Source organism: Variovorax sp. LjRoot175 (genome assembly GCF_964253805.1).
Classification (GTDB): domain Bacteria; phylum Pseudomonadota; class Gammaproteobacteria; order Burkholderiales; family Burkholderiaceae_C; genus Variovorax.
This window is the reverse complement of sequence record NZ_CAXURY020000004.1, coordinates 108,606-161,185: the sequence shown is the minus strand read 5'-3', so window position 1 is coordinate 161,185 and position 52,580 is coordinate 108,606. Positions and strand designations below refer to the sequence as shown.

At 64.0% G+C, this 52,580-nt stretch carries 61 protein-coding genes and 26 tRNA genes (1 of these 87 only partly in view); 37 read left to right on the top strand and 50 right to left on the bottom strand.

Going from position 1 to position 52,580, the window contains the following annotated elements; translation table 11 throughout:
• The 4 genes from ACSQ89_RS41925 to ACSQ89_RS41910 all read right to left on the bottom strand — a co-directional run.
• Positions 1-1,204, bottom strand: partial view of an esterase/lipase family protein gene (locus ACSQ89_RS41925; RefSeq protein WP_436298036.1) — the 5' portion only. The gene continues 515 nt to the left of window position 1, outside the view; 1,204 of the gene's 1,719 nt are visible here — the first part of the coding sequence; its start codon is at positions 1,202-1,204; its stop codon lies beyond the left edge, outside the window.
• Between the two features lie 125 nt (positions 1,205-1,329).
• Positions 1,330-1,791, bottom strand: a complete 462-nt coding sequence (locus ACSQ89_RS41920) for an A1S_2505 family phage non-structural protein (RefSeq protein ID WP_436298034.1) — start codon at positions 1,789-1,791, stop codon at positions 1,330-1,332.
• A complete protein-coding gene (locus tag ACSQ89_RS41915) occupies positions 1,788-2,345 on the bottom strand; it encodes a YcbK family protein (RefSeq protein ID WP_436298033.1) in 558 nt (185 codons plus the stop codon). Before ACSQ89_RS41915 ends, ACSQ89_RS41920 begins: the two co-directional genes overlap by 4 nt.
• 163 nt (positions 2,346-2,508) lie before the next feature.
• The gene (locus ACSQ89_RS41910; RefSeq protein WP_436298032.1) at positions 2,509-2,883 is read right to left on the bottom strand and encodes a hypothetical protein; all 375 of its coding nucleotides are present in this window, start codon (positions 2,881-2,883) and stop codon (positions 2,509-2,511) included.
• A 226-nt stretch (positions 2,884-3,109) separates the two neighbouring features.
• Between ACSQ89_RS41910 and ACSQ89_RS41905 the strand changes: the two genes are divergently transcribed.
• From ACSQ89_RS41905 to ACSQ89_RS41835, 15 genes are all read left to right on the top strand, one after another.
• Positions 3,110-3,586, top strand: a complete 477-nt coding sequence (locus ACSQ89_RS41905) for a hypothetical protein (protein ID WP_436298031.1) — start codon at positions 3,110-3,112, stop codon at positions 3,584-3,586.
• 14 nt (positions 3,587-3,600) lie between these two features.
• Entirely contained in the window at positions 3,601-4,053 is a 453-nt protein-coding gene (locus ACSQ89_RS41900) for a bactofilin family protein (RefSeq protein WP_436298030.1), read from the top strand.
• A gap of 7 nt (positions 4,054-4,060) precedes the next feature.
• Positions 4,061-4,999, top strand: a complete 939-nt coding sequence (locus ACSQ89_RS41895) for a hypothetical protein (protein ID WP_436298029.1) — start codon at positions 4,061-4,063, stop codon at positions 4,997-4,999.
• Positions 5,000-5,231: 232 nt separating this feature from the next.
• Positions 5,232-5,543 carry a hypothetical protein gene (locus ACSQ89_RS41890; RefSeq protein WP_436298028.1) on the top strand — a complete coding sequence of 104 codons (312 nt, stop codon included), beginning with the start codon at positions 5,232-5,234 and terminating at the stop codon, positions 5,541-5,543.
• A gap of 220 nt (positions 5,544-5,763) precedes the next feature.
• Positions 5,764-6,948 (top strand): hypothetical protein, encoded by a 1,185-nt coding sequence (locus ACSQ89_RS41885; RefSeq protein WP_436298027.1) that lies wholly within the window; start codon positions 5,764-5,766, stop codon positions 6,946-6,948.
• A 205-nt stretch (positions 6,949-7,153) separates the two neighbouring features.
• On the top strand, positions 7,154-8,677 hold the full coding sequence (locus ACSQ89_RS41880; protein WP_436298026.1) for a DNA topoisomerase: 1,524 nt from the start codon (positions 7,154-7,156) through the stop codon (positions 8,675-8,677).
• Positions 8,674-9,180 carry a DNA topoisomerase gene (locus tag ACSQ89_RS41875; protein WP_436298025.1) on the top strand — a complete coding sequence of 169 codons (507 nt, stop codon included), beginning with the start codon at positions 8,674-8,676 and terminating at the stop codon, positions 9,178-9,180. Before ACSQ89_RS41880 ends, ACSQ89_RS41875 begins: the two co-directional genes overlap by 4 nt.
• 62 nt (positions 9,181-9,242) lie before the next feature.
• Complete coding sequence (locus ACSQ89_RS41870) at positions 9,243-9,563, top strand: hypothetical protein (protein WP_436298024.1); 321 nt, start codon at positions 9,243-9,245, stop codon at positions 9,561-9,563.
• A gap of 55 nt (positions 9,564-9,618) precedes the next feature.
• Positions 9,619-9,846 carry a hypothetical protein gene (locus ACSQ89_RS41865; RefSeq protein WP_436298023.1) on the top strand — a complete coding sequence of 76 codons (228 nt, stop codon included), beginning with the start codon at positions 9,619-9,621 and terminating at the stop codon, positions 9,844-9,846.
• Positions 9,847-9,859: 13 nt separating this feature from the next.
• Positions 9,860-10,372 (top strand): hypothetical protein, encoded by a 513-nt coding sequence (locus ACSQ89_RS41860; RefSeq protein ID WP_436298022.1) that lies wholly within the window; start codon positions 9,860-9,862, stop codon positions 10,370-10,372.
• Between the two features lie 12 nt (positions 10,373-10,384).
• On the top strand, positions 10,385-10,861 hold the full coding sequence (locus tag ACSQ89_RS41855; protein ID WP_436298021.1) for a hypothetical protein: 477 nt from the start codon (positions 10,385-10,387) through the stop codon (positions 10,859-10,861).
• Positions 10,858-12,153: a hypothetical protein gene (locus ACSQ89_RS41850; protein ID WP_436298020.1), complete on the top strand. Its 1,296-nt coding sequence runs from the start codon at positions 10,858-10,860 to the stop codon at positions 12,151-12,153. The genes ACSQ89_RS41855 and ACSQ89_RS41850 overlap by 4 nt, the downstream gene beginning before the upstream one ends.
• A complete protein-coding gene (locus ACSQ89_RS41845) occupies positions 12,056-12,667 on the top strand; it encodes a hypothetical protein (protein ID WP_436298019.1) in 612 nt (203 codons plus the stop codon). The genes ACSQ89_RS41850 and ACSQ89_RS41845 overlap by 98 nt, the downstream gene beginning before the upstream one ends.
• 16 nt (positions 12,668-12,683) lie before the next feature.
• On the top strand, positions 12,684-13,973 hold the full coding sequence (locus ACSQ89_RS41840; protein ID WP_436298018.1) for a hypothetical protein: 1,290 nt from the start codon (positions 12,684-12,686) through the stop codon (positions 13,971-13,973).
• 20 nt (positions 13,974-13,993) lie between these two features.
• Positions 13,994-14,338 (top strand): hypothetical protein, encoded by a 345-nt coding sequence (locus tag ACSQ89_RS41835; protein WP_436298017.1) that lies wholly within the window; start codon positions 13,994-13,996, stop codon positions 14,336-14,338.
• A gap of 36 nt (positions 14,339-14,374) precedes the next feature.
• Here the strand turns inward: ACSQ89_RS41835 and ACSQ89_RS41830 are convergent, their stop codons facing one another.
• Positions 14,375-14,980, bottom strand: coding sequence for a hypothetical protein (locus ACSQ89_RS41830; RefSeq protein ID WP_436298016.1), 606 nt, complete (start codon positions 14,978-14,980; stop codon positions 14,375-14,377).
• 242 nt (positions 14,981-15,222) lie between these two features.
• Between ACSQ89_RS41830 and ACSQ89_RS41825 the strand changes: the two genes are divergently transcribed.
• From ACSQ89_RS41825 to ACSQ89_RS41815, 3 genes are all read left to right on the top strand, one after another.
• Complete coding sequence (locus ACSQ89_RS41825) at positions 15,223-16,359, top strand: hypothetical protein (RefSeq protein ID WP_436298015.1); 1,137 nt, start codon at positions 15,223-15,225, stop codon at positions 16,357-16,359.
• Positions 16,360-16,423: 64 nt separating this feature from the next.
• Complete coding sequence (locus tag ACSQ89_RS41820) at positions 16,424-17,821, top strand: hypothetical protein (RefSeq protein WP_436298014.1); 1,398 nt, start codon at positions 16,424-16,426, stop codon at positions 17,819-17,821.
• Positions 17,822-17,833: 12 nt separating this feature from the next.
• Complete coding sequence (locus tag ACSQ89_RS41815) at positions 17,834-19,180, top strand: hypothetical protein (protein WP_436298013.1); 1,347 nt, start codon at positions 17,834-17,836, stop codon at positions 19,178-19,180.
• 24 nt (positions 19,181-19,204) lie between these two features.
• Here the strand turns inward: ACSQ89_RS41815 and ACSQ89_RS41810 are convergent, their stop codons facing one another.
• The 6 genes from ACSQ89_RS41810 to ACSQ89_RS41785 form a co-directional block, all read right to left on the bottom strand.
• Entirely contained in the window at positions 19,205-19,456 is a 252-nt protein-coding gene (locus ACSQ89_RS41810) for a hypothetical protein (RefSeq protein ID WP_436298012.1), read from the bottom strand.
• Between the two features lie 320 nt (positions 19,457-19,776).
• A complete protein-coding gene (locus ACSQ89_RS41805) occupies positions 19,777-21,714 on the bottom strand; it encodes a DNA primase (protein WP_436298011.1) in 1,938 nt (645 codons plus the stop codon).
• Between the two features lie 9 nt (positions 21,715-21,723).
• Positions 21,724-21,945, bottom strand: a complete 222-nt coding sequence (locus ACSQ89_RS41800) for a hypothetical protein (RefSeq protein ID WP_436298010.1) — start codon at positions 21,943-21,945, stop codon at positions 21,724-21,726.
• A gap of 1 nt (position 21,946) precedes the next feature.
• Positions 21,947-22,321: a hypothetical protein gene (locus ACSQ89_RS41795; RefSeq protein ID WP_436298009.1), complete on the bottom strand. Its 375-nt coding sequence runs from the start codon at positions 22,319-22,321 to the stop codon at positions 21,947-21,949.
• 86 nt (positions 22,322-22,407) lie between these two features.
• Complete coding sequence (locus tag ACSQ89_RS41790; RefSeq protein WP_436298008.1) at positions 22,408-23,211, bottom strand: hypothetical protein; 804 nt, start codon at positions 23,209-23,211, stop codon at positions 22,408-22,410.
• 7 nt (positions 23,212-23,218) lie between these two features.
• Positions 23,219-25,615 carry an AAA family ATPase gene (locus ACSQ89_RS41785; RefSeq protein ID WP_436298007.1) on the bottom strand — a complete coding sequence of 799 codons (2,397 nt, stop codon included), beginning with the start codon at positions 25,613-25,615 and terminating at the stop codon, positions 23,219-23,221.
• 573 nt (positions 25,616-26,188) lie between these two features.
• Between ACSQ89_RS41785 and ACSQ89_RS41780 the strand changes: the two genes are divergently transcribed.
• From ACSQ89_RS41780 to ACSQ89_RS41745, 8 genes are read left to right on the top strand one after another with little or no spacing between them, the layout of a single operon-like run.
• Positions 26,189-26,980: a hypothetical protein gene (locus tag ACSQ89_RS41780; RefSeq protein WP_436298006.1), complete on the top strand. Its 792-nt coding sequence runs from the start codon at positions 26,189-26,191 to the stop codon at positions 26,978-26,980.
• 9 nt (positions 26,981-26,989) lie between these two features.
• Entirely contained in the window at positions 26,990-28,084 is a 1,095-nt protein-coding gene (locus tag ACSQ89_RS41775) for a hypothetical protein (RefSeq protein ID WP_436298005.1), read from the top strand.
• Complete coding sequence (locus ACSQ89_RS41770; protein ID WP_436298004.1) at positions 28,077-28,505, top strand: hypothetical protein; 429 nt, start codon at positions 28,077-28,079, stop codon at positions 28,503-28,505. The genes ACSQ89_RS41775 and ACSQ89_RS41770 overlap by 8 nt, the downstream gene beginning before the upstream one ends.
• Positions 28,506-28,524: 19 nt before the next feature.
• Positions 28,525-29,091 (top strand): hypothetical protein, encoded by a 567-nt coding sequence (locus tag ACSQ89_RS41765; protein ID WP_436298003.1) that lies wholly within the window; start codon positions 28,525-28,527, stop codon positions 29,089-29,091.
• Positions 29,084-30,034 (top strand): hypothetical protein, encoded by a 951-nt coding sequence (locus ACSQ89_RS41760; RefSeq protein ID WP_436298002.1) that lies wholly within the window; start codon positions 29,084-29,086, stop codon positions 30,032-30,034. The genes ACSQ89_RS41765 and ACSQ89_RS41760 overlap by 8 nt, the downstream gene beginning before the upstream one ends.
• A 5-nt stretch (positions 30,035-30,039) precedes the next feature.
• A complete protein-coding gene (locus ACSQ89_RS41755) occupies positions 30,040-30,954 on the top strand; it encodes a hypothetical protein (protein ID WP_436298001.1) in 915 nt (304 codons plus the stop codon).
• 14 nt (positions 30,955-30,968) lie between these two features.
• Positions 30,969-31,754, top strand: a complete 786-nt coding sequence (locus ACSQ89_RS41750; protein WP_436298000.1) for a hypothetical protein — start codon at positions 30,969-30,971, stop codon at positions 31,752-31,754.
• 14 nt (positions 31,755-31,768) lie between these two features.
• Entirely contained in the window at positions 31,769-32,191 is a 423-nt protein-coding gene (locus tag ACSQ89_RS41745; RefSeq protein ID WP_436297999.1) for a hypothetical protein, read from the top strand.
• A gap of 152 nt (positions 32,192-32,343) precedes the next feature.
• Here the strand turns inward: ACSQ89_RS41745 and ACSQ89_RS41740 are convergent, their stop codons facing one another.
• Complete coding sequence (locus ACSQ89_RS41740; protein ID WP_436297998.1) at positions 32,344-33,111, bottom strand: hypothetical protein; 768 nt, start codon at positions 33,109-33,111, stop codon at positions 32,344-32,346.
• 371 nt (positions 33,112-33,482) lie between these two features.
• Between ACSQ89_RS41740 and ACSQ89_RS41735 the strand changes: the two genes are divergently transcribed.
• The 8 genes from ACSQ89_RS41735 to ACSQ89_RS41700 all read left to right on the top strand — a co-directional run bounded on the left by ACSQ89_RS41735 (position 33,483) and on the right by ACSQ89_RS41700 (position 39,246).
• Positions 33,483-33,890 (top strand): hypothetical protein, encoded by a 408-nt coding sequence (locus ACSQ89_RS41735; protein ID WP_436297997.1) that lies wholly within the window; start codon positions 33,483-33,485, stop codon positions 33,888-33,890.
• Positions 33,891-33,972: 82 nt separating this feature from the next.
• Complete coding sequence (locus ACSQ89_RS41730) at positions 33,973-34,947, top strand: hypothetical protein (RefSeq protein ID WP_436297996.1); 975 nt, start codon at positions 33,973-33,975, stop codon at positions 34,945-34,947.
• Positions 34,948-34,968: 21 nt separating this feature from the next.
• Complete coding sequence (locus ACSQ89_RS41725) at positions 34,969-35,385, top strand: hypothetical protein (protein ID WP_436297995.1); 417 nt, start codon at positions 34,969-34,971, stop codon at positions 35,383-35,385.
• Between the two features lie 62 nt (positions 35,386-35,447).
• The gene (locus ACSQ89_RS41720; protein WP_436297994.1) at positions 35,448-36,182 is read left to right on the top strand and encodes a hypothetical protein; all 735 of its coding nucleotides are present in this window, start codon (positions 35,448-35,450) and stop codon (positions 36,180-36,182) included.
• Between the two features lie 39 nt (positions 36,183-36,221).
• Positions 36,222-36,605: a hypothetical protein gene (locus ACSQ89_RS41715; protein ID WP_436297993.1), complete on the top strand. Its 384-nt coding sequence runs from the start codon at positions 36,222-36,224 to the stop codon at positions 36,603-36,605.
• Positions 36,602-37,015, top strand: coding sequence for a hypothetical protein (locus ACSQ89_RS41710; RefSeq protein ID WP_436297992.1), 414 nt, complete (start codon positions 36,602-36,604; stop codon positions 37,013-37,015). Before ACSQ89_RS41715 ends, ACSQ89_RS41710 begins: the two co-directional genes overlap by 4 nt.
• A gap of 186 nt (positions 37,016-37,201) precedes the next feature.
• Positions 37,202-38,245, top strand: a complete 1,044-nt coding sequence (locus tag ACSQ89_RS41705) for a hypothetical protein (RefSeq protein ID WP_436297991.1) — start codon at positions 37,202-37,204, stop codon at positions 38,243-38,245.
• Positions 38,246-38,364: 119 nt separating this feature from the next.
• Positions 38,365-39,246 (top strand): hypothetical protein, encoded by an 882-nt coding sequence (locus ACSQ89_RS41700; RefSeq protein WP_436297990.1) that lies wholly within the window; start codon positions 38,365-38,367, stop codon positions 39,244-39,246.
• 57 nt (positions 39,247-39,303) lie between these two features.
• Here the strand turns inward: ACSQ89_RS41700 and ACSQ89_RS41695 are convergent, their stop codons facing one another.
• Positions 39,304-39,867: an HNH endonuclease gene (locus tag ACSQ89_RS41695; protein WP_436297989.1), complete on the bottom strand. Its 564-nt coding sequence runs from the start codon at positions 39,865-39,867 to the stop codon at positions 39,304-39,306.
• Positions 39,868-39,996: 129 nt separating this feature from the next.
• Between ACSQ89_RS41695 and ACSQ89_RS41690 the strand changes: the two genes are divergently transcribed.
• Complete coding sequence (locus ACSQ89_RS41690; protein ID WP_436297988.1) at positions 39,997-40,803, top strand: hypothetical protein; 807 nt, start codon at positions 39,997-39,999, stop codon at positions 40,801-40,803.
• Positions 40,804-40,823: 20 nt separating this feature from the next.
• Here the strand turns inward: ACSQ89_RS41690 and ACSQ89_RS41685 are convergent.
• The 29 genes from ACSQ89_RS41685 to ACSQ89_RS41545 all read right to left on the bottom strand — a co-directional run bounded on the left by ACSQ89_RS41685 (position 40,824) and on the right by ACSQ89_RS41545 (position 44,776).
• Positions 40,824-40,904: transfer RNA gene (locus tag ACSQ89_RS41685), tRNA-Arg, on the bottom strand.
• Between the two features lie 104 nt (positions 40,905-41,008).
• Positions 41,009-41,084: transfer RNA gene (locus ACSQ89_RS41680), tRNA-Val, on the bottom strand.
• Between the two features lie 12 nt (positions 41,085-41,096).
• Positions 41,097-41,172, bottom strand: a tRNA-Lys gene (locus ACSQ89_RS41675).
• A 9-nt stretch (positions 41,173-41,181) separates the two neighbouring features.
• Positions 41,182-41,256, bottom strand: a tRNA-Met gene (locus ACSQ89_RS41670).
• 15 nt (positions 41,257-41,271) lie between these two features.
• A tRNA-Leu gene (locus tag ACSQ89_RS41665) sits at positions 41,272-41,358 on the bottom strand.
• 15 nt (positions 41,359-41,373) lie between these two features.
• Positions 41,374-41,448 (bottom strand) — tRNA-His (locus ACSQ89_RS41660).
• An 8-nt stretch (positions 41,449-41,456) separates the two neighbouring features.
• Positions 41,457-41,531: transfer RNA gene (locus tag ACSQ89_RS41655), tRNA-Ile, on the bottom strand.
• A gap of 8 nt (positions 41,532-41,539) precedes the next feature.
• Positions 41,540-41,616: transfer RNA gene (locus ACSQ89_RS41650), tRNA-Asn, on the bottom strand.
• Between the two features lie 49 nt (positions 41,617-41,665).
• Complete coding sequence (locus ACSQ89_RS41645) at positions 41,666-41,866, bottom strand: short-chain dehydrogenase (RefSeq protein ID WP_436297987.1); 201 nt, start codon at positions 41,864-41,866, stop codon at positions 41,666-41,668.
• A gap of 106 nt (positions 41,867-41,972) precedes the next feature.
• Positions 41,973-42,048 (bottom strand) — tRNA-Arg (locus tag ACSQ89_RS41640).
• Between the two features lie 12 nt (positions 42,049-42,060).
• Positions 42,061-42,147: transfer RNA gene (locus tag ACSQ89_RS41635), tRNA-Cys, on the bottom strand.
• An 89-nt stretch (positions 42,148-42,236) separates the two neighbouring features.
• Positions 42,237-42,311, bottom strand: a tRNA-Gly gene (locus ACSQ89_RS41630).
• 7 nt (positions 42,312-42,318) lie between these two features.
• Positions 42,319-42,403, bottom strand: a tRNA-Tyr gene (locus ACSQ89_RS41625).
• Between the two features lie 9 nt (positions 42,404-42,412).
• Positions 42,413-42,490 (bottom strand) — tRNA-Arg (locus ACSQ89_RS41620).
• A gap of 79 nt (positions 42,491-42,569) precedes the next feature.
• Positions 42,570-42,806, bottom strand: coding sequence for a hypothetical protein (locus ACSQ89_RS41615; protein WP_436297986.1), 237 nt, complete (start codon positions 42,804-42,806; stop codon positions 42,570-42,572).
• 128 nt (positions 42,807-42,934) lie between these two features.
• Positions 42,935-43,024, bottom strand: a tRNA-Ser gene (locus tag ACSQ89_RS41610).
• Positions 43,025-43,040: 16 nt separating this feature from the next.
• Positions 43,041-43,116: transfer RNA gene (locus tag ACSQ89_RS41605), tRNA-Phe, on the bottom strand.
• A 6-nt stretch (positions 43,117-43,122) separates the two neighbouring features.
• Positions 43,123-43,198 (bottom strand) — tRNA-Asp (locus tag ACSQ89_RS41600).
• Between the two features lie 8 nt (positions 43,199-43,206).
• Positions 43,207-43,282, bottom strand: a tRNA-Ala gene (locus ACSQ89_RS41595).
• Positions 43,283-43,289: 7 nt separating this feature from the next.
• Positions 43,290-43,377 (bottom strand) — tRNA-Ser (locus ACSQ89_RS41590).
• A gap of 107 nt (positions 43,378-43,484) precedes the next feature.
• Positions 43,485-43,560 (bottom strand) — tRNA-Pro (locus ACSQ89_RS41585).
• Between the two features lie 15 nt (positions 43,561-43,575).
• Positions 43,576-43,652 (bottom strand) — tRNA-Gln (locus tag ACSQ89_RS41580).
• A 5-nt stretch (positions 43,653-43,657) separates the two neighbouring features.
• Positions 43,658-43,737: transfer RNA gene (locus tag ACSQ89_RS41575), tRNA-Met, on the bottom strand.
• Between the two features lie 30 nt (positions 43,738-43,767).
• Positions 43,768-43,844: transfer RNA gene (locus tag ACSQ89_RS41570), tRNA-Glu, on the bottom strand.
• Between the two features lie 12 nt (positions 43,845-43,856).
• Positions 43,857-43,932 (bottom strand) — tRNA-Thr (locus ACSQ89_RS41565).
• A gap of 9 nt (positions 43,933-43,941) precedes the next feature.
• Positions 43,942-44,017, bottom strand: a tRNA-Trp gene (locus tag ACSQ89_RS41560).
• Positions 44,018-44,026: 9 nt separating this feature from the next.
• A tRNA-Leu gene (locus tag ACSQ89_RS41555) sits at positions 44,027-44,111 on the bottom strand.
• A gap of 152 nt (positions 44,112-44,263) precedes the next feature.
• Positions 44,264-44,341, bottom strand: a tRNA-Gly gene (locus ACSQ89_RS41550).
• A gap of 240 nt (positions 44,342-44,581) precedes the next feature.
• Entirely contained in the window at positions 44,582-44,776 is a 195-nt protein-coding gene (locus ACSQ89_RS41545; RefSeq protein ID WP_436297985.1) for a hypothetical protein, read from the bottom strand.
• A 166-nt stretch (positions 44,777-44,942) separates the two neighbouring features.
• Here ACSQ89_RS41545 and ACSQ89_RS41540 point away from each other — a divergent pair, with 166 nt between their 5' ends.
• The gene (locus ACSQ89_RS41540) at positions 44,943-45,347 is read left to right on the top strand and encodes a hypothetical protein (protein ID WP_436297984.1); all 405 of its coding nucleotides are present in this window, start codon (positions 44,943-44,945) and stop codon (positions 45,345-45,347) included.
• A 358-nt stretch (positions 45,348-45,705) separates the two neighbouring features.
• Entirely contained in the window at positions 45,706-45,945 is a 240-nt protein-coding gene (locus tag ACSQ89_RS41535) for a hypothetical protein (protein WP_436297983.1), read from the top strand.
• 456 nt (positions 45,946-46,401) lie between these two features.
• On the opposite strand, the gene ACSQ89_RS41530 is transcribed toward ACSQ89_RS41535, so the two are convergent.
• From ACSQ89_RS41530 to ACSQ89_RS41495, 8 genes are all read right to left on the bottom strand, one after another.
• A complete protein-coding gene (locus ACSQ89_RS41530; RefSeq protein ID WP_436297982.1) occupies positions 46,402-46,920 on the bottom strand; it encodes a hypothetical protein in 519 nt (172 codons plus the stop codon).
• Between the two features lie 57 nt (positions 46,921-46,977).
• A complete protein-coding gene (locus ACSQ89_RS41525) occupies positions 46,978-47,874 on the bottom strand; it encodes a hypothetical protein (RefSeq protein ID WP_436297981.1) in 897 nt (298 codons plus the stop codon).
• 11 nt (positions 47,875-47,885) lie between these two features.
• The gene (locus ACSQ89_RS41520) at positions 47,886-48,764 is read right to left on the bottom strand and encodes a hypothetical protein (protein ID WP_436297980.1); all 879 of its coding nucleotides are present in this window, start codon (positions 48,762-48,764) and stop codon (positions 47,886-47,888) included.
• 12 nt (positions 48,765-48,776) lie between these two features.
• The gene (locus ACSQ89_RS41515) at positions 48,777-49,523 is read right to left on the bottom strand and encodes a hypothetical protein (RefSeq protein ID WP_436297979.1); all 747 of its coding nucleotides are present in this window, start codon (positions 49,521-49,523) and stop codon (positions 48,777-48,779) included.
• Complete coding sequence (locus tag ACSQ89_RS41510) at positions 49,520-50,044, bottom strand: hypothetical protein (protein WP_436297978.1); 525 nt, start codon at positions 50,042-50,044, stop codon at positions 49,520-49,522. Before ACSQ89_RS41510 ends, ACSQ89_RS41515 begins: the two co-directional genes overlap by 4 nt.
• An 8-nt stretch (positions 50,045-50,052) precedes the next feature.
• Complete coding sequence (locus ACSQ89_RS41505; protein WP_436297977.1) at positions 50,053-50,379, bottom strand: DUF4116 domain-containing protein; 327 nt, start codon at positions 50,377-50,379, stop codon at positions 50,053-50,055.
• A 113-nt stretch (positions 50,380-50,492) separates the two neighbouring features.
• Positions 50,493-50,723: a hypothetical protein gene (locus ACSQ89_RS41500; protein ID WP_436297976.1), complete on the bottom strand. Its 231-nt coding sequence runs from the start codon at positions 50,721-50,723 to the stop codon at positions 50,493-50,495.
• Positions 50,724-50,729: 6 nt separating this feature from the next.
• Positions 50,730-52,217 carry a methyltransferase gene (locus ACSQ89_RS41495; protein ID WP_436297975.1) on the bottom strand — a complete coding sequence of 496 codons (1,488 nt, stop codon included), beginning with the start codon at positions 52,215-52,217 and terminating at the stop codon, positions 50,730-50,732.
• Positions 52,218-52,580 lie beyond the last annotated feature (363 nt).

The window sequence follows — 52,580 nt, the reverse complement described above, 5'->3', positions numbered from 1 at the left end:
CTTCCGATTTGCGTCGGCTGAGCGCCCAGGTCTTGCCGCGCGTGGCGACGACGAGCTCTGTCTGATAGACGGCGTCAATCTTGCGGCCCTTCTTCTCTTCGGCGAGTACGTCCGCCGGCAAGGTGACGTCCGCGATGTCAAGCCAAAGGTCGATTCGGAAATTCCCGAACAAGAAACGAGTGAGGTTCTGATACGCCTCTTCGGAGTTGACTATCCCAAAGGCGCCCGAATGAGCTCGGTAAGTGTATGCGCAGGCCACCGGCTTCTCGATGACCGCTCCGGCGTCGGTGCGCTCCCTGTACCAAAGGCTCGCGTTCTCGATCCGAACGAGCCCGTCGCTTCCACGTCCGACAAAGGTGCGCGAAAGGCCCGCCGCGGTCTCGTAGTCGAGGCGATTGGTCCCTATCATGCAGAACCAGTTTTCAGGCGTAGGTGAGATTGATTGAGGAAGGAAGTTCACCTCGTGATCCGCTTCGAGCGCCAGGTACTTCCGCATCACGTCCCGGTTGAAGTTGCTTGCATCGCCGAGGAATCCGGGGACGTTGATTCCTCCAACTTCGATCCCATTGTGCGGAGTCGCATAGGTAAACACCTTCGCAACGCACCCGCGAACGGAAGCTACGGGCTTGTCATCGATCATCGGCCTCTCGAGCGCGGCATTCTGAAGGAACGCGCGTACAACCAACCCTCCCATGGAATGCGCGACGAGATAGCACTTGAAGTCCTCGTCTGTGTAGCTCGGGTCTGCCTTCTTGGCCTGTACCTGCACGAGGTCACGCACCTGCGCGATGAGCTGCGCGAGCTCCGCCGCATAGTGCTCGATGGACTCAGGTTTGCCGTCCCCCTTCAGCCTTGATCCGGCGTCGTAGAAGCGATGAATCACGATCGACGCAAGTGGGATGCCTTCGGTCAACCTTAGCTCGCCATCGGGCCCCATCCGATAGGCCGGATCAAGGATCTCCAGGCCGTCCCTGTACAAGACCCGGTATCCGTAGTCGGATGCGAGCCGAACCAAAGGCGACTCGAAGAAGTACGACTTCGGCCGCTCCCGGTCGGCGGTAGCGCGATAGACGGTTGATCCGATGTTGAAACCGCAATAGGGGTCCGCAGTTGTTTGGTCCCGCTCATCTGCCGTGAAGGCGAAGCCCCGCACGTAGATGATGGGGTACAGCTTGGCCTGCGGCGCCTTCTTCTTGGTTGCCATCGTTCGACTCCTCGTCAAGGACACCCGCCCAGGACGAAATATGTCGGTGCCCGGCGCCCAGCGCCATTTGTCGAACGGTATATCTCGCTAGGTCGACAGCAGCCGTCGGTGCAACCTGCCGCCGCTTAGCTACGCTGTATCGCTCGAGGGAACTTGATCGCTGGTCTCGGCGACGACTCAACCCTCAGAACCTCGAGGAACCTGGAGGGTAGCGCGCAGTTGCTCGGCGCGCCGGCAAACATCGGCCCGATCTCCGCGGGCTTGTAGCCTGACAGGCCGCAGCCGATTGGCGTCACTTCGAACTGGAGGTCCGGCCGGCTGGCGGCGAAGGCCAGGAAGCGCTGGACGTGCTTCCGGATCTCGGGAAGGGACAGTGGCACCAGCGTTCGATCCGGCAGCTGGTCCTTCGTTGGGATCGCATACGAGTTGCCCTGGAGGCCCTCGCCTTGGCCATAGATCGCGCCGCGCCGCTGGCGCGCGAAGAGGGCGGCGCCCTTGCCGTGGCGCCCAGCGGTGTTCGAGCCGAAGACGAACACTGGACCGCTGCCGCCGCCGCCGCCGACCCGGCCGCCATCGAGGGACTTCAAGAGCGCCAGCTCCGCACGCGACCGGAATCCGTGTGGGTGAAGGACTTGCCTACGTAAACTCCGACACCGCCGGCGCCGAGCCATTGCGCGAAGCGGCCGAACTGCTCGATCGGCACACCGGGAATACGTGCATCGATCGCTCCACCGCGCATGTGCCAGCTGTCGCGTGCCGACCCCTCGACGATCGAATTCGTGATTGGATGCCTGAAGGCACTCGTCCAATCGATGGGCCTTGCCATGTTGAACCAACCCAGCCAGCTCGTGATGGCGTAGTGCACATCGAAGATGATCGGGTTCATCATCGTCCACTGCGACACCTGCTGAGGCGTGAAGCGCCCTGAGTCCAAAGCGCGGCGGATGTGCGGGCTGTTCTCGCGCATGAGCCGTTCCAGCGTCGTGTCCCGCGCGAACCAGCAGAGGAGCTCGTATTCGCTCTGGATCAGCTGGCCTTGTCTCCAATAGGTGCTCTTGATGACCTCGCCCGTGGAAGTGCGTCGGACCCAGATAGTGCGATCACGGGTCCAGAACTCGTCGCGCTGGGCGGCCGGGGGCAATGCTCCCGCGGAAGCGGCACTCGATTGGGCGAACGCGACGCCGGGCTCCTGCAGGAGCAGGATCGAGCCGAGGCCGAGACCGCCCAGCCCACGAAGCACCGCGCGTCGGCTGACAGAGTCCGCAAGAGCCGGCGCGGCCGGGGCCTCGAGGTGGACGTAAGGGTCAGGGGATCGCATTTGTCGCAGGTTCGCGTGGAGCGTGCGGCCTGCTCGGGTTCGCGCGGAGCGCACCGTCGACGACCTTCGCCAGCTTGGAGTCAACCGGGCAGGCGACCGTCTGTTCTCGTGAGAGCGTCATGACGGCGAGAACCTCGATGGCCAAGCACGCGTTGGGACCGAACCCTCCGCTTACCTTGGCGCCATTTCTGTCGTCCGGATCATCGCCCCAGTAGCGCACGGCGGCCGACACGTCGTCGAGAGTGAACGTGACCGCCGTGGGCGCGGCCAGATCGGGATGTGGCCGCTCGAGGAGGGCGGCGAGCTCGGTCTGGTCGTTTAAGAGTCGGCTCGCTCGCGCTCGTTTCTTCCTTGAACTCATGTGTGAAGTAACAACGCCTCGCGGGTTGCTGGATTGGAGTGGTGAGTGATATTATTACCCGCATAAGTAGTACAGCACAAACGCAAAAAACGGAGTAGGCGCGTCGCTCCGAGTTGTGCGCAGATCTTGGGGAAATGCATTGAAGACGGAATCTCCTGAGGGGCGGTCCTCCGCATCTGCCGTCGCGCGTAGCAACGGTGCGCGCTCTCCATCGCGCGGCCAGGCCGTGACCTCTGCGGACTGGACGCGCGCACTGCTCCGTTCGGATGTAATCGAACTGCCCGGCTTCGCGGGGCCTGTGATTACGGCAAAGGGCGTACCCTGGATAACCTTCGGGCCCGACTCCCCGGATGCCGCCGCCCTGAACGCGAACTCGGTGGCATCGCGCATTCGCATGCGAACGGTGGTGGTGCTCGCAGCCGCCAGCACGGTCGCCGCATTCGCACTCGGTTCGCTTTTTCAGATTTACCTCACCTCTTCAGCCACCGAGCAACGCAGGACATCCACGCTGCCTGCCTGGAAGGTGATCCGAGTCGACGCCGAGGGCGTGACCGTCGCACTGGAGGGCGCCGCCGCGCGCCCGTTACGCGTCCAGCTCGGCAGGCCCTTGCCCAACGGTGAGCCGCTCCTTCAAACAGATCCCGTGCGCCGGATCTACCGGACACCGACGGCAAGCGTGCTCGTGCGCGAAGACGCCAACTGACCCACTCCACCGCCATGAACAGTTCTTCCCTTAGCGCACATGCTTCTGCTCACCCCGATGCGGAAGCGGCGGTCTCCACCCTACGCGTCTCCATCGAGGAGCACGGAATTGGGATGGTGATTCCCCCGAAGGCCGTGTTTCAGGGCACGCTCGAGCTCAACTGCGGAGTGGTCATCTACGGGACCTTCCGCGGCACGCTCGACTGCAAGAAGGGGACAGCCATCATCGCGCCAGGCGCAGAGTTCTCAGGGCGTTTGACGGCTGAGCGAATCAAGGTGGCGGGGAAGGTGGGCGATCCCGCCAAGGCGGCCAAGGACAGTGCGTTGCTCATTGCGAGCGAAGATTTGCAGATCGGCGAGGGCGCGGACATCCACGCGGTGGTACGTGCGCCGCTCTTCAACATTCCGCTCGGGGCCAAGATGAATTCGAGCGTCATCAAGTCGATGTTGGGCACGGGAGCAGGCTGAAATGGCGATGAGCGTCATCAACCGAGTGCGGTTCACTGCCTGGGCCTGGCTCGCCTCCGCATTCCTTCTGGGGACGGCGACGGGCGTGTTTGCTGCCGGAGTCCCGCTCTGGAGCCAACTTCAGGCCGCCAGGAACGATGCGGCGCGATTGGAGCAGGTCGAGAACTTGATAAGGCACGTGGAGCCCGGCGCGGACGCCGAGACACTGGTATCCCTGGAGGAGCAGCCGCGCGCAAGCGCCCTACTACCGACCTCCGCGCTACCCGCCCCTGCGCCCCAGCAAAGGATGCCGGACCCAGCTCCAGTTTTCGCGCAGCAGGTGACCTCGGCACAGGTGGCGGCGAAGGTCACTGCGCCGGCGCCCGAAGCAGCGCTCGCCGCGCCGCAGACTGCGCCCATTGCGACGCCAGCGGTGCCAGCGGCGGCAGCGCAGCCACCAGGTGCTCCTCCCCGTGGTCCAAGTGACGCAGAGCGGAAGACCGCAGACGCTCGGAAGGCAGCACAGGCTGCAGAAGACGCTGAGCGCAGGGCCAAAGCCGAGCGCCAGGCCAAGCTCGATCGCGAGCAGAAGCTTGCCAAGGCGGCCCAGGAGGCGCAGCTGAAGAAGGATCGCGAACGTGAGCAGGCTGAGGCGCGCGCTGCCGCTGCGCGTGCAAAGCCCGTGATCGAAGCTCCGGTGCGCCGAGAGCCTCTGGTGCAGCTTGCCGCTCCGGTGCCTGCCGCAGGGACGAACGCTCCTACTGAGCGCGTCACCAAGGACGAGGCCGGCCTGGCGGAAGTGCAGGCAGGAAGCGTGACGTTCAAGAGCGGCCGCCGTGTCGCGGTAGGCGACAGCTTTCCGAGCGGTGAAAAGCTCATCAGCGTCGATCCTGGCATTGGCGAGATCATCACGAGCAAGCGGCGCATTGTCATCAAGGCCACCCCGCAAGTCGCCCCGCCACAGTAACGAGCGCCCCTTTTGGACGAGACGCCCATGAACACCCCACGCACCATTCGCACTATCGCTCTTGTGGCTCTTCCTGCCTCTGTCGGCGCCCACGCTGGCACGGTGATGGTCAACGGGGCCGCGATCACGGCGACGCCTCCTGAGGGTTTCTGCGAGCTGAACGACTCGAACCCGAGGGATGCGGCCAGAAAGTATTCACCTCACGCCAGGCATTTGTCGCAGCGGCGAACACTTGGGCGACGATGCGAAGTTGCGTGCTGCGACAGACGCCTCGACCTCGCTTAACCAGAACCTGGGGGTGCTCGGCACTGACGATGCCGCCATCTATATCGGCCTGCTCGCGAATACCCCGGCGGAAGACGGCTCTAAACGTGCTCTAAACGGCTCTAAACGTGTCTTGCTGGGTGTGACTGGAATAACGGTCATCAAACAACTGCCCGTTTCCATGAACTTGTACGAGGTCAAGCATCCGAGCAGCACGGTGAGCCGCATGTTGGCCAACCAGCAGAAGAACCTGGCCGCGCTGGTTGCGGCCAACCCTTGAAGAGACCTCGCGCTCTCGCATACACCGGCAAGCACCTGCATCCAATAGTTGCGCGGCTCTTTGGGTTCTGGGGACCACAGCAGCAATCCAGGTGTAGCTGGCCCTCGGCGGCAGTTCCCAAGGTAGGTGCTCCGAGGCGCGTTAGAACTACGCTATTCGGCCTAGTGTCCTGAGCGATCCTTCCGACGAGAATCGGGCGGTCTAGTTTGGAGGACCGCACATGCTGGACCCCAAGAAAGCCCTTGCATTCGCCAAACATCTGGCTAAACGATTTCCGGAGCGAAGGCGCCTAGTTTTGGCCACAGGGGCGCGACTAGCGGGATGGCTCGCTTCCTTCGCTGTCCTCTCGGCCGCGGTTTCTTTCGCCGTGAATGGCAACGAGTTCTTCACAAAGAAGGTCCCGCAGGCAGTCGCTTACCTGTCAAAGACATTCCTTCTTGGGGGGACGCTGCGGCCACTTCTGATTAGGCGGATCGTTGAGCAGGACCTCGCATACTCAGGAATGTGCAGCGTTCGGAGCAGCACTCACGACCTCGATGGCGATGGTGACGCTTCGGATCTCATCTTGGAGCTGCTACCAAAGGAGCCGAATGACACATGTTCCGAAGAGCAATCGTCGGATACGGTCTATGTGATCTTGAAACTCGGCGATTGGAAAGGCGTTTGGCCAACATACACCATGTTAAGAACGCTAGCGCGCGAGAGTACAGAAGGGTGGGATCAAGGAACGGGCTATCCAATGACATTCGAGAGCCGTGGCTCCTTCTTACTGGGCCGAATCTATGGCACCGATTTCCCCGGCTATTCTGTGTTCGGATATGCAAACGGCGTGCTTCACTCCTTTGGCGACTTCCGGCCGATCGGTAGCAGCCGCGAGAATGAAACGGCAGATTCAGAGCCGGTGATGCAGATCGGGAATCGAATGTTTCTGCATGCTGAGGAAGGGGTTATCAGTTTCAAGATCACCTCCGACGGTCAGTTTGTCAGTGAACCATTGACCTCCCTGGACATCGTCAAGCGGAATAACAAGGCTCTTGTGGTCGAACTCTTCGAGGAGATGCCGGCCACGGCGGCCGCCACGAAGTTGGACGTGGTACGGGACTCGCAATCCTACATCTCCATGAACACGGACGGGCGATGCGGCCGCTATCTGTTTGCGAATGGTGGGCCAATCAAACTCGAGCAGTCGAGTGGCTCGCCCGAGAAATGCACTGGCTCGATTCAGGTCACGCGAAGCACGGTCATCGTTGCCCGCACGCCTTGCGACTTCGAGGGATTTCGTCGCGCCGAACAGTTCCCTTGGGGCTACGTCTATGACCCAGCAAAGACAACGCATGTGATGCGGTGCCCCTATGACGCGGAGCACAACAGCTTCGAGTTCGAGATCAATGTGAGCCTCATGTAGCTCATTGCGCACGGGTGGGGGTCCAAGGGTGGGTCGCCAGCACACCGGGCGCCTTCAGCGCCTCCGTTCATGGCTGAGGGGCGCCGTCCCCGCTAGGCTGTCGACGTGAAACCAACACTGATCACGATCAAACCATCCATGAATATTCGTCCGTGCGGTACTATTAGGACAAACGTAACAAGTCGAATAGACGCAGCAGCGAACAATGGGTCTGGAACAGGTCGTATGGATAGCAGAGAAGCCCTCGGCAGCCTGGGATCTGGTCGCGGGCATGAAGCTCGCCTACGGCGTCAAATGCACGAACGAGAGTGCAGCTGGGCGCGACGGCTATTTCGTGATGGACAACGGGCACATCGTGTTGCCGCTTGCGGGGCACTTGCTGTCGACGGCTCGCGTCTCTGAGTACCTGTCGCCCGAGATGGCGAAACTCGAGGAAGAGCGCGTTTTCGGGCGGTACAAGGACTTTCTGCCGGTCCTGCCGCCGAAGCTCATCACCCATCCGCGCACCGATGAGAGGAAGGGCGGGAAGGGGAAGAGCGCCGGCGCCGGCAAGCCTTTCGGCCCGTATCTGGTTGCGAAGAAGTTCCTGCGCCGCGGCGTGAAGGTCATGAACGCGGGGGACACCGACCGCGAAGGCCAGCTGATCGTGGACGAGCTGCTCGAGCATTTCGGGATCGACCCGGCCGGCCCAAACGTCCTTCGGGTGGAACTGGTCTCCAACCGTGCAGAGGACATCGCTGAGACGCTCAAGAAGCCTTTCGACCGCAACGGAGCGCCGAAGTGGGCTTTGCGCGGCGAGGCGGCGCGCGTTCGCCAGTACCTGGACTGGGTGTGGGGCTTGAACCCCTCGATGGCCTATCAGGCGATCCTGCAGAAGTCGAACGTTGGCGTGGGCCGCGTGCAGACGCCGGTCCTCGCCATGGTTGAAAACCGCCGCCTGGCGATCGCCAACTTCAAGCCCACCGACTACTTCATCCCCGTGATCACCCTGCGCGACGGCACCGTCATGCGCTGGCACAGGCGCGAGGAAGCCGCCGGGACGCCGGGCTTCGACCACGAAGGCCGGATCATCGACGAACAGGTGGCCAAGCAGATCGTCCGCGCAATTACCGGCGGGCTTAAAGGCACTTGCGTCCAGGCCACCGCCAAGGAGCACAGCGAGAAGCCGCCCCTGCCGTTCTCCCTCGGGGCGCTGCAGGCCGAGGCCGCTCGCCAGCACGGCATGACTTTGGACGAAGTGACAGAGGCGGCGCAGAACCTCTACAAGAGCAAGGCAATCTCGTATGTCGGAACCGACTGCCGGTTCCTGCCCGAGTCGATGCATGCGGACGCTCGCAAGGTGATGGGGCAGCTCGCCAAGCTGTTTCCTGGCCAGGCGCAGGGAGCGCACATGGAAATCAAGGGCGCGGCGTTCAACGACGCGAAGCTCGACGAGCATTTCGCGATCGTCCCGATGGGCCTGCCGAGCAACAGCGTCGGTATGAATGAGAAGGCCGTTTTCCGCACGATCGCGAAGCGGTTCATGGCGCAGTTCTACCCGGACTATGTCTACAAGCAGCACTCGCTCGTCGGTCGGTTCGGCCAGGACGAGTTCCGCGCCAGCCAGAAGCAGGAGATCCGCAAGGGCTGGAAGGAAGTCGAGGCGGACGGCGAAACAAGCGGCGAGTCCGAAGAGGGGTCGGCTGGCAATGGCGAAGTTCGCGGTGAAGTGCAAAGGATGCGCGGATGAGCGATCCCACCGACAAGTTCGCCGGCTACCAGACCGGTGCAGTGATGTACGCGGTGAGCGCCAAGGTCGAAGCGAAGCGCACGACCCCGCCCAGCCCGTATACGGAAGACGAGCTGATGGACGACATGATGGCGGCCCATAAGTTCGGACGCAACGACCGGGAGCGCGAGATGCTCAAGCGCGTCCAAGGCATCGGGACCTCGCGCACGCGCGACAAGATCGTCGCAAATCACCTTGAGCGGGACCTGCTTCGCCGCGTCAAGAAGGGCAAGAAGCACCAGCTGCACATCACCGAATTCGGCTCGTACCTTCTGAGCCAGTTGCCGGAGTCACTCAAGAGCGTCTCGATGACGGCTCTCTGGGAGCTCGCGCTCGCGGACATTGCCGAGGGCCGAGCGAATCCAGAACTTCTAAAACAAAAGATCTCCGAAATGGTGAAAAGGTTGCTCTCCGAAGCGTTTTCCTCGCGTGGCGTTTTGCCGACAGTTCCCTCAGGGAAATGACCACGACGAAAATTCATTTGTCCGTGAAAGAATCACGACACAATGTAAATGGAGAACAACTTATGAACCTGAATCTCTCACATCAAGCAAGGGCACATCAAATGACAGCACTTTTGGGAGGCGTGGCGATGACGATGAACGGCATCGCGCCGTCGCCGGAGCGGGCCACCCAGCTCAACACCCTCCTCGATCGCATTTCGGATGGCGTTGGCGTCACCGTCGAGCGCGTGAAGAGCGTCCTGTCCGCGTACGCGGCGGGCGGCGCACCAGCGCGCACCGATCTCCTCGCCGCCGGCGCTGAATGGCGTGCCAATGTGCCCGCGTTGCGGCAAGTGCCCGAGGCGCCGCACGACACCGACAGCGGCAACGCTCCGCGAGGCTGAGGCGATGAATGCGGCCGTTGTGAGCCAAGGGTCGGCGAGTCGTCTCGCTCGCGTGATGGCACGCATCGAGTCGTTGCCGGACGACCTGCGGACGATGTTTCACCTGAGCATCGTCCGGGGCGCGCCGAAGGCGGCCGTTTGCCGCGAAAGTCAGATCGATGGCGCGGTGTTCGATCAGACCTACTCGCGCCTGATGCGCGAACTGAAGCGCGATCCCCATGCTCGCCTCGTCCTGCCGCAGGTTCCACGCCTGCGCTTCCCATTTCCCCCTACGAAGCCATAGGCCGGAGCTCTCCATGACCAAGCCGTCTGAAGGTTGGGACAAACCAGTCGTGCTCGACGATGTCGAGCTTTACCACTTTGCGACTGAAGGTGAGCGCAAGCTCGCTGCCAGTCTGATCCGCTCGAGCATCGAGGACATGGTCCTGCTGAAGAAGGTGGGCACTGCCGAGCGCAATCTGAGCAGGAACGTCACCGTCGAGGAGCTTCGGGTGAGCCGCGAGTGGGTTGCGAGCAACGGAGGCGTGCTGTCCTTCGAGGAATGCTGCAACATCTGCGCCCCCGACATGGACTGGCGTTCCGTCCAGCAGGCGATCCTCGTGGATCCCGAAGGCGCGCTCGAGCGCATCCGCAATCAGAACTCCGTCATCGTCGACAACGACGTGGCGCTGCCGCAGACCGAGGCGGAGATTGCCCGCGGCGATGAGCCGATCACCACCGGTCGGCTGGCCATGAGCCTCCTGCACATGATCCAGGGCGACCTCGACTTCGAGCCCGAGGAAGAGTCGGTCCGCCCGATGGCCTTCTGATACCGCCGTTCCATGATCTCCGTCGAGCGACTCCTCACAAATCTGGCCGTCCAGAACGGCGTTTCGTTCACTGCGGCCGGAATTCCGTATGGGGTGACCGAAGTGTTCGGATCCCTGGACTTCTCGTTCATGCCGGCGGTCGTCGCGGAAGCGATTCGCATCGCGCGCGCACTGAGCGTAGGCATCGAGAGCGACTTCGACATGGAGCTGGTCGGCGCGCAGTTGTTTCCGGCCGAGGAGGGATTCGAGTTCAACGTGACGGTGCGCCCGCTCGGCGACGCCGTCGGGGTTCTGCGGGGCCTCCTTTTTCAGCAAGCGGCCGATCGGGTCTTCGGCTGGAACGAGGAGAAGCTCGTCGATCTGATGGCCGTTTTCAAGCGCTTCAAGGAAGACGGGTACGAGCAAGAGCGCCAGTCCCTTGAGTCCTACACCGCGGCGCTCGCCGCGCGCGTCGAGGCACATCAACCCCAGACCGCAATGGCCGAATGACCACTTCCACAGGAAACGGCGCCGACGGCGCTTCCACGACTGCGAACGCGCCTCTCGGCTTCGGCGCCAACAGGTTCCTCAAGCACCAGCTCAAGACGGGCCGACTGCACACGAAGGGTTCGGGCACGGCATCGAGCGAGCCGGAGGCGCAAGTCGATGGCACCCGCGTTCCGTCGAGCGCGGCGCAGCTTCCCGCCGGCGACACCGAACAGGCGGCTACCCCCGCCCCAGCCGCTGCCCCTGCTCCTGTCTCGGTACCACGGCCGGTTGGCTTCGCTCGTCCGGCACAATCGCAAGCTGGAGGCGCGTCGGACTCGAAGCCGGCGTTTGTCCCAGCGGCGGCTCCTGCTCCCATTGCTGCACCCGCCGCGGCAGCTGCACCAGCACGCGCGGCTGGCTTTAGCCGAGCTCCTGCACAACCGCCCGCTCCGGCACCCACGCCAGCGTCTCCGGCCAGCAAATCGCCGCCGGCGGGCGGCTTCTCCGGCGCGGTCGCGTCGCAGCGTGTTGCCGATGCCACCAAGGTTCACATCTCAACGGTCAAACTCCTGACGCGCTTGCTTGGCGCTGTCGCTGCGCGGCCCGGGATCATGGCCGAGGAGCACGTGCGCAGCGAAACGCTGCGCGACCTGCACCGCCAGGCGCTCGAACTGGGCACCGCGCTCGCACAGCGCTGTGTGCTGAACGGACCGATTCCCGACTGGCTTCGCGCGCAGGCGACCGACGCCGCAGCAAACACGCTCTGCATGGCCTGGGAAGGCGGGATGAGTGCAGACAAGATCAAGGGCTTCAACGAGTCGCTGGCGCTGCAACTCGGCTCGATCGCCCAGGAAGCCGAAGCGATCTCGGGTCGGGTTGGTTTTGACGGGTACGCGGTTGCGGATACGGTCGAGACCGCCCAGGCGCGTCTGTACGTTTCCATCACCGCCGCCATCGGCCGCCTGAGCGTCCTCGGTGTGCCCCCGGTTCGCGCCGCCCAATGTGTCGCGGAGGTCGTCGACCACCTGCAAGGGGCCGAAAACCACGCCGGCCTGAAGCTCGATCTGCGCACCGCCTGGTTGCAAGGCAGCCTGGGCCGGTGCACCGACCTGATCGTCGCAGTCCTCCAATCGCAGGCTCTCGCACCCAGCGGCGAGGACCGCCTTACCTTCGCGCAGCGCCAGGCGCTGAGCCTTTTCCAAGAAGTCGAAAACTATGCGCAGCAATTCGTCAATCGCAAGCCCTCGGAACGGATCGAAGGCGTTTCCGAAAGCCAGGAACCTGATCCTGGTTCTATGCCTCGCGCTCGGTAACCTCAGCATCGCCCAGGCCGCGCCCGACTACTGCGGGCAGGCGACCTCCGCAAGTCAGGCCGCACTCGACCGCGCGATCCAGCGCCAGAACCGGGCCAACACCAATCTTTCGAACGCGATCAACCAGGCGGCAAACTGCCAGGGAACGCTCACCAGCACCATCGCCCGGATCATTCCCTCGATGGCGAACAGCAGTTCGAGCTCCATCCTGGATCAAGTGGTCAACCAAATGGCCAACCAGCTCTCGAGCGCCGCTTGCTCAGCGCTGAATCAGGCTACCAACCAGGTCACCAACCAGGTCAACTCCGGGATCTATCAGGGCATCACCGGCGCGAATGGCGGAGTGAACAACGCGCTCGGTGGCGGTGCCCTCGGCAACATCGGTTCGAGTGTTGTCAGCGGTGCGACCACCACGGTGGCGAACAACATCACTTCTGGCGTGAACCAGGGCGCAAGCACGGGTACCAGTTCAATGTGGGACCGGGTCTCCTGCTCGATCAGCGGCAAGTGCTGAATTTCGGAATCGCAACATGAAGATGCTCAATCAACTCTGCCTGCGTTTGGCCTTCGTGCTGGCGCTGTTTTCCTTTGCAGGCGCCGCCCACGCACAGATCCCGGTCACAGACTTCGCTCTTGCGATGCAGGTTCAGCAGGCAACGCAGACGATCACCCAGACGATTAGGGATTCGACCTCGGACCAGACGGAGACGTTGACGAGGAACCTGGATGACCTGAAGAAGGGTCTGGCCAACGCGATCTCGGGAGCAGCAGAGACTACCTCGAAGGCCTCAAGCGGCGCCGCGAAGACCATCGGGGAATCGGCTCAGCGCACCGCGTCGGAACAGGCCGCGATCCGCAACGAAGAGCGCTTCAGCGGCATCGACCCTTGCAATGTGCTCGTGAGCACTATTGGCACGTCGTCGGCCAGTCGTGGCGGGGTAACCGCAACGGGAGGAGGCGGCGGCGGAGCGCCAAAGCCCGCGCCCGGCGGCTCGGGAGGCATGGAGGCGGTGTTGAACGTCGCGGAGAAGCGGGCGCCAGCTGGGCTGCCCGAAGTCGAGGCAGCAAAATCGGCGAAAGCAGCGTGCTCTACCTTCGCGAGCGGGAACCTTCGTGGACAGGCTTGCGCCGATTCCGGCTTCTCGGCCTCAAACAGCTCGGGCTACCCGAACGCCGACATTCGGGCGTCGACCCTGTTCGACGGTCCACAGACGAACCCCGACGGCAACGTCGTAAAGCGCCGCCTGACGGTCGACCTGGCGGGAAGCGACGGCACCGCGGTGCGCGCTCTGATGCGCAATCTCGATCAGCCAGTGCAGCTGCAGGACCTATCCAAGGCCCAACGGAATTCCGACGCCGGCCGCCAGTTCATGGCGTTGGAGGATGTCTTCGCAGCGCGGATGAGCGTCGCCAAGTACCCGCAGGAAGCGCAAGCGAACCTGATCGCCGCCAAGGCCGAGCTGATTCCGATGCTGCAGCAGATGCTCAAGTCGGAAGATGCTCCGTTCGTCCAGAGCTATCTTCAGACCAATGCGCCGGATTGGTCTAGCAAGGGCATTTCGATGGCCGAGCTGATCGCCCTCGAAACGCAGCGCCGCTATATGAACCCTGACTGGCAGCTCCGTCTGCTCGCTATGTCCGACACGGACCTGGCGCGCGAGAACGTGCGGATGCAGGCCATGAACGCGTGGCTCCAGAGCATCGCACTGGACCGCCAGATCGTCGCCTCTGTCATCGACTCGAACACGGCCCAGGCCGCCATCCGCTCTGAAATGATGCCGCAGCTCGTCGCCGCCAACAAGCGCGCTGTCAACCGCTGATCCCAGGAAGCACAGAAGAAATGAACAGCCCGCAAGCCTCGTGGTTTCCCGATCCGTCGCACAAGCCGCGCGCGAAGGACAACCTTGTCATTACGGACTTCGCAACGATGGAGCGCGGCGACGCCGCCTGCTTGATCATCAAGTCCGAGCCGGGAATGCAGCCTCCGGTCGGCGCTCGCTGGCTGGCTTCGGCCCTCGAGCTGACCTTCCAGCATCCGCCGGCGCGAACCATGCTATTCGTTGCACCGAAGTTCCGCACCAAGTGGGTCAACTCGGTGGTCGTGGCACTGTTTGACGGGCCCGGCGACATCGTAAAAGGCAGGATCACCATCAACGACATGGTGCCCGTGCCGATCACGCGCTGATCGGTTTGACCGGCGCTAGCTCGCATTTTGGCGAGTTCAGTCGGGTGCGAACGTGATCTTGATTCGACCGCTGGTCTCGGAGTCCTTCAAGCGCTCAGCCAACCGCGCCTTCACTTCCGGGTCGTCCGACTCGAGTTCCTCGAGGACCCCCTTCAGCTTTGCGGCGCGAGCGGCTCTCTCCTGCGGTGTCAGCGCGCGCGCTCGCGCGGTGCGGTCTTCAATCGCGCGCCTCGTCGCCCCCTGGGCTTCGCGACGCGCGGTGTCGGGATCTTCGACCGCGAGGCTGATATCGCCAGATGGGGGAACTTTGTTTTCCAATCCAAGCAGCTTGGACGTCGCGAGCCGCAGCTGGTCAATCGACGTCTGCGAGGTCAATTCGCCGCGTTGCTGCGCCTCCTCCGCTCGGTGCAAGTACCTCCTTGCTCGAACGACGTGGTCGGAATCGTTCGCATCCATCTCGCGAACTTGTTCCTCGAGGTAGAGCACCGCGATGTCAGGGGCGCTGAAGAGGTCGGCGTAGCTGTCAACAAAACGAGCAACACCTGTGGGTGAGGCATCAAGGCTGTACTGCCTCACCAGGATGCGGAGGACCTCATTGCCCTTCATTCCCTTGCGAACACCAAGAACGAGTGATCTCAACATGGCGACTGCCTCACTAGTGATTGATTCTGTAGCTCGATCGTATACGGCGGCGGCGAGCGACCACTCTCGGTGGCGCAACACTATATGTGTCGGAGGCCCCACTTCCTATACGTTCGCGCGAAAACATTTGCGCAGAAATAAAGATCTGCCTCGATCATTGAAGCATGCGTGTGTTGTCGTCAAAGAGTCTGAGCGCCAGGGAGCGGAGTGCCCTCCAGGGCATGCTCGATGCACCTGAGTGCGTGGAGATCCACGGCTCCGATCGTGCCTGGCGGGCGGGCGTTCTCGCGGCCGTGATGGCTACCGTGTGCATGAGCTTCGGCTCTGCGCGTGCCGACACGGCGCCTTCATACCTCTCGCACATCGACGCGCCGCCCGCATCCTTCTTCACGAAGAAGGCAGTGGTGCCAAACACCGAGGCAGGTGTCACCGCGCTCATGCGCCGCGCCGCCGCGCAAGAGGTAGCGTCCACCGCGGTGAGCGTGAAGCCCACGGTGTATCCGCTGCCGTTTCGCGCCGGAATGAACGAGGACGAGATCCATGAGAAGGTCGTCCAGTTCGTATTCGGCAAGTCTGTCTTGGAGCCGGCGCTGGGCGGGTCCATCCGCCTGCAGAACAACCTCGAGGCCGACCTGCCGAAGACGCAGTCGCCCATGTCATGGAGCTATGTCGCAAAGGAAAGCGGGCGAACAGGCTGCGCCTTCCTAATCAGTGACCAGCACGCCCCGTCGATCGGATCGCTCGCTCGCGCAACGGGCATGAGCACCGAGGCCGCTCTCGATTTCACTGTGATCCACGAGAGCGCCCACTGTGCGCAGCAGGCCGAAGTTCTGGCCGCCGCTTACGACGTGATGAAGCACGGACGCGTTCAACCCCAGCGGATCGCCTCCGGCATGCTCGGCGCCCAGCTGGAGGCGACGATCGCGAGCGGGAAGGAAGCGGAGTTGTTCGTCAACAACCTGCTCGCCGGTCGGTCGAACATGCTGAGCGCGGAGCGGTTCGCGGATGGATTCGCCCTACTGGCGCTGATGGCGCAGAAGCGGATCACCGGACAACAGATCGAGGGGCTGATCGCGTGGCGTCTCGGTGACGCGCCGACCCACAACACGGCCAGCTTTCTCGTCCACATCCGTGACCAGGTGCGCGGGGATCCTGCAGCGTTTGCTGCAATGCAATCCGCCGGCGAGTCGGGCTTCGATGCGCAGGCTATCGCAGCCTTCCTTCGCCCGCGCTGGAACGACTTCGAGCGGGGCGAACTGGAGGCGCATCGCGAGAGCAGTGCGGGCCTCAAGGACGTCCTGGTCGCGGGCATGAAGGCACGCGCGCCGGATTCGAACTCTCTGCCCGCGGCGGCCCAAACAACCTCCGATTTCAACTAGAAGGCCCTCAAGAATGGCAAACCAGAATCGTTTCTCCGCAGAGGAGCGCGCGAACCTCGCCGCAATGCTCGACGCCCCCGAGGTGATCGAAGTGCACGGCAACGACACGGCGTGGAAGCACAGCCTGGTCGGAGTCCTGATGGCCACCGCCGCGATGTCCTTCGCGCCGGCGGCCCACGCCGACTCGCCCAACCTCTTCGAGCGCACGCTGAGCAGCGTCGCCAGCAACGCGATGGCGAGTGCGGTCCGCCAGACCGTACAGGGCGGCTTCGATGCGGTCGGAAAGACCGTGAAGCAGGCTGTCAATGGCGATTCGTCCAACCACCAGGATCCACGCAACGTCGCCGCCCGCCCCGGGACGGTCGCGCCGAGCAGCACCAGGCCGTCACTCGCCTCCGCGCTGGGCTTCGGGCGCTCGGATGTGCCGCAAACGACAAACGACCTGGCCGCAGTGATGGAGCGCAACGACGTCGCATCGGTCGCATCGACGTCTGCACTGCGCCCGGTCTTGTTCCCGGTCGTTGTGGTTCAAGGCCAGAGCGAGTTCAGCCAGTTCAACGATGCGGCGGGCCGTGCTGTCGCGGCCGTGCCGGCGGGCCCGGGCGGCCAGGCTTTCGTGCGTGACGGGCTCATGCAGTCCCAGCAGGGTGGTCAAGGCCCCACGGCCGTGATTTACATGGGCGCCGCGCCGAACACGGCCGGATGCATGATCGTGATGCACGCTGGCAAGGCCGACTACGCGCAGCGGATGACGCAGATGACCGGTCTGTCGATGAAAGAGGCGATGGACTTCGCCGTCCTTCACGAAGCCGCGCATTGTGCCCAGCAAGGGGAGACCCTGGCCGCGCAGCTCGAAGCTGGCACCGGCCGCGGCGAGCAGGCGCGTCAGCGGATCGCCTATTCCGGCCTGGTCGACGTTCGCACCGAGCGCGCCATTCAAGGCGGCGCCTTGCGCGCGCTGGCCGAGCCGGGCATCGCTGACAAGACGTCGCGTTCGGCCGAGCGCTATGCCGATGCGTTTGCCGCGCTCGCAATGAACGCCCAGCAGCCGCTGAGCGGCCAACAGTGGAACGGTATCGGCTCCTGGCGCATGTCCGCCGGCGGTGGCCACGACACGTCCAACTTCGTTCGCTGGGTGCAGGACCAGGTCCAGCGTGATCCGATCGCTCGGGAAGCCATGAAATCGGACAGCGGTGCGGGCTTCAACGCCCAAGCCGTCTCGGCGTTCCTGAAGCCGATCTGGAAGGCCTTCGAGGCGCGCGAGATGGAGCTGGACCAGAACCGTCAGCGGGCCAATCAGGGTTATCGGCCGGCGGAGCGCATCAGCCAGACGTCGAGCTTCGGAGCCCGACAGTCCGACGCGGGTGGCCAGGCCTACCGCGGCGTGCAACGCGACGACCCGCGCGGCTATACCGACGAGGACATGCAGACGCTTCTGGGCGGAGCGCCTCGGCCGCGATAGGACTCGCCACGTATGAACCCCAAGGAACGTGGCGAACTCGAGGCGCTTCTCGCTGCCCCGGAACGCGTCGAGGTCCATGGCTCCGATCGCGTGTGGCGGGCGCACCTGGTGGGCGCCGTGATGGCGGCGGCCGCGCTGAGCTTTGGCGATGCGCACGCCGGACCCGAGCCCGCCGACCTACCAGTGGCTGCTGCGGCGGTTGAGTCAGAAGCCCCATTCGAAGCGTCAGTTGCGGCGGCTATGCGGCGCGCGGGTGCGCAACAGATCGCCACGGCCACTAGAAGCACGAAGGTCTCGGCGTTTCCATTCGCCTACAGCGCGACGCTGTCCGGTCCCGAGCTGGGCCGGCAGGTAGAGCGCTTCGTGAGCAGGTCGCCAGGCTTGCTGCCGCCGGTGAACGGCGGAACCGATCGAACCGGGGCTTACATCGCAGCGATCGCCCCGCAAATCGCCGCTCCACATGCATGGGCCTACGCCAGCAAGTCGCCGGATCGCACAGGCTGCGTGATCCTGGTGTCGGACCACGATGTCCCAGAGTTCCGATCCCTGATGAAGACCGCAGGCATCGATGCCGAAACTGCGGCCGCCTTCGTGCTGGCGCACGAGGCAGCCCATTGCGCGCAATACAGCGAGGGGATCGCCGCCTTGCGGGATGTGGCACTCACCGGCAAGGTCCGGCCAGAACGGGTGCAGTCCAACCTGCTGGACGTTCGCTTCGAGCGGCTCTTGATGATTCGCGCGCCGAGCGAGAAGTTGATGGAGATGAGCGTCGAGCGCAAGCGGTCGTCGGAGCGCTACGCCGATGGGTTCTCGGTGCTGTCGATGCTGGCCAGGGGCGCCTTGACGATGAAGCAGCTCGAAGGGATTGCGAGCTGGCGCGCGGAAACGATCTCGAAGGATGGCCACGGGACATCGGAGTTCCTGCTGCATCTTCGCGACGCGGTTGTCGCTGACCCGAAAGTTCTTGCCACCATGCGGTCGCCCGCTGAGCCAGGTTTCGACGCGCAGGCGGTGGCGGCGTTCCTCAAGCCGCAGTGGAAAGCGTTCGAAATGCGCGAACTTGAAGCTGAGGTTTGGCAGTTGGACCGGAAATCACGCCCGGTGCCTGATCGCTCCAGTAAAGTAGCCCCCATGACGACCTCCGCCCAACGCTTCACCGACCAGGAACGTACCGCGCTCGAGCTGATGCTCCAGGCGCCCGAGGCTGTGAAGATTCACGGCACGGATCTGACTTGGCAGAAGGCCTTGGGCCAGGTGACGTCGCCGGCGCAGCCGAAGCCGTCGTTAAGGGATGCGATCCGGTTCGCCAGCGCGCCGCCGGCGGACGAGCCCCCGGCTGACGCGCCGCGCGGCGGATAGTAAGGCTTCGCGGCCTCGTCAATCTCAGGTGTCCCCCGAGGTCCTCAGCTCGATCGTCGCGACGATCTGGCCGATCCGCACCGGCAAAGGCATCAGGATTTCGTACAGCGGGGGTCGTGGTACGCCTCCCGATCCTTGAAAGACATCGCGCGAAGGCACTCCCGACCAGTACTGGTGGTAGCGCCACTGCATGCTGTTGTCGTCGAGGCCGTGGATGTCGAGCCACATCATGTCCAGCGCGTGAAACGCGGTTGTAAACACTTCGTAGACGGGCACTGCGGCGGTTAGACCTCCCGGGCCCGTACGACGACGTGCGTAGCGCTCCGCGTCTCCGGTGGTAGCGGCCCCGAATAGGCAGCTCATTCGACACGGTAGATGTCCGAAGGCTGCCTGGCGGGTCCACTCAAGATCACGCTCGCGTCGGTGAGGAAGCGAGAGGAGCTCGCGCGGCTTGGTTTCGATATCTGGTGTGTATTGCGCACCAAACCGGGAAAGCCCACGCCCGTTCGGTGTCACCACCTGGCCGGGGGTCAACTGGCCAGCGCAATCAGCGTGAAAGAATCTGTGCTCGATCCCAGGCGGAACTTGTTGCATGGTCAACCGAGTTCCCTCAGCTCGCGAATGTAATCGGCCGTCGAGATCTCCCCGCTCGCGCGCTGCGCCTGGAGCTCGGCGCGCACCTGCTCCCTGCGATGTCCTTCGAAGAGATCCGCATGGGAGAGGAGGGCGTCGCGGGCGAAGAGCCATTCAGGTGAGCCCTCGGCGGCCCGCTGAGCCGGCATGGCCTGGTCCAGGGCGTCCAGGTCCTTCTGCAGGCGCAGCTCGGCGGGGTCGTCTTGGTCGAGTAGCTCGATGATGGACTCACGGACCTGCAGCGCGATCTCGGGCGCCAGACGCACGGCATCGCGGAGCTTGGCCACGATGGAGCTCTCGGCGGCAGTGATCACCGGCGCGCGGGCAGGTGCGGTGAAGGCCGGCCGCCGAAAACCGTTGGCTGCTCCGCCTGGGGCACCTTGCTGGCCTGGCTGGGCCGTGCCGCCGCCCAGCGCCTGCTGGAACATCTTCCAGTACTCCTTTGCCAGCGTCTGGTCGGCGCTCATGAGCTTGAGGATCTGCTGGAAGCGCTGCTGAAAGCGGGCGCGCTGCTCGGGCGTCTTGGCTCCACCACATTCCTCCAACAGCTGGTCGCGCAGGAAGAACGAGAGCGACATGGCGGAGGACTCGACCAGGGCGTCGAAAGCCTCGCGGCCCTGGATCCGGACGAACTCGTCCGGATCCAGGCCGTCGGGAAGCGTCAGGATGCGAATGTCGTGGTTGGCCCGAACCAGCGGCAGGACCGTCTCGGCTGCCTTGCGTGCCGCTTTCTGGCCGGCGGCGTCCCCGTCGAACACGAAGATCACGCATTCCGTGAAGCGCAGGAGCGTCTGCAACTGGCTCTCGGTCATTGCCGTGCCCATCGAGGCCACGGCGTTCTCGACGCCGTACTGGGCGAGCATGACCACGTCCATGTAGCCCTCGACCACGTGCGCGCGCTTCGTGCGCCGGATCGCCTCACGTGCCTCGAACAGACCGTACAGGACGTGGCTCTTGTGGAAGATCGGCGTCTCGGCGCTGTTCAGGTACTTGGCGGCACTGCTCTCCTCGGAAAGCCTGCGCCCGCCGAAGGCAACGATCTTGCCCGCGGTATCCCGGACCGGAAAGATCAGCCGGGCGCGGAACGTGTCGTAGTAGGTGGTGGGTGCCGTGGGCGTGGGCTTGACGGATGGTGCGGCCGCCGCCGCGCCGCGCGGGAAGCCGAAGGAGAGAGGTTTGCTGGCCGGCGCCGCCGGAGGCTCAGATTCGCGAGTTTCCCTGGGCCGGATCAGATCGACTGCTGCGAGCGTCGCCGCTGCGTCCTGGCTGCCTGCGGTGAAGGTTTCGCTTGGCCAGGCCACGTCCTTGAGGGTGTCCCAGCCTTCGGGAGCGAGGCCGATGCGGAACCGCTCGATGGTGGTCTGGTGAATGCCGCGCTTCACGTGCACGTAGCGTGCGCTGTCCGCCTGGAAGCCGCCGGCGTCTGGCCGAGCTCGGATCAGCTCGAGCCCGCCGGCGAGCTCGCGAGAATAGCGGTCCGCTGCGATGTCCATGGCGAGGTGCATGGCCTTGCGGACGTCCGGAGCTGGGCGGCGGGCCACCGGTGCACTCGGGTCCGGGGCGGGGATCACAACGCCCGCCGACTGCGCCATGTCCTCGATGGTTTCGCGGAAGGACATGCCCTCCATCTCCATGAGGAACTGGACGGCGTCGCCGTGCGCGCCACAGCCGAAGCAGTGGTAGCTCTGGCGAGTAGGCGTGACGGTGAACGAAGGCGACCGCTCGGTATGGAAGGGGCACAGACCCTTGAAGAGCGCACCACCCGCGCGCTTCAGCTCAACGTGGCGGCCGACGACTTCGATGATGTCGACGCGCTGTTTTATCTGATCGATGACCGAGCCTGGAATGTCCCCGCCGCCTCTACCGGACTGAGGGCGCTCGGGCGCCTCGTTGCTCAGCATCCCTCCACCTCAGCAAGCCACCTGCGCGTAGACCGCCTGGTGATGAACGATGTCCGAAGGCGCCAGCACACGACCGGCAAAGAGCTTGCCGTCGAACGACCATCGCGCGCCGTCACCGCCCTCAATGAAGTCGTGGATGGGGCGATCGCACAGCGTGCCGATGCGCGGGCCGGCGCGGCGCGTCCGAAGCGTCGCGAAGACAGCGGCAGCGGAGTGCAGCCGGTCGTTCATGTCAGCCAAGACGTTCTCCCGCAGCCTGGTCGTCGGCCGGGGCTTCGTCGGCCAGGCCGAGGTCGGGCGCGTGAATCGTGATCCCCGCGGCGCGCGCCGCGGCGATCATCGGCTCGATGCCGGCGAGAGCGATTTCATGCAGCGCCTGACCCTTCTCGAATGCAGTCTCGCCGGGGGGCCGGATCGATGCCTCGACGGGATCGAACTCGCCCTCGTACGCAAAGTCGAGCTCCGCCACCCCTTGCGTGACAGCAGCTTGAAGGTCGGAGAGTAGCGAATGCTGGCGCCTGAGAACGGCCGCGCCGTCCGAATCGCCATCGGGGGCCACGGATGTGGCGACGATCGCTTCCATGCGCGTAGCGATCAGCTGGCTCAAAGATGTGTGAGGTTCAAGAGTCGATTGCATGGTGCGGTTTTCTATTCCTGCGCCAGTCTACTGACACGAACCGCGATTCCGATAGGTCAACCTCCGGAATGAAACCTTTCCGACTCATGGTCGGCATCCATTTCCGCGTCGAATGTGGAATCCTCCAGCCAGCCGAGTAGATCGAGGTCGGCGCCGAGTTCGGATACGAGACCCAGGCGCGCGGCAGCGAGCGAGCCAGGGTCGTAGTCGGGCAGGCGTGCCTTGGCGTGCGCCAGGCCGCGTGCGAGGAATTCCTGAATAGGTTCGCGAAAGCCGACGTAGTCGATCCACTCCCCGCTTGCCGGCACCGCGAACGCTGCGCTCTCGCACGCCGGAACGCCGAGGGAGCGCGCCACTCCCAGCGATGCGCCGTTCGTGGAGCGCGCCTGAATGTTCACGAAGGTCGGAATGGGCAGCCCGGCGAGTGCCTGGTGGGCGAGGCATTCCGCGACGGCGCAGTAGGCAAGCAATCGGGCAAGCCCAGCGCCGCGGTGGGCTGCTCCGACGCCGTAGCTGACGTTGATGCCCAGGGTTCCGTTCTTGGCTCGAACGGGGCCTGCCCAGCCGCTCGCAACGATGCGGGAATGGGAGCCCGCCGGGCCCGCGAGCGGGAGGAGGGCGTCAACGCGCGTCATCGAGCCGCCGTACCGCCAGCCCACCCGTGCCATGACCGCTCCGATGTTGGGACCGATCAGGTCATCGTAGGCAGACCGGCCCGCACCGACCTCGCCTCGAGCGAAGGGCAGGTCGAATGTGGCGAAAGGCGCGAGCACGACGCTTGCACCCGTTGCGCGATCTGCCAGAGGTGGCGCAGATGTCGTGCCTCGAATGGAAGGCCTGCGCACGAGCGGCTCGTCCATGTCGCCGTCAGCCCTTCGGGCGATCCTCGTCCGCGCCGGCGGTTTCGAGGTTTCGCACCGTCTCGGCCACCTTCTCGGCCACTCGCTCCACGAGCGTCGTGTTGCGGGCGGGGAGCTTGGTTGCGGCGATCTTGCGCAGCTCGGCGTCGTCGCCATAGATCCAGAGGCCTTCGCGCGCGCGGCTGGCTCCCGTCAGGAACATGTTCGCGTTCATGAAGGAGGCCTGGCCTGGCGTCATGACCAGCATCACATCCTTGTATTCGCTGCCCTGGCTCATGTGGACCGTTGCGGCATAGCTGTGCTGCAGATCCTTGGTGGCGTCGCCAGGGAACTGGATGAAGCGCCCGTCGTCGAGCTTGATCACCAGGTACTGGGCGCCGCGGTGCTTCGGATCGCTGTGCGGCTGGAACCGCGTGATCGTCCCGGTATCGCCGTTCACGACGCGCACGTCGAGGCCGTCCTCGTCCTGACCGAGCGTCATGTTGTCGCGGATCACGACCCGGTCGTTGACGTGCAGCGAGGCGGTGCCGGGGATCTTCACGGCGTTCGGATTGATCAGGTCGCGCAGACGAGCGTTCGCATAGTCGGTGCACCAGGTCGGCTCGTCGGCGGCTCCGTTGCGGCGAGACATCAGGAGCACGACGTTCTCGATCCCGTTTGCCTGGACTCGCTCGACGTATTTCGCCGCCAAAGTCTCGAAGTAGCTCTCCGCCGAGGGCAGGCCATGCGAAAAGGTGACGCCCTCGCCATCCGTGCATGCGAGCGAGTACTGGCGGATCTGGTTGACCGTCTCGAGGATCGCGCCGGAATTGCGCTTCGTCGCGGTCAGGTGGTGGTGGTCCACGCCCGGCAGCCGAAGGATGTCGCTCAGCACGCGGCCGGCGCCGATCGAAGGCAACTGGCCCGCCAGGCCGTCGACGCCAGGGTCGCCGAGGATGATCAGGTGTGCATCTTCGCGTAGCGCCGCCGTGGCTGCCTCGAACAGCGTCAAGGTCGGCATCGTTCCTTCGTCGACGACGAGGATCTGGCAGGACAGCTGATCGTTGCGGTTGATCATGAAGCCGCCCTCCGGGCTACCCTTCAGCAGGGAGTGCATCGTCGACGCGGAGTAGCCATTGCGCTCCACACGGGCGGACAGCACCTTGGACGCCTTGCCGGTCGGTGCAGCGAACGCCCAGTCCTTGTGCGACATCATGGCGCTGAAGACTTCCATGATCGCCGTCTTGCCGCAGCCCGGGCCGGCGGTGACCACGTGCAGGCGGGACTCGCTGGTCGCAATGCCGTAGAGAGCCTTCATCTGGTCTTCGTCGAGCTTGTAGCCGAGCAGGCGCTGGCTTACCTCGAGCGCCTTGTTGCGGAACTGCTCATAGGTGCGCTTCACCAGAAGGGGCTTGCCCGACACGAGCATGCCATGCAGGTCCTCAGACAGGCGCACCTCGGCGTCGTAGAGCTTGGCCGGGTAGATGCGACGGTTGCCGCGATCGTCTTCCTCGATCCGGAGGTCGCCGCTGTCGGTGGCGTACTCGATCAGCGTCTCGAGCGAGATCATCGGCTCGGTCTTGGCGAGTCGGTTGCGCAGCTGCGGCTCGCTCACGTACACGTGGCCGGCTGAGTCGCACTCCTCCGTGACCAGGTAGGAGGCGAGGGCGGTGAGCCGCACAGCCGCATCGCGAGGGATGTTCAGGGCCTTGCCGATCGCATCAGCGCTCTGGAATCCGTAGCCCGGAATCGTCCGCATGGGGCTGTAAGGGTCCTTCGCCAGCAGTGCCGCTGCAATTTCGGTGATTGGACGATCCTTGTCGTTCAGTTCCTTCGCCTGGCCGAAGAGGGTCATCGCGAGCAGCTTCAGAGATGCGGCCTTGAGCTCGCGCAGCGCGCCGAATTTGGTGGCCAGCATCCGCTCGATATAGGGGATCTCGGGCGAGTCGCCGAGCGGCCGCGGGCTGTCGGACCCCTCGGGAGGGGCGTTCTTGTCGCCGAAGGTGGTTTTCCGATTGGAGACCGATTCGAAGGTCACCGTCCACGGCTCGTTCACCAGCTTCAGGCGCAGGGCTTCGAGGCCCTCGTCGCCGCCTTCATCCTTGACCTGGTTCAGGTACTTCTCGGCGAGCTTTTTGCCGATGTTGGTGAAGTTCGCGGCGATGAAACGTGCCATGGAGGGCACATCCGGCTTGATGTGAGGTTCGAAGCTCACTACGTCGAGCTGCAGGCCGTGGGCCGGGTGAACCTTCATGCGGCCCGTGAGGGCGTATTCGAGCCCCTCCTTGAGGTGAGCCACGGCGGAGCCGGTGATCTTCAGGGATTCGCGCTCCTGGGTGTCCATCGAGCCAACGGCCCAGTCGCCATAGATCGCCACGCTCTTGACGATGCCGACATGGGTCTCGTCCGGAGAGGGCTTGCTCACGCCGCCGAAACCCAGCGGGAGCGGAGATTCGGCTCCGGCGGTTGCTCCCTTGAAGCCGAAGCCGAACCCAGCTTGAACCGGGGCGAGGGCCGGGGCCGGAGCTGGAGCGGGAGCCGGCGTTGTCGCGACCTCGGGAGCCGCGGCGCCGGCGGTTGCAACAGGTTCGGACGCTGCTGGCGCGGCCGCGCGCCGGCCGAACGACAGCGGCTGAAACGAGGCTGGTGCGGAGGGCGTCGCCGCGGGTGCGGGTGTTGGTGCTGCGGCAGGGGCAGCGGATGCGCCCCCGAACCGGAAGGCGGATGCGCGCGGCAGCGCTGAGGCGGATGCAGGAGCCGATGCAGGACCGAATCCTTCCCGGCGCGGCGCGAATCGCAGTACGGCGGCCGCGGCCGCGGGAGGTGGCGCGGGAGGGCGTGCCTGCGCAACTTGTTCCGCGTCGAGGGGCACGCTTGCTGACGTCATCGCCATGGTGAAAAGCTCCGAAAGAAAAAATCAATTAGTTCGTAGCATAGTAATAATGCGAAAAACAGAACCAAATGTTTTGCCTGACAGAAGACTGAACAAGACGAACCTATGGCCTATACAGCCTTCGCCATCTCCGAGGAGGACGTCGAACACGTCCTGAGCAAGTTCGCGGTTCGTGTCGCGAACAGCGAGGGCCGATCGTTCGCCGAGATGGCCGATGCGCTGTGGCAGGAACTCGACCACGCTGCGATCGAGAGGGCGGCGCTCCACGGGATGGAGCTGGATGCCCAGACCCGATACGCCCACGACGAAATCGCGGCGCAGCTCGTCCGATTCGGCACGCTGGAAGAGCCGCCGCGAGAGGGGGCCCCGCGCCTCGTGGCCTTCAGGGTGCTGGGCAACGAAGAGGGCTTTGGACCGAGCTGGGTTCAGTTCGAGATCAATGACCAGTACCTGGCCCGCCTGGATGAGGTGGTCCGCGTGTTGCGCCAGGCCGGTGAGAAGAAGGCCGTGGCCGGTCTCGATATGGTCGAGGTCAATCTGAACTTCAACGCCCACTGGCGCGGTCGCCAGGGTGGCTTCTTCGATGAGGCGGACCAGACCAACATCTGGTCGGCAGTCCTCAATGTGGCTGCAAACCCGAGCACGGAATGGCCGTTGATCATGCTTGCGGCGCGCGGCAGCCTGAAGCACGGCGATACACGCGTCGAGACAGCGCCTCTCGAGCTGGAGGAGCTCAAGGCCCTGCACGCGATGCGCCCGCGCGGAGAAATCCTTGTCTTTGAGAACCGGTGCCTTGTGAACGATACGCCAGAGGGTGCCGACTTCCTCCGCGAGATCCGAGAGGCCGACGAAGCCGAACATCAATCCTTTCAACCCTCCGAATCAATGGTCGGCTGAGCAGACATCATGACCAACCCATCCACGGAACCCAAAGACCCGCGCGTTGAGCGCATCCTCAACGCCGCGGAGCAGCACGGACAGAACAGCGAGCCCGATCACGAGGTCGGCGACCTGCAGGACGTTCTGCGCGCGGCCTGGTCGCTCATGTCCACCGAGCAGCGCGACCAGCTCATGGCGGCTGCGGAGACGGTGAACGTGCTGCGCGCCGGTGACGACTTCGTCGAGGTCGCGCAGTTGCGTGCATACCTCATGGACGAAAGCGGTATCCACCGTGTCCGGATCGAGGTGACACGCGACGGGACCGGGGGCGATCCCGAGGTCTCAGCACTGAAGGTGTTCGACGCCTCGGGCGACGAGATCGACGTGCGCGCAAGCGACATTGATACGGACGAGCTAAAGAGCCTTGCGAGCCGACTCGACGGGGAGTTGCTGGAGGCTATGCCTCCGCAGTCCGTGGAGCCGGCCTGGGTTTCGACCATCGATTGGGATCTCTGGAACGACGCCTTGACGCAATCAGTGCGCATTGAAGGCATCGATCGCAACATTCAGCCCTCGCGCTGGAGGAATGCCTCCGAGGCACTGGATCACCACCTTCTGCCGGAGTGCGGCGACGGATGGGGGGAGGAGCGCATCGTGGTGATGGAGCTGGCGCCGGCGCTCGGCGCGGCCATGCCCCGATGGGCCGAGCTGACTCTGAATACGGCGGCGTTGGACCAGCTGCGCGAGGGGATGGGTGTCAGGCTGGGCGGCCCTTCGCTGCCTGTGCGCGCAGGTGGCGCCGCCAGGGGCAAGGATGCTTCGACCTATTTCGGCCAGCCGGATCTCCATGTGCGGGACTTCGGAGAAAGCCTGCAACTGTCCGGCTACAACGAGGAGAACTGGCCCGTTACCGGCGGCAAGGTGCCGTTGCGGCTCTTCCTGCAGTGGGTTGATGCACGGCCGCCAGGCGAGACCGTCTTCGTTTCGGAGGACGGCCACCTGCTCAATGATGCCGACGGCTTCGCTCGCCACCACCTGTGGGTCGACGAGTACCACCGCACGATCTCGCCGGGGCTCATCGAGCCGGAGACCGAATTCGACGGGGAGCGTCCCCGTGGCTAAGTCCTGGCAAGAAATCGAACGCGGGCTGAAGGGGCAGCGCGCCGGCCAGCGAATCCTGCTGCAGCGCGCGGGCATTGCTATGGTGAAGTTCCGCTACAAGGGCGAACACATCAGCGCCGAACTCCTCGATGCCACCGGCATTCCAATGGGCGGGGTGACCGCGTCGCAGGCCGACAACCTCCGTCACATTGCCGCATCGCAACTCGATGCGAATCCGGGCGGTGCCGCGCTGTGGCAGCGCTCGGCCGGCGTCCTGGAGTGGATCCTGGACGGCGACGTGACGATCTCGCGCCGCAACTACCCCGGCAGCGACCACGACCTGGTGATGGGTCAGGACCTGCGCGAGCTTGCGGGTCCCTGCACGAGTCCTGCGGAAGATCAACCCGAAGCCGAGGCCGAGCGGCCGCGGATGTACGCCTGAAGAGAAAGCGAACCGCAGCATGAATCCCAACTACAACGCTGCGCGCGACAGTGTGCTCGCAGCGACCGTCGCCGCTCTCGGCGCGTCGGCACCGCAGCCCGGCACGCCCCGCTATGGCCATCTGCAGCTCCAGATCGCCGTGCTGCTGGAGGACGGCAAGGACGACAACCCACGGTTCCTGTCCGGGCAGGTCCGCGACGCCCTCATCGGGGCAATCGCCGAGGACCGCCGCCAGGCCGATGACTTCGTGGACATCGTCATGAACGGTCACCACGGACTTGCCTATGCCAGTGACGAGCATGTGATCGAGGCAGCCTTGGAACTGACCTACGAGCACATTCTCGCGGCGGGGCTCGAATCGCGCGGGAACGCCCCGCTGAGCCTCAACCTGCTGGAGGAGCTGTCCGGCCCGCAGGCAGTCGACATGGTCCTTCGAGGCGGTTTCGATCCGCAAAACCCGGACCTCGGTCTACTGGGCAGCCTCAACGCGGAGCTGACTCGGAGGGGTATGCCCAATCCGTTCCAGGCGGCAATTGCCGATATGTTGTCGGCGGACGAAGGCGCTGCGGAGGCTGCACGTGGCTGACCCGATCGATGCCCTGAACAAGGCCGTCGAGTTCGCACACTACCTGGCCAAGGATGCCGAGGAGCTGCTCGAAGCGGTGAATGAGCGCGATGCACTACTCATGAAGGTCGACGAGGGGGAAGAGGTCGACGACGCGACGCTCGAGCACGCGAACGCAGCTGTGGGGGAGTTCGCTCAGGGGCTACGGTCGGCGATCTACGAGTTCCGCAAGAGGGCTGAGCGGATAGCCGTTCCTGCTGACTGTTTAGTCGGCCCGACGGAGGCTCCCGGAAACGATCCGTCGCCATCGGTGGAGGTCGCTCCCCCGGCCGGCGCACGCGTCATCCCAGAATACGTGTCAGCGTCCCAACGCGGCGAGGAGATCGTGACCTATTGGCTCTGGTATGGAGCCGAATGCGTCGGCTCCAAGCGCCTACCGGTTGGAACTGGAGCGGTGGACGTCCGGAACGCGGCCTTGAACGAGGCCGTCATCTTCTGTGATCGGGCCAACGGCGAAACCCCCCACGAGCGCAGGACGAAGATCCACCAAGCGACAGTCAAGGTCTACGACGATCGAGCGATCCAGGAGAGCGCTCGACGCGACCTGCCATTCGATCTGCGGGGCTTGTTTCCGAAGGAGCTTCCGTTCCTCGAACTGACCTTCCGCAGCTCCTTTGGCGGCGTGATCGCCGCGGCACACGTCGGCGACGTCACAGTGGGCCTGCAGAACACCGCCCTCGCGGAAGGGCTCGAACTGGGCATCAAGGCCGGCGAGAACTTCGAGTGCCTTGTGCGCATCGAGAGCGCCGACCGCGAAGCCCTTGGCCGGGCCGAGGTGGCGATGAAGGCATGTCTCGTCGAACGCGATGCCGAGTTGGTGGCCGAATTCGGCGTCGGCTACGTCCGAAGCGAAGGCCTTGTCCATTCCGAACCCGAACCTGAAACCGAGCGCCCACGGGGCTGACAAAGATGATGTTGAGTAAAGAAGACCTTGCCCTGCAGCGCGCTGCCTACCGCAGTTTCTTGTCCGAAGTAGGGATCGTGACCGCGCGGTTCCAACTCGAGGTGGCAAACGACGGCGGGCACCAGGCATTCCATGCGGCTCTCGCGGACGCCTCCGGACGTCTGGTTTCGATCAGCGAATGGAAGATGGGCGAATGGAAGATGGAGCTTCTTGCGAGGTTCCTGCGCGCCTGGGTCGACACCCACGTGCCCGGATGGGAAGAAGGCGATGGCGGCCGCAGCCAGTTCGACTGGGCGGTAGAGACGGACGCACTCCAGCACCAGCATTTCGACAACGTGAAGTTCGAGCGCAAGCGCCTTCTGGGCGCCGCGTCCGACATGAACGAGTCGTCGAACATCCTGGCGGACAACGCGCGCGTCGCGCTGCTGCTTGCCATGGGCGACTTGGCCCCTACCGACAAGTCGGCCCAACAGCACCTGCGCGACGGCGCGAGGATCGTGATCGACCAGACCCGGACCGATCAAGTGCGCTTCCTGTCCGACGAGCAGCGGAACCTTCTGATCGAGGGCATCGCGGGTACCAGAGTCCGGCATGGCGATGAGATTGAATGGATCTCCGATGTCGTATGGCACGGCTACGTCGGCTACGAGCACGCTCCCGACGTGGACCTCGTTCAGAAGCTCGCCACGGAAACGCTGGATGACGTTGTCGAGGGAATTGTTGGCCCTTCGCGCATCACGTCTGGGAGCGAGCGCGAACAGAAGACGCGGAAGGCGCTGATCGAGGTGTTGACGCTGCCGAAAAGCCTCGAAGCGCTCAATGCCGTCGCTGACGACTGGGGCCAGGACATGCTCCTGTCCCTCCCCGAGCTTGATGAGATCGAGCCCGAGGCCGCGGGCCACGATGCTCCCTCCGCGTGAACCTGCTCCACGCCATGACCACCCGCAACCGAAGCCATGCGGAGCCTTCCGCGCCCAAAGGAGGAACTGTGCCCGTTCACGTTAAAGCAGTGCCCGGCAAGCCCTACGGCACGGAGCCCCGAGTTTGCCTACGGATCGAAAGTGGCTATCGCGCTGGCCGAAACATCGAGCACTCCGGCGGCGGCGAATCCCCGATGCAGTGGCCGAACCGAGCAGCTGCAGAGAAGTGGGCGGGGGAAGTGGGGCATACGGTTCTTCCAGCCGATCCGGCCGCTGACCCCGCGTCGATCAAGCTGCTGGTCAACCTCTTCGAAACCTTCAGCGACTTCCAGTTTGAGCATCGGGATGTGAACGGGGCGGACCTGGTCGACGACCTTGGCCGCTGGCTACGCGAGCACAAGGCGGAGGTGGCCGGAATGGCCCCCATCAAGGCGGATCCTGCCGCCCTGAAGCTCAAGGATCTGTTGAGGATGTGCCGGGCCTTGCATTCAGGTGACACCGAGGTGAACGGCGGCGACCTGGTGGACATCTTCGGCGAATGGCTCGCGGAGACTGCGGCTGTCATGCCGGAGATTGTGGGCGGGCCGTTCGAGGCAAAGGTCGCTCGGTCAGGCGACGACCAGGCCTACTGGAGCGAGCGGTCCGGGTGGGGTGAGCTCGAGGACGCCACCGCCTACTTCATGACCGTGCCGCGGGGGCTGACCTGCGATGTCACGGCCGAATGGGTGGAGGTGAACCTTGCTTCCGAGGAACTCGCCCAGGCAGAGCGCTGGGTCGCCATGGAAACGCAGCGCGGCTGAAGCCCGAAACGAATATGCAAGCAAGCTTCGACCTCTTTGCCGAGCTGGCGGCGCCGGCGCCTTCACACGCCGCGGGCGACGCAGTCGCTCAGCCGGCCGTCCAACGGCACCCGTGGGGCGCGCAGAAGACGCGCGCCGGATTTCGCGAGGACCTGGTGGCCGCAAATGTGGCCACCGTCCGCTTTGACATTCGAGACGGCGGGGTGTTTCGAGTCTCGCAGTTCATTCCGGCCGGCAACCAGTGCATCGGAATCTACCCCGGACCTTTGAAGGCCATCGGCCAGGTGATGTTGGACGATCTGATGCAGGGCGCCGACGGCGTGGAAGGGTGGACCGGCGTGATCGAATGGGACGTGCCCGGCGACCAGGCGAGGTGCGCTGAAGCTCCTAGTGCCGACGACGACCGGGCCCCTCAGACCGATCGGCCTCGCTTATGACTTCTGCCGAACGCACGCCTCGTGCCGCACCGCCCAAGTTGAGGGCGGAGACCGGTTGGAATCCCATTTCCGAAGGGTTGGCGTCGATGATCGCGTGCGGCGCCCGCACGGTTAATGTCAGGGGCGAGCCAATGGCAGGCTCGGGCCGTGAGTCATCGGAGGCCAACCCAGTCGCGGGCGTCTTCGGTTAGCTCGACTGGCGCCGCTTCTGCTCCATAGTCAAACACCTCTCCACTGTCGCCGCCCGCGTAGACGCTCTCGTTCGCGCCCGTCACAAGCCTCACCTTCGATTCCAGCAAAGCGACGCCATGGGGAGTCAAGTGGGTAGTTCGCAAGTTGTCCAGGGATCCCGGTCCCATCGTCAGCGACGTCGGCCATTTGCCGTACTTCGCGCGAAACCCATTCATGGCCGCCACACCCCGCGCGAGGGCCCCCCCAAAGCTAGCTACTGCGGGCGTGGAAGCGGGGGCTGCGCTCTTGCTGAACTCGGAAGTACGCGAGTCGACATCCAACAGGTCCCATCGGTTGCGGTACTGCTCGATCTTCTCCCTCTGTTCCGCATTGCCGCAATAGATTGCGAATCCACCCTTGAGCCAAGGCTTGCGTAGCTGCATGACGGCCTGCACAGGCATCACCCACACCTCTGGCTGCGATTGCAGGTCGTCGAACCTCCGGTAAAGCATCATTACAAAGATCAGATCGACCTCGGAGGAGTAATCCATTGCACCGATTCCCCACTTGCCGCCGCCCTGAATGGCCGTCACGGAAATCTGAAAGAGCTTGCCGTTTGGCGACTTGGACATGATGTCGACTGTTTTGGCGTTGCCGAGGGTGAGGGCAGGCTCATGCCCAAGCCGATGCAATCGCTCCATCACGGCGAACTCTCCCGCCATCCCCGTGTGTTGTCCCTTGACGCCCATGCCTGTTCTCTCCTCGAAGACTTTTCCGATACGCCTGCCGCTGAGACGAGGCTCAAGCGGGATCCTACCTGTGCTGGTGCGCTTGCATGCAGAGGCGGTGCGACGGGCTGCAGCAAGTGCAGGAAAGCTGGCATCAGAGCTCACACAGCCCGCCGGCGCCCCGGCACTAAGCGGCGCGCCTCCGAGCTCTTAAAAAGATCGCGAGATTCCGAAGCGGTCATTCAAAATACGCAGCAGACTTACTGCGCGAACAAATAAAAAGGTGGCATTCCGCCGGCCGATGCGTTGCGCAGAGCGGGTATCCCTGCGCGATGACCAACGACCAATACACCATCTTCGAAGCCGCCGCCAAACCTGCGATGCAGCAAGCGATGGCCGCCATCTACGCCGAACTCCAGCGCCTGGGCGTCGAATGCGATGCACCATCCGACCTCGATCACGACGTCGAACGCGGAATCGGCATCGAAATCCACCACCCGGGCGCCGAGTGCGCGATCGGGTTGGAGTTCATCCTGACCGACGGCGACGCGCGGGCCTTCACGGCCGAGCAACGGGAGCCCGAGTGCGGCTTGCTGCTCAGCGTGATCGGCCCCGGTGGCGTCTTCCTGGGCGATTGGAGTCCGTACAACTACACCAATGAGGTGGGGACGACGGACCCCGAAGAGATCGTCCGCCGCGTCGGGCTGATGACCCCGGAGGACCTGGCCCGCTCGATTCAGGAACGAATCCTCGACTGGGCTGCGCGCGAAAGCGATCGCGCCGAGGCGCCACACGCCTGATCGCATCCGTTCCATCTTCCAACAAGAAAGTCCGCCTGTGCCAGCACCCATTCTTCCAGTCGCTCCTGTCACCCCTTGGAGGATGTACGCCCACGTCTTGGATATCCCGAAGGCCGACTACTGGGGCATTGAAGTCGAGGCCATCGCGATCGAGAAGGACCCTGGAGGCAAGTACTTTTGCGCGCGGGTAATCTGCTCCCCCGAGGACGGCCCGCTGCGGATGTGCTCGGTGTATCTGCGCGAGGAGGGCGGCGGCGCCCTTTGCATCGCCGACCTGCCCACCAAGGAAGAGGCGTTCGACTATGCCGCCAAGGTAAGCCAAGCGCGCGGCTGGCAGGTAAAAGGGACCATCTATGACCTCCGGATCCGCGAGGTGCCGGGCAAGGGCTACCTGGCCGACCCGCGCGAGCCTGGGCCGTTTACCCTCGATCCGGCGAAGGCCGCCCTCTACCACTTGTCGATCGCCAAGGACGACCTGTTCGTTGGCGGCCCGGGCGAGCACGGTAGGTGGATGCCTTGGTTCGACGCGAGCAATCATTCCGTGGACCGGGCTGCCGAGAAGGAAGCGCTGCTCAGCCGGGTGTTCGCGGCCGCACTTGTGGCCATGGGCCCGAGCGCGCCGGCCGAGGGTTCAAGCGACGCGATCCGCATGCGCGAGATGCTCAAGGCCGTCGTGGAGTCCAACAGGTCTGATCGCCTGGTGATCTTCGATGACGTCCAACGCTGCGTGATCCAGGAGACCCTGGACGAAGAGCGGTTCGAGCTCTCCGGCCATGAATCGGATGAGGAACTATGCGACCTCATCCTCTCGGCTGCGCCCGAGGCCTTGTTCAGAGACATGGAGCCCGAGTTCGAGCTCGACCTCCTGAAGGCGTTCGCCAGCGAGTCCGCTGCGGCGGCGATCAACACCGCAGCCGCAACCTCCCCGCTCGTGGTGAGCGTCGCGATGCTCCCTGCGATCCACCGGCGTCTGGAGCGGCATGGCATTGAAAGCCCGTTCGCTCACCATTTCACCGAAGAGGTCGAGGGCGAACCCGCTCCGGCCCTGCGCGGCTAGTTCTCTGCGGAAGAGCATCTCATGATTCAAGTTTTCCATTGCAAAGTGAGCCGAGACGGTCGGTCGCGCGCGGATGTCGTGGCCATGCATGAGCGCATCGCTTTTCGTGTCGACCGTCAGGCGCTGAACGAGATCTTCAGCGACGAGGCCAGGTGGCGCGAGCTAGGCATCGCGTTCGAACTGGTCGCGGAAGTGGAGGGCGACGATCTGGAGCGCGCCTGCTCCGCGACGAATCACATCGACCGCGACTGGTCCGACAACCCTGACGTCGAGGTCAAGACGGCCAACCCGCGACGCAGCACGTCCGTGGGCGATCTGGTCGTGCGCGACGGAGTCACGTTCGTCGTGGACAAGTTCGGATTTAGCGAGGTGCAGCGCGACTCCCCACCGCAGGAGGCCGATCCAGAGCCAAACCCCGCGCCTGCACCACGGGCCTAGACGCCGGCCTCACATCTTGCGCAATTACTGAACCCTGCCATTTGGCATTCACACAGGACTTTATGAGCACCGCATTCACGACCACCGGAACCTCAAGCGGCAACCCAATCCTGGAACTTCTCCGCGGGGAGGTGGCTGCGTGGCAAGCCGTTGCAGACGGCACCAGTCGCAAGCGATTCGCGGAAGTACCCAATCGGTTCATCTTTGTGGATCACGTCGGGCGAATCGGCACCGCCGGCCGAAATGGGTTCGATGGCATCGAGTTTGTGGATGCCGATCCCGACTTGATCGGCGTGGACATCGGCCTTCTTGAGACGGCGAAAGCGGGCGCTCAATGGGCGGGAAGCGACAAAGTCGTTGTCCTTGATGTGATCGACTACGCAAGGGCTCGAGCCGAAAGGGCGCAGGCTGAACTGGATTGCCTTGTCGAACGGCTGGAGCAGCGCGAGCGAGACGTCGCGACCAGGCTGACGAAGGGTGGCGAGGCGTCCATGCAGGGCTCCGGCACCAAACCCGACTGGGCGCCCGGAGCCATCCTGAAGACTGTCATCGAGGTGACGGTGCTGCATCGGGAAGGAATCGCCGACGGCGGCCTCGATGCCTATTCGCTGCGCCAGATCGCCCACGAGATCGAGGAGGGCGACTGGCTCGGGGCTCACGAAATTACTTCGGTGGAAGAGGTGCAGAAGGAGCTTCTCCATGGCGAACAGTTGGCGCTGGGAAACGATGGGAGCTTCTTCTCGTGCGACGACGGAAGCGATGACGGCGGCGAAGCGTTCGCCACGCCGCGCGGCTGAGCCCGCAAGAACACACCCCTGACCAAACTTCGCAAACCCATGCCCCGCATCAACGCCGTCTTCACCCAGCTCGACCGCCAGTTCGGGCAGTCGATCAGCCCGACCACGGACCCCGACGCCGCCAGGGCCTTTGCCGCGGACTGGCTGGCCAGCGGCGGTTACGGCCACCAGGAAGTGCTGGTCCAGGCCTGCCAAGTCAACAAGCGCGAGCGGATCGGCGACAAGACCGTCGATCGCATCATTCGCGAGGACGGCGGGTTCACCTCGGGCAACGTAGCCTCGAATCTCCAGACCTCCGAGATGCTTGGGCCCCACTGGACGCGGCTCGAGAGCGGGAAGCTGGTGCCAGCGGAGATGCATGCCTACCGGCTCAATGCGCTGCTGGCAGCTCGTGGAACAGCGCGGTCGACCTCCTCGCCTTGAAGGACATCGGTCGCGTGCTACAGCGCGCTGCAGATGCGGCGCTTGCAGCGGACGTGGTGGGCGAGGGGACGATCCTCGTGCGGGTGATGCACATGCGCGACAAGGAGACTCGCTACCAGTTCCCGATCCCGGTGGTCACGCACGGTTGGCTTCTGATGGGCGAGCGCGGCAACATCTTGCACGAGCGCGTTCTGGACGACTCGCCGCTTGGCCTGAAGGTGATGGCGCGCGCCCGCGCGGATCTCACGTTCGAGCGCTTCGAGTGCAGGGACCTGCTGAAGATCTCGGGCGGCAAGGTGCTTTTCGTCGACGAGCAGGTGCAGCGCATTGCCGATTCGATGATCCGCCAGGATGAGCAGGCGGCCGCCGAGGACGAGCTGGAAGCGCTGGCTGACGCCCCGCGCGGTTAGGCCGTGACCTAAGTGATTGATCGGCAACGTTTTTCACTGTAGATCGTCAAACTTGGAAAGCACAGTGAAAACGCAATGGCCATTCGCCTGGCGACAGACCGAGGCGAGAATGCGTACGTCATGAGCCACAGACATCCACGAGATCTCACACCCGACCTGGCTGGAGGGGCGCCATACGGCCGCATCATGACGCTGGGCGAAGAGCTGGTGGTCCGGATCAACCAGGAGCGCTGGGCTGAGATCGAGACCTGGCTGGCGGCGCAGCATCCCCTCGCCGGGGTGCTGGAGCGGATCGACCGCATGCGGCGCGCCGATCATGAGCAACGCGCTGACCGAGTGCACCAGGTCGTGCCCCGGCGCAATTTCGACTCCATGGGGATCACCGGCGCACCGCAGGCCGTCTACCGCGGCGTGCCGGCGGCCTACGAGATCCTGCCCGGCGACTGGATCGCCCTGAATGCACGGTACGCCGGCGAGCACGGCGGCCGCGGCCAGGCCACGCAGGTGAAGTCGCTACCGCTCGTCCACCCGGAGGACTTCTTCTGGGCGGGATCGGACGAGAGCGAGTTCCTGTATCAGCCGACCGCCTGGCGCCGGGAGGACGTGAGCCGCGAGGACTACGTGCGCTCGCTTACGGCGGAGCAGCTGCGCATGTTCTGCGACGGCGAGATGGCGAGCCTCACCCGCCACGCCAAGGCGATTCGCAGAATCGAGGACCATGTTCACGAAGCCGTCGACATGGAGGCCTGCGGCACCTACCACGGGCCTGATCACTGGGCGCGCGTCTCGCAACACGCTCTCGCTGTGTCGCGCTCGCTTGGAATCGATCCCCTGGTGCCGTATATCTTCGGCCTGGTGCACGACAGCCAGCGGGAGGACGACGGCTTGGACCCGGAACACGGGCCGCGAGCCGCCGCGTTCGTCCGCGAGCGTCGGGAGCAGTTATTCGGCTTCCTGCCTGACGCCGCGATCGAAGCGTTGGCCGTGGCTTGCGAGCGGCACAGTGAGGGCGAGACGGACGGAGAGGCGTGGTTACGCGCTTGCTGGGATGCCGACAGGCTCGATCTCGGACGCGTGGGAATCACACCAGATCCGGACTACCTCTGCACTGAGTACGCCAAGCGTCCGGACGTGATCGCCGCGGCGCTGGTTATGAGCGGGATCGGCGGTGAGGATTTCCTCGAGGAACCTGACGACCTCGAACGCCGGCTGCGTCGGCACGGCGCCTGAACGCGAGGTCTTCGCCAGGACCGCCCGACTGCAAAACATTTGCAAGGAAATCGGCGCGCCGCCTGAGAATTTCCAGATTGGCCGGCGAATCCGCCCGCCGCCTAACCCAGGAATCTCACGTGACGCGATACGAACTGCCGCCCGCCGGCGGCTGCCATGAAGAGTGGCGCATGCACCAGTCTCCGGCATTTGAGCCGACCGCACGGCAACAGCTCGTGATGGCGGCAGCTGAACGCGCGATCAACGCAGGCCTCTTCTACAACACAGCGGTTGATGACGCCGTGGCCGCGAATCTCGGCGTGACGGCTGAACAGCGGGCGCGCAACACCCAGAAGGTGCAAGGGGGAGACTTCGGCTCCGATGTCTACTACGCGCGACGCGCGGTGGAGGCGATCCGTGCCCACCGGAAGCTCGTCGAGACGGCGGCGGCGTTGTCCTTGAACGCGGGTGACAAGCTCGGGACATTGGTGTTCAACGACTTCAAGCGCACGACCGGCGCCGTCGTCCATACGATTGAAGAGGACGGACTGCACGTTGTGATCGCCGGCAAGCGCGGTGCGAAACCAATCGGCCTTCGGTGCAACGTCACATCGCTGGCGAATGCGATTCGGAATGCGCATGAACGGGGCGCCCGGTCCGACACCTACGAGGACTTCAAGCTCGCGCGCCTTCGCCTTGGCGCGGGCCCTCTCACTACCCAGGTTGCCGAGCGCCTGGCGCTCTTCGGCGCGCACGAACTCGGCGAGGCTGAGTTCCTGGTCGCGCTGGCTCGGCCGGAGCAGATGCCCCAGCCTGTGTACCTGGCGTTGCAGGCCCTGGGCGAATCGCTGGAGATGGCCGTGGCCAAGGGAGAGGACTGTCTGCCCGGGTTCGACGGGGTGCACAGCGAGGTGGCCCGTCTCCTCGAAACGTCCCCCTGGACGATGCACCCCGATCACGGCTGCGTGCTCTCGGCAGACGTCGAGGAGTTGGATCGCGAGGCGGCGCCGGCGCCGCACTGATCTTCTTCCCACCAAACGAGAAAGGGGCGCCCCCTCCCGGAGCGCCCCTTCGTTCTTTCAGTTGAGCCTGGAGCCCTTCGGCAGCCGACTAGCGAGCCATTCGTGCACGTCCGCTCTGACGTTGCGACCCTCCAGGAGGAAGTCTTCCCAGCGGCTCGGAACGTAGGGCAGGTAGACCAGCTTCATGCCGGCTTCCTCAGGAGTCCGCGCTGCCTTGAGCGAGTTGCACGCCCTGCAGGCGCTGGCGCAGTTCATGAAGTCCCAGGCGCCGCCTCTGCTTTCCGGCAGGATGTGTTCGACGGTCAGGTCTTGTTCGCGAAAGCGCTGCGCGCAGTACGCGCAGGTGTGGCGATCACGAACGAAGAGCTTGCGCCGGCTGAACGCTGGCGCGTGGTCGAACAGGTTCACCTTCGCGCAGCCCTTCAGGGCGATGATCGGCGAGATGTCGAAGCGGGACTGGACGCCGCGCGCGACGTTGAAACCCCCGCGCATCGTCGCCAACGGGCCTGCGCCGTCTTCCCAGACGACGGAGTCGGTGGCGTAGTGCGACGCAGCCTGCTCGAGTGTGATCCAGGCCTGCGGCGTTCCCTGGATGTCGAGCTGTAGAACTTGGGGTTTCATGATGCGGCCTCCTTTCGTGGCCGTTGGGTGGAAAACTTCTCGCGGCGGACGTTTGCGCACGCTTGAGAGGCGAGGGACCCCCAAACTGCGCCTCCTAGAATCGTGGACCTCAACCTGACTGGAGCTGCCATGCACGCCACCCTTCTCCGCATCGCCGCGCTTGGAGGATGTCTTGCCCTCGCGGCCTGTTCGACGATTGATCCCCAGCAGGTGGGGCAAGGGCAGTACATGCAGGTCATGAATGGGACCGATGTCCTTCTCGAATCGGACGCCTCGCGCGCCGGATTCCAGAACTGTGCAAATTCGGCCTATCAGCTCATGCAGGGGAACAAGGATCTGCAGGGGAGAATCAAGTGTGCGGCTGAACCGACCACCCAGGCGCTGCCCTTCACATATCGGGTCCGGAACTCCAAGTCGACGGCCGGCGACCACGTGCTGCCGAGCAGTGCATACCTCGTACGCTCGCGCACCAGCGTGATCTGCGCATCCAGCCTGGCCGCGACCGCAAAGGAAGAGAAGACCGAGGTCTTCGACGACCGATGCGCCGGTGGCACTGCATCGACGATGCCGCCTGCGACGGCCTCGACTGGTGGCAAGGGCCGGTTCTTCAACATGGCCTCTGAGGGGCAGCTCCTCCTGCAGATCGCGATGACCAGCGAAGCGCAGTGCGCCGACTACTTCAGCGCGACTCGCAAGCAGCTCGCAGAGGCGCCGCCGGCAACCAAGTTTGACTTCTTCTGCGCTGCTGGCGATTCTTCCGACCGGCTTCGCTTCAAGGCCGCGATACAGGACGACGACTTGGGCTCCCCGCTCGCGATTGCTGCGAAGACGGAGTTGATCTGCCTGAACGCAGTCGCAGAGATCGTCAAGATCATGGTTCCAGCTATTCAGCGCGCGCGCTACTCGACGACCGCAAGCTGTTCGCGATCGAACTGATCGGGCGGGATTGCCCAGATTGGACCTGCCGGCTGGATCCGCCCCAGCGACCTCGCGCTTCGGAGGCGCGCGCGCTAGCTATCTGACTGCGCTACGGCTGGATGTTGGGTGGTGCACGACCCCGGCCTCGAACCGGGATGTCCTTTCGGACACGACGCCCTCAACGTCGCGCGTCTGCCGATTCCGCCAGCCGTGCATGGATGCTTGGTGGACCTCCGAGGCCTCGAACCCCGGACCCTCGCCGTGTAAAAGCGTCGCTCTACCACCTGAGCTAGAGGTCCATGTTGAAATAGTGGTGCGGGTGGAGAGTTTTCGAAATCTCGACCTACCGGTTAAAAGCCGGTTGCTCTGCCTCTGAGCTACACCCGCGGCGGTGTTTGGTAGTGCAGGATGGGGACGATCCATCGACCGCGTCCTTATGAGGGACGTGCTCTGCCGCTGAGCTACTGCACCGGATACTTCTGCTGATGGTCCCCTCGGTCCGGATCGAACGGACACGCCCTTGCGGGCGGCTGCTTTTGAGGCAACCGCGTCTGCCGATTCCGCCACGCGGGGAGGTGAGTAAATGAATGGGGCGACTGCCGGGACTCAAACCCGAATCAGCGGGATCACAACCCGCGGTTCTAATCCTTGAACTACGGCCGCCATGGAACTGGTAGCTCTTGACGATTTCGAAACGTCGACCTGCCGGTTATCGACCGGCTGCTCTGCCTCTGAGCTAAAGAGCTGGGAAGGGTGGCTCCTCGACCTGGGATCGAACCAGGGACCTGCGCATTAACAGTGCGCCGCTGCTGCCAGCTGAGCTATCGAGGAATATTCCAAAAGGAGAACGTGAGCCGCAGCGGCGCATGGCCGCCGCGATCTACCACTCTCCGATCTCGCGCACGCGCTGATCGAAGTCGAGTTGCTCGAAGCGCTCGCGAGCGCGTTCGGCATCTCGGTGGCGCTGCCCGGTCATCGTGCCAAAGCCATTGACGACGGCTTGTACGACGGGATTCCGGGGCTTGGAGGCAGTCACCGCAGTGCGGTTCGCCGGCCGGCGATGGCTGGTGGTGAGTCGCATGTGTGTCCTCCAATTGGATGGATGAGGGTGATGACAAATGATCTCCGGATATCGGCGATCGCGGTGAAATGTTTCAGTGACGCAAGTCGCGCTACGGGCGAAAAGCTGGCGCCCTGCGGACCAGTCGAAGGTCCACCTGCCGCTTAGAAGGCGACTGCTCTATCCAGTTGAGCTAGCAGGGCAGGGTGGCGAGATGGAAACGAGGATGGGATTCGGACCCACGTGGAGCAATGCTCACCGGACTTGCAAACCGGCGCCTTCGACCGCTTGGCTACCTCGTTGAAGACTGAACTGAAGGGCGCCCGGCCCGGCCGTCAAGGCCGAACCGGGACCGCCTCGGATGCGATGCGCGCCAGGCCGTGAGAGTTGATGGAGCGGGCCGCGAGGGTCGAACTCGCCTGTACGCCTTGGAAGGGCGCCGCCTGAGCCGCTCGGCCAGGCCCGCGTGAGGGTGGTGGAGTGCCAGGGCTTCGAACCCCGTATGTCAATGACGCCGGATTTACAGTCCAGTGCAGTCGCCCATGCTGCTCGCACTCCAGGTGTAGGTGGTCCCGCGTGTCCGAGTCGAACGAACAACCCCTGGCTTCGTAGGCCAGTGCTCTGATCCAGTTGAGCTAACGCGGGGGCTTGAGGTGGTGAGCCGGGGATTCCGGCATTGGGTGTCGCAGACCGGCCGAAGTGGCCCGCCGCGGGGGATCGGAGGTCAGGCTGTGCCGGCCGACAACCTGTCGAGGAATGGCCCGGCGTCGATCTCCGCGAGCACGGAGTAGGCGCGGTATGCGACGCGGAAAGAGCGCTTAGAAAACAAGCGCTGGTCTTTTTGCATTCGATCGAGGGGCAGACCGAATCTCGCCTCGTGGACAGCGATGATCCGCTGGTAAAGCTCTGGGGCATCAGCCTTCTCTTGCTCGAATGCTTGATCGTCGAACTCGTCGCTCATTGGGCGCCTTGTTTGTTGCTGAGGCTTCAAGTCTCCCATCCAACCCTTTTTGTCGAAAATGCAATAAGTGTCAGCTGTGCTTTGGAGATGCGCCGTGTTGCGTAAACGCAAACGCCGCGAGCGAAGGATGGCGGAAAGTGCATAGATTCGAACTCGCGTGCCCCTTGCGGGACTGCTGCTTTCGAGGCAGCCGGCTTTGACCACTCGCCCAACTTTCCAATATCTGTCGATGGCTGGTGCAGTCCCGAGGTGTCGAGCCTCGCCCTCCTGCTTTTCAAACAGGCGCTTCCACCGGGTTAGCTTGGACTGCGGATTCTGGCGCTCCGAGGGGAAGTCGAATCCCCGGCTTCCTCCTAGACAGGGAGGCACTCTGGCCACTGAGTTATCGGAGCAGAAAAAGTGGTGGAGATGGGCGGGTACGATCCGCCGGCCGTCTGCGTGCAAGGCAGGTGCTCTCCCAACTGAGCTACATCCCCGGGAACCTGGCGGAGCATGTCGGTATCGATCCGACCAACCGCTTTCGCAGTCCCGACTTAGCAGGTCGGTGCCTTATCCTCTCGGCCAATGCTCCTGATGGGTGACAAAGGTTTCCGGGTACGGGTTCCGGTGCCGCCCAATCTTTGCGGCCGGTTTCCGCAAGAGGGCGATCTACATCATCGCCCGGTCTCGCTTCTTCTATGGTCGGAGCGGCAGGTCTCGAGCCTGCGACCCCCTGGTCCCAAACCAGGTGCGCTTCCAGCTGCGCCACGCTCCGAGGGGTGTTGATGAATGGCAGACGCTCAAGGATTCGAACCTTGGAATGCTGGGATCAAAACCCAGTGCCGTAGACCGCTTGGCTAAGCGCCTTCATCTGGTTGCGGAGGGCGGATTCGAACCGACCGATCTCTGGCTTATGAGGCCAGAGGGGACGACCGGGCTCCCCTACTCCGCGATACTTTCTGACGATTGAATCGTCTGTGACTGGAGTCGGATAGGGGATTCGAACCCCTGTCTACAAGGATGAAAACCTTGTGTCCTAAGCCGCTAGACGAATCCGACGTGTGATATTGATGGAGCCCGCAGTCTGCATCGAACAGACGACAACCAATTTACAGGAATGGTGCTCTACCAACTGAGCTATACGGGCGTGGGTGACTGGCATCCCGAGTAGAAATCGAATCTACAACCTCCGGTTTTGGAGACCGGCGCTCTGCCGATTGAGCTATCGAGATATGAACGGTTGGTCCCCCAAGCAAGCCTCGAACTTGCATGACTTTCGTCCCCGGCTTCTGAGACCGGTGCGTCTACCAATTCCGCCATCGGGGGGGCGTATCCATTTCGGTTGTGTCTTCACGCGATTCGAGCGCTTGCGCACTCACGTCGACATCGCTGCACGATGGTTGGGTCCAGACCATGCACATCCCCCCAGGCCGCCGACGCGGTTGGCCTCTGGAGGTGTTGCAAAGGCACACCCGAAATGGAGCAGCACGGAGGGCTTCGATCCCTCGGCCTCAACGTTGGCGACGTTGCGCTCTTCCTGACTGAGCTACGGCTGCATGCTTTGCGAGCCGGTGGCCCCACCAGTGAGGGGCGCGACTCGCAGCGAATTTTTAAGGATCACCCACCGACGCCACTCGGCGGGTGAGTTCACGGCAGCTCGATCACTGCTGTGGCGGCCGGCAGCGCGTGCCATTCGCGGTTGTGTGCCGATCGAGATCTGCACGGTGGAAAAACAAAAAGGCCCGGATCCACTTCGGAATCCGGGCCTCTGGTGAGAGAGCTTGGAAGGTACGCGCTTACGCGCTACCTCCACCCGGGTGCAGCTGATCCTCATACTGTCCAAGCCACAATGCGGCCGGGATCGACGGAATGGAGTTCAGCTGCGAATGCATCTTGGATGTCGTCAGACTGCGACCACCACAAAACGCGACGCGCACGAACGCCCGGCCCGATGCGGGTCGAATGTTCAGTGAGGTCAGGTTTGCTTTCACGATGGTTCCAGTGGTTGGCGAAGTTCTCGATGAATCGATGTTGGGTTGAAGAAACGGGACGAAACAAGTTCGTCGATGGATGTAATGTAAACTGGGTTTACTGTCCGCCGCAAGATTTATTTTTCAATCGTTGTGTTTTTTTCTCGATACGACGATCAACGGCGCGTTGCCCCAGAACACCAGCATGTCACTTTCCGCTATTCGTCGCAACAACGCCCTCATCCTGTTCGGCGAGTTCGTAGCCGAGCAGGCGGTGCAGGGCGTCAAGCCGCTCGGCATGGCCGAGCTGTTTGCGAAGAAGCTGCAGATCTCCGCCAGCATGTGGACGCAGATCAGGTCCGAGACAACGCAAAGGAACATCTCGGACAAGCTCGCCAGGCAGATCGAGACGGCCTGTGGAAAACCTCAGCGATGGATGGACGAAGAGCAGTCCACCGCGGAGCCAGAAGTCGATCATGGCGAGGAGCGCTTCATCGAGCTGGCGCGTCTCGCATACCGCAGCCAGAACGCTCGCGGCAAGCGGGCATTGCGCACGCTGATGCTGCAGCACACGAAGCCGCCGGAGGCCTGAGGTGCGTCAGTAGCTCGACAGGATTGGCGTGAGGCAGTCCTCGAAGCCGACGTGCACCCGGTTCATGCGGCGCATCAGTAGGGTGTCGCCGGTGAGGATGGCCAGCATCTGCGGGCGCCGCGGCCGCCGGCATCGCGGCGGAGGCCTTCAGCAGATCCTTGATCATTCCGGTGGCCATGGGTAGATCGCGGGCCGCTTCCGATTGGCGGTCTCGCTCAGTAAGGCCAAAGTACCCGCGCACCGTTGAGATGTGACGGAAACCTGCTTTAGTTCAACCTATCGCAATCTGGGGTCGATCCGTAGACTGGTGCCTATGAAATCCGAAACTATCAATCGCTTCTTCCTCGCCGCTATCCTGATGGCCAGCGTGATCGCCACCGGCTGTGGTGAATCCGACGAGGCCAAAAGCTGGCGCGAGCTGAAGGAGCAGCAGGCTGCCACGGCCAAGGCGAAGGCCACCGAGGTGCCCGCTTACCAGGACCCCGAATGCATCCGGCAACAGAATGCACGCCTCAAGGGCGAGATCAGCTGGGCCCAGATGACGGAGCGATGCAGCAAAGCGTTCGGCGGGCCTATCAGTGCCCCGGGCGGATCCTGATCGATGAGCGCCGGCGCCAGATCTGCGACCGCGCGGGCGAAGGGCGCCCCGACGCCGGACATGCGCCTGGTGTTCTCGACATTGCTCGACCGAGTTGGGAGGAGCACAGCGAGCTGCACAGCCTGACCATGAGACCCGCGTCCCGGAGAAATGGGTGGCGGTTGACCTAGAGACGGGCGAGGCCCTGGATTGGCACGCCCACCGGCTGGACACGCGCATCGCGCGAGCATGTCGCGAAAACGGTCCAATGCCTGCGGTGAGTGCCGCAGAGGTCGAGCGGCGTGCGGCGAACTGACGATACTTCGAGGTCGGATGCCTCTGCGTGCTCGGTGGGAAGATAGACCAGGCGGCCGCTCCAGGAGACGATGGTGACGCGATAGCGTTCGACTAGGCGCGCTGCCGGTGCAGCCGGAACTATGTGAACCTGACAGCGCCAGAGAGCGTTGTGACCGAGCGCTAACCCCTGGGTGCGTCGAGCTCCCGGCCCTCCGGAAGGCCTGGATTGATGTCCGCACCCTCCAACGCGGGATTTGAGATTGCCTGGGCGGGCCGATGCTCTTCCGGCAGGTCCCGACGGACCATCTCCGCGATCAGACGCGGCCCTAGCGCTTCAATGGCGTCGTCGTAGCGGCGATGCGCCTGTCCCCAGATTTGTCGCCGAGCCAGGTCGGGGTCGTTGCAGAGTGCCTCGACTTTGGCCAATGCCTTGGCGGCAGCGATCAAGGTTTCCTTCGCGCTGAGCACGGCGGTCGGGTCCTCGCCGCTGCGACGCACGAGGTCGCGCTCCGCGATGGCGGCGACGTTGCGCGGCCCAATTTCGAACAGGTCCCAGGCGTAGCGCGAGTAGGTGGTGGTTAACGCCCGTCCTTGCTGCTCTTCCTCGAGATCGCCCTGGTCGAGTACATCCGCGTACGCGATGGCGCCTTCGATCAGCCGAAGCTTGACCTTCCGCCAGTAGGTGGGGGTTTGGCTCATGGGTTTGTTGGCTAGCCTCGGGGCGCTTCGGTCGGGGTGTCGTCTTCGGGAGCGAGATCAGAAGGAGCGTGGCGCCGCCGGCGCTTCGGGCTCGACCGGCGCTTCCGCTTGGACGCGTGCCAGGGCCTCGCGCTCGATCGCGATGACCTCGTTTATCGTCTCGCTGGAGGCGAGGTTGTAGTCGCATGCGTTCGGGTCGCGTGCGTTCTGCCCGCCGTTGGCTTCGTCGGCAATGAGGGCGTTCCGGGCGCCTAGCTTCGTGGCAATCCCTGTGGTGCGGGCGAGGACCCAGTCCGCTGCGCCGGCTCCGGGTCGTGCCTTGAGCAGCAGCTCGTCGCCCGCGATCTCGCGCGCAAGCGCCATGGCGAGTCGTGCGATGCGGTCGCGGCGCTCCGCGTCGAGGTTGAGGCCCGTGAGGTCCACTGCAACGCGGGTAACCGCGCTGCTATCAGGCGCGTTCTGGTTCGGCGCGAAGGTGGCGATGCTCATGCACTCGCGAGTGGCGAGATCGGCAATGGTGTCGCCCGTCGAGCCAGGCGGAAAGTCGATGTATCGCAGTTGCTCTTCGATCGCACACCGGGCGCGGCGTGCCCGGAACTCGCCGAGCTGGTCGGAAGGGCCGGCCACTACCTCGAACTCGCGGGAATCTTCGTTACTCGTGCTCTCGTTCACGAGGGTGGCCACGAAGGGATGCGCCGCCAGTTCGCCAATGGCGTTGACAAGTGGCTCGAACATATCTTCCGCGAAGCCGTGGGGGCACTCGCAGGTGATCTGAAGGATGAAGCACTCCGTCGACGGGTCGTAGGCGACCCCGGTCTCATGGAGGTCGGAATCGTCTGGAAGAAGCTCGAGGCCTCGCCAGTCCAGAAAGCGCCTGCAGGCGGTGGCCACCTCGTCCGGCATCGTGCCCGGGCGAAGGATCGCGTCGATTCGTGAGTACGCGCTGAAGCCCATGGGTGTACTCCTCAGCCCCGGGGGGCGCTTGCATGTTCGGTAGCGACTTCGAGTTCGGAGCCGGCTTCTGCACGTGCATCGGCTCGTGCAAGGGCCTCTCGGTGAATTCCCATGATCTGTGCGGTCGCGATGTCGAGAAGCGCGCTGTAGTCGGATCCGTTCGGCGCCCTGGCCGGCTCCGCGTTCAGGCGCTTGTCGTAGGCGATCAGCGCGCCCAGCGTCTTCCCGACTCCATCGAGGGCGCGCTCGGCAGCGCCATAGCCGGGCCGCGGGTGAAGGATGAGAGATTCGCCGGCGATTTCGCGCGCCAGGAGCACCGAGAGCCTTGCGATGCGCGCTCGCCGGGCCTCGTCCAGGTCCAAGCCCTCGAGGTCAACTGAGACGCGTGAGACCGCATCCTTGTGGTCTCCTCGATTGGGGAACATCGCGATGGTCATGCAGCTGCGCGTCGCAAGGTCCTCCAACGGCCAGCCCCTGGCGCTGAGCGGGAGCACGATGTCATTGATCTGCAGCTCATCGCGTGCCTGACGGGACTTGAACTCGGGGATGAGGTGCGCGGGACCTGTGAGGCGTGTGTAGTAGCGCTCGTCCGCATCACCGGTGTCCTGGTCTTCGAGCGTGGCTTCGAAGGGTTCGACAGCGAGCGCTCCGATTGCATCGACGACTGGGATGAAAACGTTCGTCTGAAAGCCGTCGCTCACGCGATCGTCCACGCTGACAATCAACACACCGCTGTCAAGCGCGACCATCTTCGATGCGGTCGGATCTTCTCGCGTGCGCAGCACGGTCTCCGAATGGTCCAGGAGTGGCTTGAGCGCTTCCTCGACCGCTTGGCGCGTGACGCCGTCGCGAATCACTGCTTCAAAGGATATTCGTGCGTCGTAGCTCATGTACTTGCTTTCTCAGCCCCGCGGGGCGCCTAGTTGTTGAGTGGAGAGTTCGTTCTCGGTCGCTGCTTCCTCCATGAAGCACATGTGCCGAGCTCGTTCGATGATTTGGTCGGCCCAGTCGGTGTCGGCGTCGAGTTGCTCCCTGGCGCACCCGTTGCCGAGCGCCTCCTGCACCAGCTGATCACGCGTAACGACGCGGCCGCCGGCGAAGGTCGACTCGCCTTGCCAGGCGTAGGTCTTGCCGTCCGCGCGTACGTAGGCGTGAACGAAGTCGTCGCGCAGCACGATCTCGCCGCCCAGGGCCGAGCGCAGGGCCAACGCCATGCCCCAGCAGCCGCCTTCCTCGAAGTACCACCCGGCTTGGGACTGGTCGGCGGCCGCCTGCATATTGGCAGCAAAGCTCGCCGGCGGGACCGCGTGATCCAGTACTGTGATCTGGTGGGGGGAGGTCGCTACCCAGACGCGTTCCTTTGGAAGGTAGATGCCGTCAAAGCCGCGCGCTGCGATCGCGGCCACCGACTGGTCGATCTGGTCCCTGTAGGGGACGTCCGCGCCATAGGTGATTGCCGTCCATGGGTTGCGAATATCCAGTCTCGCTGCGATGACCCGCGGCGCCGCATCCCGGCGGATGCGTTGGTAGGCGGCCGCCGCGTTGAAGCGCTCGGCGAAGAAGATTCCACGCTCGTTCGGAGCAAAGGCGTCGAAGGTGGCGCCGGTGCCGTGGTAGACGATCGGTGGAGGGCAGGACGCCGTAGTCATCGGGGCGCGTCCCCGAGGGCTGGTTCTTCTTCACAAGCCGACATGCCATCCTCGGCTGCCTCGCCGTCGTGGGGGGCGAGTGGAGGGGCGTCCGGATGGGCGGCATTCAGCGCGAAGACTGCGCGCGCAACAGGATCCGGCCCGTCCGTCTTGGCCGCCGGATCCGCGCAGGCGAGTTGGACCATCACCTCGGTCGCGAGCAGGCCGACCTCGAGGTTGAACTGCTGCGCAGTGCCTTCGATTGCGATGTGTGCGTTTCCCACTTTCATCCTGCGAGCGTTCTGGATGGCTAGCGCCGCCTTGTCGGAAAGGATGGCCTGCATGATTTCCTCGATCGATTGGGTCACGCGGCCGAGGAAGATGTTGTCTTCGCCACTGAACCTGCGGTGGAACGCTTTCGAAGCCGCACGAAGGGATTTGCCCTTGAACAGATCCCGTGTCACGTACTCGATTGCGGTCGCCGAAAGAGGCGCCTTGTCGGTGGATGAGGTTGGTGCGGTGGCAGCGATGAGGGTGGGCATCGTGGTTCTCAAGGGCGGTAGTTCGAGGCGTTCGCGGCATCGGCAAACGGGTGTGTGGCAAGCACGCCTTCATCGACCATGCTGGAGGCGACCCGATCGCGCATTTCCTCGTCCACGATGTGGTGGAAGGCGCCGAGCCACTGCCGGCACGCGGCCGCGCAGATCTCGTCCGTCTGCTCGAGCACGTACTGAAGCGCATCACCGTCTTGCTCTACGGCGGCCAGGACGACGGCGGCGCTCGGCTCTGGAATCAACTGCAGCGCGCGCCCGGCGTTCTTGACGGCGGCGAGGAGAAGCTCCTCGGTCCAATCGCGCTTGTTGATCTTGCGCAGCAAGAAGCCGTCGTGCCTGAGCGTGGCATGCAGGCGCTCGATGTAGGCGTTGTTAGTTCGAACAGAGTCGGTCAAGGGAAGCCTCGTCATCGTTTGATTGGGATCGGTGGGTGCGTCTAGCCACGTAGGCGCGCTTCCTGGGCATCTGGTGCGTCCGCTTCGACACGGGCAAAACTGGGAACGCGAACAAGCAGCGCTTCGCCGTCGGTGGTGCATGTGACGTCCAGCCCGAGGGGATTGAGCGTCGTGTCAGGCGGGACGAGACGCGCGAGCGCCGCGATCAACAGGTCACGGGCAACGAGGTTCGGCAGCTGCACGGCGCCGGCGGATGAGACTTCGACCGCCATACTCGCTCAGCCGCGCGGTGCGTCAGCCAGGTCCTGCTCGTCTTCCTCGTCCAGCTGAACGATGTTGTTCCAGGGAAAGTTGCGTGCTTCCATCTTGAGGATTACCGTAGCTACCTCGGTCCCGGATTCACGGAAGGTGCCGGCTGGAATGCTCTCCACAACAGCTTGGCTGGCCTCAGCGAAGTCGCGAAACTTCGTCGCGACTGCCGTGGCGCGCGACTGGTAGCTCGGACTCATGATTGCGATCAGCACGCCGTCTGGCTTCAAAAATTGAGCCGCGTGTTCGACGTGCTTCGCGTCCTGGAGATTTCCGAAGGGCGGGTTCATCACGACCGCGTCGTAGATCGGCGAGGGTTCGATGGCCAGGAAATCGCCGTGGAGGACGTCCGTCAGGCCAGCAGCCTTCAGCGTGGCCACGTTCCGCTCCAAGAATTCGCAGGCCGTCACGTTCTGGGCGCCTACGATTGCAGCGGCACGCAGCGCCAAACTTCCGTTGCCCGCGCTGGGCTCAAGCACCTTCATGCCGGGCACAAGGCCGGCCATGGCGATCGCGCGGTCCGCCAGACCTGCAGGGGTCGGGAAGAAGCCGAAGTCCTTCGCTGTCAGATATTCGCCCGACGCGATGGCCGCGGCCACGGCCTCATCGGCGGGTCCTTCGAACACGTGCGCTTGCGTCTTGCCGCCCTTCCACTGTCCAGAGAGATCCTTCAGAACGGCGTTGACGCGCTTGTAGAGCTTCGGATCCAACCGTTCGGGTCCGAGATAGAACTTGTTGTCTTCCGTGCGGCCGGCTCGCAAGACTGCCAGAACGTCGTCATCGATGCGGCGACTGCGGGCGGCCGCGGCTTCCGGCATTGCCGCGCCCCTCAAGGTAGGCCGCGCCGTGAGTGCCTCGTCGCCGTCCCTGCGGCTTTCCGACGTGTTCCTGGTCAGATCGGGCGTGCTGGTCAGGGGCCCTGCCACTTCGGCCGGCCGGTGGTTGGAGGGAAGTGCCTCCGAGATCTGCCCCAGCAGCTCGTCTCTTCGTGCGCTGCCCTTTGCGAGTCGAGCAGGGAGGCCAGCCTGGGTGTCGCCAGGTTCGCGGGCTCTGCCTGGGAGCGGCAGCCGACCCTCGTAGCGCGCGCGCAGAGTTTCGACCTGTGCGTCCGACACGCCGCCGAGCAGGCGCTGCCCGAGGATGGTCTGGTACTTGAGATACAGATCGTGCTGGCCGTCCACCCTTTCGATCAGCTCCACGTAGTAGTACCGGTCCGCCTGCTCGTTCGCTCCCACGGGGTAGATAACTTTGGTGCCGAGCATCTCCATCAGGGCCTCGGAGGCGTCAACGGCGTTGAAAGTGCCACCGCGTCGCCATGCGTCCTTGGGCGGGAAGCAAAGTCCAATCTGGGTTCGCGTCCGGTGGCCGGACTTGGAGAGGCAAACACGGTCCAGGAGTTCCGCCACCTGTGCATCGGAGAGCATCGGTTGACGCGCGAAAAAATCGGTAGAAATCATGTCCGTGATAGTAGACCGACACAAACAATTCGAAATATTTGTTTTGCTAGCCCACCCGGCGCGCCTCGCTGAGCCTGTGACGACTACATTTGCCGGCGGCGACAACGCCAACCACAAGGGCAGCCGGGCGCCCTCGCAGGACGTAGCAGCAACAAGGGCTGCTCCAGCACAACGATGATCCTCAGCGAGCGCTGGCGCGTCGCGTTCTGGCGCTCCTCATCCCGTTTGGCTGAGAAGGCCGATCGCGTTCTGAACTTCGCCAACATGACCTGCTCGACCGCGTTCGGTGACAAGGATGCGACGGCTGGGTGCGGGTCAACGAGGCCGAAGGCCTCTGCATCCTGAGCGATGAATATCAAAGCA

Coding starts and splice junctions, on each gene's coding strand:
- ACSQ89_RS41910 (WP_436298032.1), bottom strand. CDS start 2,883: ATGAGTTCAAGGAAGAAACGAGCGCGAGCGAGCCGACTCTTAAACGAC.
- ACSQ89_RS41900 (WP_436298030.1), top strand. CDS start 3,601: ATGAACAGTTCTTCCCTTAGCGCACATGCTTCTGCTCACCCCGATGCG.
- ACSQ89_RS41895 (WP_436298029.1), top strand. CDS start 4,061: ATGAGCGTCATCAACCGAGTGCGGTTCACTGCCTGGGCCTGGCTCGCC.
- ACSQ89_RS41885 (WP_436298027.1), top strand. CDS start 5,764: ATGCTGGACCCCAAGAAAGCCCTTGCATTCGCCAAACATCTGGCTAAA.
- ACSQ89_RS41880 (WP_436298026.1), top strand. CDS start 7,154: ATGGGTCTGGAACAGGTCGTATGGATAGCAGAGAAGCCCTCGGCAGCC.
- ACSQ89_RS41875 (WP_436298025.1), top strand. CDS start 8,674: ATGAGCGATCCCACCGACAAGTTCGCCGGCTACCAGACCGGTGCAGTG.
- ACSQ89_RS41870 (WP_436298024.1), top strand. CDS start 9,243: ATGAACCTGAATCTCTCACATCAAGCAAGGGCACATCAAATGACAGCA.
- ACSQ89_RS41865 (WP_436298023.1), top strand. CDS start 9,619: ATGGCACGCATCGAGTCGTTGCCGGACGACCTGCGGACGATGTTTCAC.
- ACSQ89_RS41860 (WP_436298022.1), top strand. CDS start 9,860: ATGACCAAGCCGTCTGAAGGTTGGGACAAACCAGTCGTGCTCGACGAT.
- ACSQ89_RS41855 (WP_436298021.1), top strand. CDS start 10,385: ATGATCTCCGTCGAGCGACTCCTCACAAATCTGGCCGTCCAGAACGGC.
- ACSQ89_RS41850 (WP_436298020.1), top strand. CDS start 10,858: ATGACCACTTCCACAGGAAACGGCGCCGACGGCGCTTCCACGACTGCG.
- ACSQ89_RS41845 (WP_436298019.1), top strand. CDS start 12,056: ATGCGCAGCAATTCGTCAATCGCAAGCCCTCGGAACGGATCGAAGGCG.
- ACSQ89_RS41840 (WP_436298018.1), top strand. CDS start 12,684: ATGAAGATGCTCAATCAACTCTGCCTGCGTTTGGCCTTCGTGCTGGCG.
- ACSQ89_RS41835 (WP_436298017.1), top strand. CDS start 13,994: ATGAACAGCCCGCAAGCCTCGTGGTTTCCCGATCCGTCGCACAAGCCG.
- ACSQ89_RS41830 (WP_436298016.1), bottom strand. CDS start 14,980: ATGTTGAGATCACTCGTTCTTGGTGTTCGCAAGGGAATGAAGGGCAAT.
- ACSQ89_RS41820 (WP_436298014.1), top strand. CDS start 16,424: ATGCTCGACGCCCCCGAGGTGATCGAAGTGCACGGCAACGACACGGCG.
- ACSQ89_RS41815 (WP_436298013.1), top strand. CDS start 17,834: ATGAACCCCAAGGAACGTGGCGAACTCGAGGCGCTTCTCGCTGCCCCG.
- ACSQ89_RS41805 (WP_436298011.1), bottom strand. CDS start 21,714: ATGCTGAGCAACGAGGCGCCCGAGCGCCCTCAGTCCGGTAGAGGCGGC.
- ACSQ89_RS41800 (WP_436298010.1), bottom strand. CDS start 21,945: ATGAACGACCGGCTGCACTCCGCTGCCGCTGTCTTCGCGACGCTTCGG.
- ACSQ89_RS41790 (WP_436298008.1), bottom strand. CDS start 23,211: ATGGACGAGCCGCTCGTGCGCAGGCCTTCCATTCGAGGCACGACATCT.
- ACSQ89_RS41780 (WP_436298006.1), top strand. CDS start 26,189: ATGGCCTATACAGCCTTCGCCATCTCCGAGGAGGACGTCGAACACGTC.
- ACSQ89_RS41775 (WP_436298005.1), top strand. CDS start 26,990: ATGACCAACCCATCCACGGAACCCAAAGACCCGCGCGTTGAGCGCATC.
- ACSQ89_RS41765 (WP_436298003.1), top strand. CDS start 28,525: ATGAATCCCAACTACAACGCTGCGCGCGACAGTGTGCTCGCAGCGACC.
- ACSQ89_RS41755 (WP_436298001.1), top strand. CDS start 30,040: ATGATGTTGAGTAAAGAAGACCTTGCCCTGCAGCGCGCTGCCTACCGC.
- ACSQ89_RS41750 (WP_436298000.1), top strand. CDS start 30,969: ATGACCACCCGCAACCGAAGCCATGCGGAGCCTTCCGCGCCCAAAGGA.
- ACSQ89_RS41745 (WP_436297999.1), top strand. CDS start 31,769: ATGCAAGCAAGCTTCGACCTCTTTGCCGAGCTGGCGGCGCCGGCGCCT.
- ACSQ89_RS41740 (WP_436297998.1), bottom strand. CDS start 33,111: ATGGGCGTCAAGGGACAACACACGGGGATGGCGGGAGAGTTCGCCGTG.
- ACSQ89_RS41735 (WP_436297997.1), top strand. CDS start 33,483: ATGGCCGCCATCTACGCCGAACTCCAGCGCCTGGGCGTCGAATGCGAT.
- ACSQ89_RS41730 (WP_436297996.1), top strand. CDS start 33,973: ATGTACGCCCACGTCTTGGATATCCCGAAGGCCGACTACTGGGGCATT.
- ACSQ89_RS41725 (WP_436297995.1), top strand. CDS start 34,969: ATGATTCAAGTTTTCCATTGCAAAGTGAGCCGAGACGGTCGGTCGCGC.
- ACSQ89_RS41720 (WP_436297994.1), top strand. CDS start 35,448: ATGAGCACCGCATTCACGACCACCGGAACCTCAAGCGGCAACCCAATC.
- ACSQ89_RS41715 (WP_436297993.1), top strand. CDS start 36,222: ATGCCCCGCATCAACGCCGTCTTCACCCAGCTCGACCGCCAGTTCGGG.
- ACSQ89_RS41705 (WP_436297991.1), top strand. CDS start 37,202: ATGACGCTGGGCGAAGAGCTGGTGGTCCGGATCAACCAGGAGCGCTGG.
- ACSQ89_RS41695 (WP_436297989.1), bottom strand. CDS start 39,867: ATGAAACCCCAAGTTCTACAGCTCGACATCCAGGGAACGCCGCAGGCC.
- ACSQ89_RS41690 (WP_436297988.1), top strand. CDS start 39,997: ATGCACGCCACCCTTCTCCGCATCGCCGCGCTTGGAGGATGTCTTGCC.
- ACSQ89_RS41645 (WP_436297987.1), bottom strand. CDS start 41,866: ATGCGACTCACCACCAGCCATCGCCGGCCGGCGAACCGCACTGCGGTG.
- ACSQ89_RS41615 (WP_436297986.1), bottom strand. CDS start 42,806: ATGAGCGACGAGTTCGACGATCAAGCATTCGAGCAAGAGAAGGCTGAT.
- ACSQ89_RS41535 (WP_436297983.1), top strand. CDS start 45,706: ATGGCCAGCGTGATCGCCACCGGCTGTGGTGAATCCGACGAGGCCAAA.
- ACSQ89_RS41530 (WP_436297982.1), bottom strand. CDS start 46,920: ATGAGCCAAACCCCCACCTACTGGCGGAAGGTCAAGCTTCGGCTGATC.
- ACSQ89_RS41525 (WP_436297981.1), bottom strand. CDS start 47,874: ATGGGCTTCAGCGCGTACTCACGAATCGACGCGATCCTTCGCCCGGGC.
- ACSQ89_RS41520 (WP_436297980.1), bottom strand. CDS start 48,764: ATGAGCTACGACGCACGAATATCCTTTGAAGCAGTGATTCGCGACGGC.
- ACSQ89_RS41515 (WP_436297979.1), bottom strand. CDS start 49,523: ATGACTACGGCGTCCTGCCCTCCACCGATCGTCTACCACGGCACCGGC.
- ACSQ89_RS41510 (WP_436297978.1), bottom strand. CDS start 50,044: ATGCCCACCCTCATCGCTGCCACCGCACCAACCTCATCCACCGACAAG.
- ACSQ89_RS41500 (WP_436297976.1), bottom strand. CDS start 50,723: ATGGCGGTCGAAGTCTCATCCGCCGGCGCCGTGCAGCTGCCGAACCTC.
- ACSQ89_RS41495 (WP_436297975.1), bottom strand. CDS start 52,217: ATGATTTCTACCGATTTTTTCGCGCGTCAACCGATGCTCTCCGATGCA.